Consider the following 50,435-nt stretch of genomic DNA (forward strand, 5'->3'; position numbering starts at 1 on the left):
GGGTGGCGGTGTGCGGGTCGAGGGTGATCAGGCCGATCATCGCGGTGTCGAGTTCGACGATGAAGAAGCCGAATCGTCGTCCGGGTGTCGGGGCCACGGTGCGTTCGAGGTCTTCGCGGGGTTGGGCTCCGCCGACGTAGGTGCCGACTTCCTCGGATGCGAACAGGTCGATGATCGCGGGTCGGTCCCGGGCCTGGGATTCGCGCAGCACCAGCCGCTTGGTGTGGATCGGTGCGGGTGGCCAGGTGCCGGGTCCGGGAGCGGTCATGCCGACCGACTCTATCGCAGGGTTTTACGGCGCCGCGCTGGTGGAGCGCGGCGCCGGGGGTCGTGCTCGCCGATGCGGCTTCGGCGGTGTGAAGCCCTGTTACGCGGCTAGGTCAGGCGTGTCAGGATCCGTCGCAGACGCAGACGCAGGCGCAGGCTCCTGCGCCGGGGCGCTGTCGCCGCCTTGCTGGAGTGCGGCGAGCGTCAGCACGTGGTCGCCGATGCCCCAGCCGCCGTCGGCGACCTCTTCGACTAGCACCATCGTGCCGCCGCGGGCCCGTTCGCCGTAGATCTCCACGTAGAGCTCGGTGGCGCGGTGGACGATCTTCTCCTTCTGTTCGGCGTCGAGGGTGCCGGCGGGGACCTTGAAGTTCGCGAATGGCATGGGTGGGTTCCTGTTCTGGTTCCGGGTGGTCAGCGGCTGGCGTGCTCGGGGAGCAGGTCGGCGATTCCGATGCGGTGGTAGAACTCGCTGCGGATCCGGTCGGCGACGGTGGACACGACGTCGCTGCCGTCGCGGCTGGGGTCGACGTGGACTCGGAACGGACGCTGTCCGGCGGGCAGGTCGACGACGTCCACGATGGCCTCGGCGACTTCGTCGACGGTGCGGCCGGCCGGGAACAGCTCGGCCAGGCGGCCGGCCATCTCGTCGCGCAGCTGTCCGTAGGCGGCGTCGTAGGCGGCGGCGCGTTCGGTGTCGGCGGGGAGTCCGGCGTGGGCAAAGTGGTTGGTGCCGCTGGGGTAGGCGCCGGGTACCACGATCACGGTGTCGATGCCGTAGCGGATGACTTCGGCGGCGTAGCTTTCGGCCATGGCGTCCATGCCGGCTTTCGCGGCGAAGTACGGCGCCAGGAACGGCGGGTGTCCGCCGCGGGTGCTGGAGCTGCCGACCCACACCAGCAGCCCGGTGCCGGCGCGCCGCATCAGGGGCAGTGCGGCGCGGTTGACGCGCTGCGTGCTGAGCACGTTGATGTCGTACAGCTGGGCCAGTTGCTCGGGGGTGAACGCCTCGGCTGGGCCGAGCACCATGTGTCCGGCGTTGTGCACGACCACGTCCAGGTTTCCCTGCTCGGCGGCGATTTGGGCGATGGCGGCATCCACGGAGCTCTGGTCCTGCACGTCCATCTCGATGCCGCGCACGTCCACGCCGTTGTCGGCGGACAGCTGCGCCAGCTCTGCGACGTGCGCCGCGTTGCGGCCGGCGGTTTCACGCATTCCGGCGTAGACGGTGTGTCCGGCGGCGGCCAGGGCTCGGGCGGCCAGGTTGCCGAAGCCTGATGAGGCGCCGGTGACGACGATGACCTTGCTGTCTGCGGCGCTGTCTGTGGCTTTCGCGGTGTTCTCGCTCATGGCTCTTCTTCCCTCGTTGTGTGTGGTGGTGGTGTGCTCAGACCAGGCCGCCGTTGGCGCGCAGCACCTGTCCGTTGACCCAGTGGCCGGCCGGGCCGGCCAGGAACGCCACGACTTCGGCGATGTCTTCCGGGGTGCCGAGGCGTTCCAGCGGGGCCTGCGCGGCCAGGTGGGCGATGAGTTCGTCGTCCTTGCCGTCGAGGAACAGGTCGGTGGCGGTGGGTCCGGGTGCGACGGTGTTGACGGTGACGTCGCGGCCGCGCAGCTCGCGGGCCAGGACCAGCGTCAGCGCCTCCACCGCGCCCTTGCTGGCGACGTAGGCGCCGTAGGTGGGGAAGGAGGTGCCCAGGACCGAGGTGGAGAACGTGACCAGTGCGCCGCCGGGCCGCAGCCGCCGCGCCGCCTGCTGCGCGACGACGAAGGTGCCGCGGATGTTGGTGCGGTGCAGTTCGTCCAGGACGGTCAGGTCCAGGTCGACCAGCGGCGACAGCGCCATCCGGCCGGCGGCGTTCACGACGGCGTCGACGCCGCCGAACTGCTGCTCGGTCTGGTCGAACACGGCGGCCATGGCCTTCTCGTCGGCGATGTCGGCCTGTACCGCGAGCCCCTGCCCGCCGGCGGCCTCGATCTCGGCGAGGACCTGCTCGGCCAGGTCGGTGCGGCCGGCGTAGACGATCACGACGGCGTGGCCGTCGGCGGCCAGGCGGAGCGCGACGGCCCGGCCGATGCCGCGGGAGGCGCCGGTGACGATGGCCACGCGTCGCTGCGCCGAACCGGCGGCGCCGGCCTCGGCAGCTGCGGCAACCGCGTCCGCCGCGTCGGAAGGGGCGGTCGTGCCGGCCGCGGTGGTGTTCTCAGTGCTCATGATCTGCTCCGTTTCTCGGTGACACCACCACTTTGTGCCTGGCCAGGGCCGGTAACCAGTTGCCGTTTACCCAGGGGTCGGCGCCCCCTGGCTCCGGGCGCGGAGGTGACGGAGACTGGGGAGGTGGATCTGGCTGAACTCGGAGGCTTCTTGAAATCCCGGCGTGACCGGATACGTCCGCGCGAGGTGGGGCTGCCCACCGGTCCGCGGCGCCGGGTGCCGGGGCTGCGCCGTGATGAGGTGGCGCAGCTGGCTGGCGCCTCCGTCGACTACTACATCGAGCTGGAACGCGGCGGCGCCCAGCCCTCGGAGCAGATGCTCGCCGCGCTGGCGCGGGCGCTGCGGCTGAACCGGGATGAACGCGATCACCTGTATCACCTGGCCGGGCGTCCCCTCCCACCGGCCGGTGGCGCTGCCGCGCACGTCAGCCCGGGCATGATGGACCTGATGGACCGCCTGGTCGGTACTCCGGCGCGGGTCATCACGGACCTGCACGTGGTGTTGGTGCAGAACCCTCTGGCCGAGGCGCTGCTCGGGCCGGTGCCGCCGGGGACCGGGCCGCGGGCCGGGTTCGTGTACCGGTGGTTCACCGAGCCGGCGGCGCGCGCCTTGTATCCGCCGGAGGATCACGAGCGGCACGCGCTGACTTTCGTCGCGGACCTGCGCGCCGCCGCGGCCCGGCGCGGCAAACATGACACGGAGACCAGGGGCATGGTCGCCGAGCTGCTCGAGCGCAGCGAGGAGTTCGCCCGCATCTGGGACCGGCACGACGTGGCGGTGCACCTGATGGACACCAAGCGCATCGTGCATCCGGCCCTCGGCCTGATCGACGTCAACTGTCTGAACCTGCTCACTGAGGACGGCAGCCAGCGGCTGCTGTGGTTCAGTCCGGTGCCTGGTACGGACGCCGTGGAGAAACTGGAACTGCTGTCCGTTCTCGGTACGCAAGATCTCGCCGCTGATCCGAGCCGGAGCGCGCCGGGGTGATACACAATTGAGCGCGGTGTGGCGCCTGGCCCCGCCGACGTTCTCTGCCGGAGGTGTGGATGTCGTCAGGGGCCTTGCTGGAGCGGCGCGGATCGGTGATCGACTGGTCGGCGTTTACCGGGTGGTTGCGTTCGCACGATCCGGCGTTGGCGGCGACGCGGCGGGCGGCGCGTACGGCGGTGGTGATGCCGGCGTTGTTCGCGTTGTGCACGCAGGTGTTCCACTCGCCGACGATGGCGAGTTTCGCGGCGTTCGGGTCGTTCTCGATGCTGCTGCTGGTCGATTACAGCGGGACTCTGATTCAGCGGTTGCGTGCGCAGTTGGCGCTGGCCTTCGCGTGGGCGGTGCTGATTTGTGTGGGCACGCTGGTCGCGCGGGTGACGTGGGTGTCGGTGGCGGCGACGGTCGTCGTGGCGTTCGCGGTGTTGTTCTCCGGGGTGGTCAGTTCGGTGCTGGCCGGCAGCGCTACGGCTTTGTTGTTGGCGTTCGTGTTGCCGGTGGCGACGCCGGTGCCGTTGGACCAGTTGCAGTATCGGTTGGCCGGTGCGGGGTTGGCTGCCGCGGCGGCGTTGCCGGCGGTGACGTTGTTGTGGCCGCGTCCGGCTGCTGACCCGTTGGCCAAGCCGGCGGCGCGGGTGTGTCGGGCTGCTGCGGCGTTGTTGCGTGCTGATGCGCGCGCCACCGGTGGGCATCGGACGTTCAACATCGGTGCCTGTCAGATCGCGGCTGATGAGACCACTGCCGCGAACAACGATCTACGTCGGATGTTCGACGCGACGCCGTATCGGCCGACCGGGTTGTCGACGTCATCTCGGACCTTGGTGCGGCTGGTCGACGAGCTGACCTGGCTGGTGACCATCGTCACCGACCGGCCCAACTACGACGAGCAGCCGCCGGCCTGCGATCCGGCTGCCCGTACCGCGCGGCTGGCTGCCGCGGACGTCCTGGACCGGGCTGCCGATGTGCTGACCGACCTGCGTAGCGACATCAGTGCGCTGCAAGCTGCCGGGAAGGAGCTGCAGTCGGCGATGGCGGCGATGGAGGACAGCTCTACCGCGCGGTTGCCGGTGGATCAGCCTGTCGGTGAGAGCCCTGACGAGGCGTTCATGTTCATCTCCACGCTCGACTTCTCCTTCCGGGCGCTGGAGTTGGGGTTCGCTGTGGAGCAGATCGCCGGGAACGTCGAGTTGGCGGCGAAGGCGTGGCAGCGCAGCTGGCCTGACCGGCTGTTGGGGCGTGAGCCCGGTGCGCTGGCCAAGCCCCTGGCCTCGGCCCGTGAGCGCGCGGGTGCGCATCTGGGCTGGAACTCGGTGTGGCTGCACAACAGTGTCCGTGGCGCCATCGGTCTGGCGATCGCGGTGCTGCTCGCCGACCTGACCAGTGTTCAGCATTCGTTCTGGGTGCTGCTGGGCACGTTGTCGGTACTGCGGTCCAATGCCTTGAACACCGGGCAGAACGCGATGCGTGCCGTGTTGGGGACGGTACTGGGGTCGATCATCGGTGCCGGGTTGCTGCAGGTGATCGGGCATCACGGGAATGTGTTGTGGATGCTGTTGCCGGTGGCGATCCTCATCGCCGGTATCGCCCCGGCGGCGATCTCCTTCACTGCCGGGCAGGCCGCGTTCACTGTGACGCTGGTGATTCTGTTCAACATCGGGCAGAACCCGGACTGGCACATCGTGCTGCTGCGGATTCAGGACATCGCGCTGGGCTGTGGGGTCAGTCTCGTGGTCGCGTTGTTCTTCTGGCCTCGTGGTGCTGCGGCCGCGGTCGACAAGGCTCTGGCCAAGGCGTACACCGACAGCGCGCGGTACCTCTCGGGGGCTGTCACCTACGCTCTCGGGCACTGCACCAACAATCCTGACGCGCCGGCCGCAGCGGCACCAGAGGCTCCGGAGGCGGCCAGTCGTGACGCCGCCGCATCCGCTCGGCGCCTGGATGACGCCTACCGTACCTACCTGGCCGAACGTGGCGCCAAGCCGCTGTCGCTGGCCGACACCACTACCTTGGTCACCGGCGTTGTGGGGCTGCGGCTGGCCGCGGACTCCGTGGTCGCGCTATGGGAGAACAGCGGCCGCACCAAACTCACCGCCGACCAGAGCGCCGCCCACGACGCCATCCTGGAAGGCGCCGACAAGGTCACCGACTGGTACCGGGCCCTGGCCGACAGCCTCGGCGACCACAACGGCACACCCATACCGGCGCCGGTGCCGCTGCGGCCGGAAGCCGCCGCACGCCTGGTCGACGCGGTCCGCACCGACCTCGTCGACCAGGACGGGCAGGCCACGGCCACCGCGGTGCGGGTCATCTGGACCGGCGATCATGTGGACGTCGCGCGCCGGTTGCAGCCGGGGCTCGCCGCGGCCGCTAAGGAAGCTGTTCTGCAGTAGGCGGGAGATAGATGGCAGATGCAGATGGCAGGCGGTGTTCGGCGGGGGTGGGCAGCATGCTGCCCACCCACACCTCACCACACGGGGAGTTCGATCCCGTGCTCTGATTCGGGGCGCGGGCCGAACACCCGCCGCTCCGAGGCGGTGATGCGGCGGTCGTTGATCGAGGCCTCGCGGCGGCTCATCAAGCCCGCCGCGTCGAACTCCCACAGCTCGTTGCCGTAGCTGCGCCACCACTGGCCCTGCGCGTCGTGCCACTCGTACTGGAAGCGCACGGCCATGCGGTTGCCGCGGAAGCCCCACAGGGCCTTGCGCAGCGCGTAGTCCAGTTCGCGGTCCCACTTGGCGGTCAGGAACTCCACGATCGCCGCACGGCCGACCAGGTGCACGTCGCGGTTGCGCCATACCGAGTCCGGTGTGTAGGCCAGGCTGACCTTGTGCGGGTCGCGGGTGTTCCACGCGTCTTCGGCGGCCTGCACTTTCTGCAGTGCCGAATCCATGTCGAACGGCGGGAACGGGGGTCGGGATTCGGTCATGGCGCCAGGTCTACCATCGGATTCTCACGGATGCAAGGCGAATCATCCGTGATAACCTCGGCGCATGCCGGAGGATGCGACCGCACGGGAGTGGATGCTGGCGGAGGAGGCTGTGCCGATCCGCCTGATGGCGACCATCTGGGCCGATGTCGCAGGCGTCCACGACGACCTGTGCACCGCCGATGACCTGGACGCCTGGCTCGACGCGACAGCCGTGGACCGCTCGGGGCAGGGCTGCACTTCGGCCGAACTCGATCTCGCGCGGCGTCTCCGGGACGCCGTCCGCCGCCTCGCGGCGCAGGTCACCGGCGATGACCGGGAGGCCGCACGCTCGGCGACCGGCGACGCGCGGGCCGCTGTGCGAGACCTCAACGAGGTCGCCGCGCACCTGCCGGGCCCGCGCATCATGCTCGCCGACGGCGTTCTCCAGTGCACGACCAGCGCACCGGGCAGCGCGGTCACCGGCGCCTTGGCGCGCGTCGCCGCCGAGTCGATCGCGCTGCTCGGCGGCCCCGACGCCGACATGCTGCGGGCCTGCCGCGCGCCGGGATGCGTGCTGTACTTCGTCAAGACGCATCCGCGGCGCGAATGGTGCTCGGTGACCTGCGGCAACAGGGTGCGCGCCGCGCGGCGCTACGAGAAGGTCCGCTCAGTGCGCTGACGTCTCGGGGTGCGCTTAGGGGTGCGGGGCGTCAGCGCGGGATCTCCTCCAGCGAGGTGTAGACGGGGATGCCGCGTTCGCGGGCGATCGCCACGTCCTGATCGGCGCCCCGGGACTCCCCGGGCAGCCGCAGTACCGCGTCGCAATGTGCGAGCAGCCGTTGGGCCGTCGGGTACATCACGTGCTCGGCCAGTGGGTCGTTCGGGCCGGACGCGCCGGCGCTTTCCAGGACTGGCAGGGCGACCCATTCGCCGATCATCGGGACGTGTCCGGCTTGGAAGATCGGCCAGGCCGCGGCTTCCAGGCGCTTCAGGTTGCGTGCCATCAGGTCCGGGTCGCCGTTGGTGCCGGAGGCGTAGGGGCCGGCTATCAGGATCAGCAGTGGTTTCGTCATGGCGTGTAGGATACGGCAAGAACGTGCAGGAACGTGAAAGAGTCGGAAGAGATTCGGGACAGATTCGGAAGGAGTCGGCATGCTGGCCGCTTCGCGCAAGGATTTGCTGCTGGAGCGACTGCGTCGGGACGGACGCGTCGTGGCCAAGGACGTCGCCGCCGAACTCGGCATCTCGCCGGACAGTGTGCGGCGTGACCTGCGGGACCTTGACGCTGCCGGGCTGGCCGTGCGGGTCTATGGCGGGGCGTTGCCCGCCTCACCGGCGGTCGTCGCCTATGCCGCGCGCGATGCCGTCGCGCCCGACAGCAAGCGCCGCGTTGCGGCGCGCGCCGCCGCACTCATCCAGCCCGGCTCGACGGTGATCCTTGACGGCGGCACCACTACTCGCGCCGTGGTCGACGCGCTGCCGAAGACTCTGGACTGCACGGTGATCACGCACAGCCCCACGATCGCTGCAGCGTTGCTGGACCACCAGGCTGAGGTGTTCCTGTTGGGCGGGCGGTTGTTCAAGCATTCGGCGGTGACCTGCGGCGCTGCTGCGGCTGAGGCCGCGGCGCAGATCAGTGCGGACGTGTTCCTGCTCGGTGTGACCGGCGTGCACCCCACTGCCGGGTTGACCACCGCCGACGCTGACGAGGCTGCGATGAAGCGGGCTTTGGCTGCGCGCGCCGCTGAGACGTATGTGCTGGCCAGTGCGGAGAAGGTCGGGGCGGCGTCGCGGTACACGGTGCTGCCATGGGAGGCGGTCACCGCGGTGGTCACTGACGTCGATTCTGCCGACCCGACTATTGCGCAGCTCGGGCACAACGGGGTCGAGGTGCTTCACGCGGGAGCGGCTGACGACGATGGCTGAAGCAATTGGCGGTAGCGGCGAGCGCCGGCGGCTGATGTTGCACCGCCGGCGCCGACCGATGTCTGTCGACCAATGGCTTTCAATCAATGGCTTTCAATGCGTTAGCTGGGCTGGCCGGTCGGCATGATCGTGACCTGCTGCAGGTTGACCCGCGGCGGCAGGGAGGCCAGGAAGCCGACGGTCTGGGCGATGTCGCGGGGTGTCAGGAACTCCATGGCCTGCGCGGCGCCTTCCAGCCAGGCCTGGGCGCCGGGGTCGGTGACGTGGTTCTGGAGTTCGGTGCCGACGATGCCCGGCTCGATCGCCGCCACGCGCACGTTCTTCGCGCCGAGTTCGGCGCGCAGCTGCCGGGACATGTGGGTCACGTAGGCCTTGGTGCCGCAGTAGACGGCGAAGCCGGGGAAGATGTTCTGCGCGGCGATCGAGGAGGTGTTGATCAGGTCGGCGACGCCGCGTTCGGCCGCGGCGGCCACCAGCTGCGGGGTGAAGGCGCCGATGACGTTCATCAGGCCGGTGATGTTCAGGTCGATCTGGTGCTGCCACTGGTCGGTCGCGACCTGCTCGATCGGTGCCGGCAGCATCACCCCGGCGTTGTTGAACAGCAGGTCGGCGCCGCCGAACTCGGCCGCGACGCGGTCGGCGGCGGCCTGGACCGCGGCCCGGTCGGTGACGTCGGCGGTGATCGCGAGCGCCTGGCCGCCGTCCTTCTCGATGCGGGCGACCAGCTCGGCCAGCCGGTCGGCGCGGCGGGCCAGGACGACGACGCGGGCGCCGAGGGCGGCGAGCTCGACGGCGCTGGCCTCGCCGATGCCGCTGGAGGCTCCGGTGATGACGGCGACGCGGCCGGCCAGCGGGGCCTTGCGGGTGCTGGCGGCGGTGGCGGCGGTGGTGTTCGTGGACATGATGCGTACCTTCCACAAGCAGATCAGGTGGGGACTGTGCGGCCGATCGGTTCCGGCCTCACATCCAGAACACCAGCCGTCGGGCCCCTCCGGACCGCCATAACTGACCCTGACCAGGCAGGTACTGGCAGGGCTACCTTGCGCCAGCGAACCGGCGCCGCCATGGACCACACTGGAAGACATGGACCGCGCCACCGAGATCGCCGACTTCCTGCGCTCCCGGCGCGCCGGAATCGCCCCCGACCAGGCCGGGCTGCCGTTCGACGGCCGGGTGCGGCGGGTGCCGGGGCTGCGCCGTGACGAGGTCGCGCGGCTGGCCGGCGTCAGCAGCGAGTACTACACGCGGCTGGAGCAGGGCCGGGCCGGCAACCCCTCGCCGGAGGTGGTCGCCGCCGTCGCCGACGCGCTGCGCCTGGACGACACCGAACGCGAGCACCTGACCGACCTGCTCGCCCCCGCGGCCCGCTCGGCCGCGGCCGGGTCGTCGGCGGCGCAGCGGCGCGCGCCGAACCGCAGCCGGGTACAGAAGGTGCGGCCCGGGCTGTATCTGATGCTGGAGGCGCTGGAGCACGTCCCGGCGTTCGTCATGGGCCGCCGCACCGACATCCTGGCGGCGAACCTCCTGGCCCGCGTCGTGATCACCGACTTCGACGCCATCCCGGCCCCGCGCCGCAACCTGGCCCGCTACATGCTGCTGGACCCCCAAGCCCGCGAACGCGTCGGCGAGTGGGACCGCATCGCCGCCGAAACCGTGGCGATGCTGCGCTTCGAAGCCGGCCGCTACCCCCACGACCGCCAGCTGGCCGACCTGATCGGAGAGCTGACCGTCCACTGCCCGGAGTTCACCCACTGGTGGGGCGACCACCGCGTCCTGCGCCGCACCCACGGCGCGAAGAGCTACCGCCACCCGGTGGTGGGGGAGCTTCAGTTCTCGTACGAGTCGTTCCAGGTCCCCGGCGACACCGAGCAGATGCTGTGCGTCTACACGGTGTCGCCGGGGTCGGACAGCGCACAGGCGTTGCAGATGCTGGCCAGCTGGAGCGCTCCGGAGGCGGTCGGGGGTCCGGGGGTGCGGTGAGGCAGGGCCCTGCCTGGTTCGTCGGGAATTGATCGCGGGCCGGCACGTGGAGCGGGGCGCCGCCGCCGTCCACCCTCGGACGGCCGCGACGCCCCGTGTTCACCTAGCCCTGCCTTGTCGTACCTTGCGCCACTCCTAGCCCCGCCTCCTGCTACCTCAGCTCGCCGGCCACGGCGAAGGCGTCGCCGGCGGAACCACTGCCGGGCGGTCGTTGCAGGTGATGGTGTTCGGCAGCTCCCACGACGCCAGCCACGGACCCGTGGTGCCGCCGCCGGTGTTGCCGCCGAGGTCGGTCACGGCGAACTCCGAGCCTGCCGGGGTGAAGTGGAACGAGCCGCAGTTGTTGACGCCGACGGCGCCGACGTTGCGCGCGACCACGTTCTGGAACGTCGCGCCGCCGGCGGAGCGGGCCGAGAGCACGGAGGTGCCCGTGCCGTCGACCTTGATGTTGGCGAAGTGGACGTTCGTGATCGAGTAGAGGTCCTTCACCGGGAAGTCCGACACCAGCATGATCGCGTTGTAGGTGTTGTCCAGGAAGTTGTCGCCGGTGACCTGGATGTTCGCGTCGATGCTGTGCTCGAGTGCGTAGATCCAGATGGCGCCGAGGCCGATCTTCCAGTTCAGTTCGAACGTGCCGGCGCGGACCGTGGTGTTGTCCGCGACGGTGATGGTGCCGGCGAACGGCACCGCGCCGAAGCGGCTGCCGATCTGGAGTGCCGAACCTTCGCGGATCGGGTCGGCGATCAGGTTGTCCGACACCGTCAGGTCGCTGCCGCCGTACAGGGCGATGCCGTTGGCCAGCACCGGCGTCTGCACCGTGTTGTGGTCGAAGACGTCGCCGGAGTCAGCGGTCTTCTCCGACCAGGCCGCCAGGCCGTCGTCGCCGGTGTTGCGGACGAAGTTGTTCCGCACCACCGAGTTCGTCACGCCGGTGTGGAAGTTGATGCCGTCGGCGATCTGGTCGGCGATCTGGTTGCCGGTGATCGTCAGGTCGGTCATCGGGCCGTCAAGCCAGATCCCGACCTTGGTGTGGTGGATGTAGAGACCTTCGATGGTGGAGTCGCTCAGCGCGCCGCCGATGCCGTTGACCTGGTCGGTGTCGATGCGTTCGCGCACGTCGCCCTCGATGGCGAAGCCGGACAGGTGCACGTTGTGCGACCCGCCGACCGAGGCGTCCTTGCCGTAGAAGCCGACCCCGGTGTGGACCGAGCCGTCGGGGGCCGGCGACGACAGCGTCACCTGGTGGCCCTTGACGACGGTGTACCAGCTGCCGGCGCCCTCGATGGTGACGTCGTCGACGATGATGTGCCGGTTCACCTGGTACGTGCCCGGCGGCAGGTACACCGGCAGGTGCACCAGCTTGGCGAAGGCGATGGCCCGGTCGATGGCGTCGGCCGAGTCGTGCCGCCCCGTCGGGTCGGCGCCGAACAGCAGCACGTTCGCCGCCACCAGGTCGATCTTCGGCGGCGCCACCTGCTGGGAGTCCATCAGGTCGATGGTGGTGCCGGACGCCGCCGAGCCGGCCGGCGCGGTCAGCCGGATGACGTCGCCGGCCCGGTAGGTGCGGCCCAGCAGCAGCCGCTGCTCGTCGTAGAAGTGGTTGGGACGGAACGGCGTGGGGAACACCGGCGCCGGCGTGGTCTGATTCGGCACGCAGCCGCACTCGGTGGTCCACCAGTCCGGGTGCAGCGGCCCGGCCGCCGGGTCGTTGCTGAACGGGTACTCGTTGTACAGCCACGCGTACTGCGACGTTAGCGTCATAGTCCGGTGCTCGTGGCCGTTGACCGACACGTCCAGCGGCGCGGTGACGCCGCCGCCGGCCGGGGCGTCCGGGATGCTGTACCGGACGGTGATCGCGTTCGTCGCCGCCGGCAGTGTGAACTGCACGTACTGCCCCGGTTTCAACGTCACCGCCGAACGGCCGGACGCCTCCGCCGCCAGCGAGTACGCATCGGTGCTCGGGCCGATGACGGTGCCGTCGGTGACGGCGTTCTCCGCCTCCTGCTCGACGAACCCCAGATCGGCGCCGCGTCCGGCGACCAACGACGGATCCAGCGCGGCCCGCGTGACCTTCGTCGGCGCGGCCGTGGACGCGCCGGCCGGGCCGGCGGCGATGAGAGTGCTCAGGCCCAGGACCGCGGCGAAGGCCGCGGCCAGGGGTTTGGTGGGTGTGGGCATGACAGGACCGTAGAGGGCGGGAAACCCGGAAGCAATACTTCTGTGCCTTGATTTCAGAAGATCATCGATGATCTTCCGGTTCTGCTTGGCTTCTTGCGCGATGTTGATGGAATCTTGCACGCGCCGGGGAAGACAAGGCGCTGGGAGATCCGGCCGGCTCTAGGCGCCGTTCGGCGGCTGAACAGGTCCGCGTGGTTGGACGAGTAGCGGCTGCGTGCCGGTGCCGATGCTCCCGGACTCGTCGTGCAGCTCGGTCACGGTCGCGCCGATACCGTCGCCGGCCAGCGAGGTCCGCGCGTCCAGCAGAACCCAGTCGCCGACCGGATGCCGGTGCAGACTCAGCTGCAACGCCGTCGGCACGAACAGGAAGTCATCCAACGGCAACTCGTTCGAGATGCCGTTGCCCGAATCGGCCACCACCGCCAGACGCTGCAACGGCGTCGCCGCCTCGCCGTCGACCACCGGCACCCGCACCCGCGTCCAGATCGCCGCCGGACCCAACTCCCCGCCGTGGCCGCGCACCGGACGCCACTCGATCGCGTGCGGATAGTGCCAGGAATCCGGGAAGTCGGGGAACGGCGATTCCGCGGTCGCCGGCGGGATCGCAGGCAGCGGCGAGGCCCGGTGCTCCACACGCTTGTCCGCGCCGGCGCTGGTGGCGATGGTCCAACACCTGGCCTCGGCCACGACACGGCCCTCGATCGTGAGTGTCGCGGCATCCAGACGCACCCGCCGGCCCGGACGCAACGTCCGCACCTCCACCACCCCGGGCTTGCGCGGAATCACCCCCAGGAAGTCGACGTGCGCCTCCGCGATCCGGCCGTGCGTGGCCGTCACCTTCTCGATCTCGCCGATCAGCAGCGCCGACGGCGGACCGCCATGCTGCAACGACGTGTCCCAGGGGCTTTCAGTGGCCTGCGACGGCTCGAACACGGCGCCTTCGGCCCGGCGGTAGAAAGGCTCGCTCATCACCGCAGTGACGATACAAGCCGCGCGCCCGGCCGCAGCAAATGAGGCAAGACGTAACAACACGCACCACAAGAGAGCGCCACAACAGGGCGCGACAACAAGGCACCACAAGAACCGCCGCACCGAGCGCGGGAGGCGACCGACGCCGAACGCCCGGCGCTGTGGGAGATGATGGCGGGGATCTTCCCGCTGTATGAGGAGTATGCGCGCAAGACCGAACGGCAGATCCCGGTCGTGGTGCTGACCCCGCTCGACTGACGCCGCTCGATTAACGCTCGTCGCGCCGGCGCTGACGGTTGACCCCATACCTTGCTAGCCGATATATATCGAGTGTGAATTCATCGGGTAGTCGGACGGAACAAACGTTCCAGATCCTCACCGCGCTCGTCGACGGGCCCTTACACGGCTACGGCATCATCCAGGAAGTCGCGCAGCTCTCCGGCGGACGCACCCAGCTGAAGGTCGGCACGCTCTACGGGGCACTGGACCGACTCAGCGGGGAAGGGCTCCTGGTGCTCGACCGCGAGGAGACGGTCAACGGGCGCCTGCGCCGCTACTACCGGCTCACCGACGCCGCCGCACAGGTCCTCGCCGAGGACGCGGAACGGATGGCCGCGCAGGCGTCGGTGGCCTTGGCCAGGCTGCGTGCACGGGGTACGGGGATGGGTGTGGCGCGCGGCGCGACTTCGGAGGGGATGGCATGAGCGGGGCGGGGATCGGCGGGGACGGCGGCGCGGCTGAGTCCGGGCTTGAATCCGAATCAGGGCCCGAATCAAGGCCCGAGTCCGGGTTCGAGTCCGGGTTCGAGGCGAGGGCAGAGTCCGCGGCCGAGTCGAGCGCGGAGTCAGGGTCCGGGAACGTCGCGGGCAGTGGCAGCGACAGCGACAGCGGCGGCGGACCGGCGAGCGCGGAGGTAGCTGAGTCTGCAGACCAGTCGGGCGCGCCCGGCGTCCCGGACGGCCCGCGAGACGCGGCGGCGGTGCTCCAGCGGCGGTATCGCCGAGCACTGATGCTGCTGCCGCGCGCCTACCGGGCCCAGCGCGGCGAGGAGATGCTCGGCGTCCTCATGGACAGCGCACCCGAGCAGCAGCGGTGGCCCAAGCTCAGCGAAGTACTCAGCCTGGCCACGCACAGCGTCCGGGTCCGCAGCGGCGTGGGCGCCCAAGCGCTGCCGTCGCAGGCCGTGCGGCCGCTGATGCGGGCCGTGGCACTGCTCGGGACGCTCTACCTCAGCTTCCTGGTGGCCGTCGGTCAATTCCTGGGGCTGCGGTGGAACTGGGGCATCTACGGCAGCGACATCAACTACTCCGACCTCGACGGACACCACCACACCTTCGCCCAGATGGCGCTCTTGCAAGTCGCCGGGCTGCTGTGGCTCGGGGCGTTCGCGGCGATGCTGCTCGGCCGGCAACGGTTCGTGCAGATCCTCGGGTGGATGCTGGTCGTCCTGGCCGCCTCGCAGGTCACCGGCGCATACACGGCGCTCGCCACGGTACCGCCGCTGATCGTCGCCGCCGCGGTCATCGCCACCGGCACCAAGGAGATCGCCCCGGCCCAGCACCTGCGACGGTGGTTCGCCGCACTGGCAGCGGTGGCCGCGATCGTCGTCGTCGTGGCCTGGTACGGACGCGGAACCTACGGGCACCCGGCCGAGACCGGACCGCTGGTCGCCGTCGCCGCGGCGGTGGCGGCGGTCGCCGCGCTGCGCGGATGGCGGCGGGCCGAATGGGCCGTGGCAGCTGCGGTCGTCGGCGGCATCGCCGGTATCCAACGCGCCCTGGACGCCAACCACTACCCGGACTGGCAAAGCACCGGCCTGGACCCGCGCCTGCGCCTCATCCTCATCGGCGAGGCGGTCCTGATCCTGGTCGCGGTGTACGCGATCGTGCGGCAACGGCGGCAGAAACCGACCGCCATCATCGGCTCTTAACGTTCCGGCCTTATCAAGGTCATGAAACAGCAAAGGATCGCCACGGCCCTTGTCCACCAGATGAGCGGTAGCTAGCTTCGAACACGCTGCCACCGCGGGGCGGCGCCACCACGAGTCTTCTCGTCCGGTCCCGGGCACACCGCTGCCCGGGACCGCTTGCCGCACCCTCGATCTGGAGGCAGAAGCTTGCGATCCATCCTGCGCCCGGCCCGCCGCCGCGCCGCGATATCCCTGGCCGCCGTCGCGATCCTCGGCGGCTCCGCAGCGGCCCTCGCCACCGCCGCCAACGCCACCGGTCCCCACACCGGCACCGCGACCACCGTCGCCGGGGCGCGCGCCGACGCCGCCAACAACAGCGCCCCCAACAAGAGCGCCTCCGGCCCCGCCTGGACCCGGGCCTGCGACATCCCCGCCCCCGGCCTGGCCGCCTGCGACGCGCTGCACGTCAACAACGTCGCCGAGCACATCCGCGCCACCGGCGTCACCCCCAACGCCACGCCCTCCGGCTTCGGCCCGGCCGACCTGCGCTCGGCTTACAACCTGCCGGCCGGCGGCGGCGCCGGGCAGACTGTCGCGATCGTCGACGCCTACAACGACCCCAACGCCGCAGCCGACATGAACACCTACCGCGCCCAGTTCGGCCTGCCGGCGTGCACCGTCGCCTCCGGCTGCTTCAAGCAGGTCAACCAGACCGGCGGCAGCAAACTGCCCAAGGGCGACACCGGCTGGGCCGGGGAGATCTCCCTGGACCTGGACATGGTCTCCGCCATCGCGCCGAACGCGCACATCATCCTCGTCGAGGCCACCACGCCGTCCATGGCCAACCTCGGCACCTCGGTCAACACCGCCGTCAAGCTGGGCGCGAAGTTCGTCTCCAACAGCTACGGCGGCGGCGAGTCCAGCGCCGACACCAGCTACGACAGCAGCTACTTCAAGCACAGCGGCGTCGCCATCACCGCCTCCTCCGGCGACGGCGGCTACGGCGTGGAGTACCCGGCGGCCTCGCCGTACGTCACCGCTGTCGGCGGCACCGCGCTGAAGAAGGACAGCTCCGCGCGCGGCTGGACCGAATCGGTCTGGTCCACCAACGCCACCGAGGGCGCCGGCTCCGGCTGCTCCGCCTACGAGCCCAAGCCCACCTGGCAGAAGGACACCGGCTGCGCCAAGCGCACCGTCGCTGACGTCTCCGCGGTCGCCGACCCGGCCACCGGCGTCGCGGTGTACCAGACTTACGGCGGGTCCGGATGGGCCGTGTATGGCGGCACGTCCGTCGCCTCCCCGCTGATCGCCGCCGTGTACGCCGACGCCGGCACGCCGAAGGCCGCGGTACCGGCCGCGGACATCTACAGCCACACCTCAGCGCTGAACGACGTCACCAGTGGCGCGACCGCGAGCTGCACGCCGTCGTACCTGTGCGCTGCCCGCACCGGCTACGACGGCCCGACCGGCTGGGGCACGCCCAACGGTCTCGCGGCCTTCACCGGCTGAGCACTAGCAGCCACTCGCAGCTGAGCAGTAGCACTCGCACTTGGCCAGGGCCGGGCTTCGTGAGGAGCCCGGCCCTGCCGTTCGGCCACCAGGTGATCACCATGGTGATCATTCTTGCGGGAAACGCCGATCCGGAACAGCTTCGTGATCAGCGAGGTTCGGCCACGGCCCGATCACATCGTCGGTGACAGGCTCATCCAGGGCTTGGCGCGCGCCGGCGTTCGCCGAGGCGATCTGCGGCGCCTGGTCGGCACCGGCGCCGGTGTCGTCAGTGGGCTGAAGCAGCGGGATGTCGGGGTTGATCTCGACGGCCTTCACCTGGACGCCGGTCGGGGCGTGTTCGACCAGGACCATCGCGTAGTCCGGGAGCTGCTGCAGTACCCGCGGCTCCACCGCGTACTCGTAGACGCGCTGCGTGGTCTGCGCGTCGGACCAGGTGTCGGTGTTGGAGTCCGTCGTGCTGTGGGCCCAGTTGCGGTCGGTGTTGCGGGTCTGCGACCAGGAGCGTCCCCAGCTGCGGGTCGGCGCGTGGGACAGGCCTGCGGAGGTGGTTCCGCGTTGCTTGCCGGCGCTCTGCGACAGGCCTTCGGATCCGCCGTCGCTGTCGGAGACGCTGTGGGTCTGGTGGCCGCCGACCGTGCGGGTCAGCCCGGATATCTCGAAGCGGTGCTCGCGGCCGATGAAGTCCGCGGCGCGCGCCGCCTCCTGCGGGTTGCCCAGGTTCATGAACGCCACCGGCCCGGCCCCGAGCATCTGGAACGAGGTCTCGCGCAGGTGCCGGAACATCACCACCAGGCGGGTCCCGCGCCGGTTGCACAGGTCCGACAGCCGCTCCAGGTGCCGCGGCGCCAACTCGTCCGCGCCGGCCAGGACCAGCGTCGCCACGTTCGAACCGGAACCGGCATCGGCGGCGATCTGCCGTGCGGCCCAGGCCACGACCAGATCGGCCAGGAAGTCCCCGGCGCCGCTGCGCCACGTCGCCGCCATCGACACGCACCGCAGATCCGCCGGCGGCCGCTGGTGCGTGCGCAGGCCGAGGCCGCCGAGGGAATCGGCCAGTGCCTCGATGACACGCAACGACCCTGAGGACTGCTCGCGGTAGGACGCGGAGAACACCTGCCCGGCAAGGTCCGCGCGCTCGGACTCCGACAGCTCTTGGCCGTCGTAGGGCTCGTTCAGCAGCACCCTGGCACCGGCGGCGATCCGCGGCATCGTCAAGCCGCCAGCGGCGAGCCTGTCACACAGTGCACCCAGCAGCCGGGCGTCCAGCACCCGCTCGCCGCGCGTGGCTTTGCTGTCGCCGCCGTGCAGCGACTCCACGAAGATCTCCACCAGCGCCGGCACGTCCAGACCGGCCAACAGATCGCTGTCGGCCAGCTCGCCGGGCAGCGCCTGCACGTCGACGTCCAGGCCCGAGGCCACCGCGCCGCGCGCCAACTCCCCGACGATCTGCTCGCCCGACAAGTCCAGGACCACCATCGGGCCGCGCGAGGCCAGCGCCGAGGCGCCGAACACGGTCAGGAACGCCTCCCAGCCCCACAGATTCCCGCCGACCACATCGATCCGCCGATGCCCCGGCGCCGGAGCCGACACCCACTGCGGCAGCGACGACAACCGCTGCGTCTCCTGCTCCTCGAACGCCGCCCGACGCGCCGACCACGCCTGCAACGCAGCACCCTGACGACGCACCTGAACGCTTTGGCGGCGCGTCCCAGACCGGCGGGCCAGCCGCAGATGCGTCAGCACCAAACCCAGCCACAGCCCACCGGCCACGGCCGCGCCGACACCGCCGTAGATCAGCACCGGTGCCGGCGACAGGTGGTGGCCCGGCTGCCGGTCGTGCCGCACCAGCACCGCCCAGGCCGCCACCGTGCCGACGAAGGCGAACCGCCACGTCCAGGCCAGCCGTCCCGGCAGCTTCCGCCGCGCGGCCTGCAACCGATCGTTGTCGACCTCGACAGGCGGCCCGGCCTCGGGGGGCCGGGGCTCGGTGAAAGCCCGGCGGAACTGGTCCCGATCGCTGAACGACCACCCCAGCCGCTCCTCCGGCGCGAACAACGCCGGCCAGGGCGCCAACTCCGCACCGGTTCCGTCCGCCATGACCACCGGTCTCCCCACATACAGAAACGACGGCGCCGCAGCGCGCATCAGAGCCCTTATCGTACAGACTCCGTCGAGGGCGCCGCCGAACGAACGCCGGGGATACGGCCCCCGCCGACCTCAGCCCCACCCTGCTCGACGTCGTGCTCGATGTCGTGCTCGACGCGCGCCCCGGCGACCTTCACCGGGCCGTCGTGACGGTCCTGGCGCGCGCCGCGGCGGCCGAGGAAGTCGAGCTGGCCGTCGGGACGTTCGCGGACCAGGTCGCCGGTGCGGAACACACGCTGCGCGGAGGCGGCGTGCGGGTCGGGGATGAACCGCTCGGCGGTCTCGTTCGGCAGGCCCGCGTAGCCCAGGGCCAGGCCGGGGCCGCCGAGCCACAGCTCTCCCGGCGTGCCGGGGGCCACAGGGGTGCCGTTGTCGTCGACGACGCGGTGGTACAGGTGCGGCACGACGTGCCCGATCGGCGGCGTCCGGTCGCCCGGCTCGACCCACGCCGCCGCCGACACGACCGTGCACTCGGTGGGCCCGTACAGGCCCAGGACCCGGAACGGCAGCCCCGGCGGGATCGGGGCCAGCTGCTCCCCGCCGGATGCCAGGACCCGCAGGTCGGTGCCCGTGGGCCAGGTCATACCGATCAGCAGCTCGGCGATCGGCGCCGGGGCGAGCGCCACCTCGACGTTGCGGGACAGCAGCCAGCCGACGAACGCGGCCGGATCGTCACGGACGTCGTCGGGGGCGACCAACACCGGCGCGCCGGCGAACAGCGCCGGCCACACCTCCCACGCCGCCGCGTCGACCCCGACCGCCGCGCCCTGGCTGACGATCGTCCCGCGAGCCAGACCCATCTCGGCGGCCGCCCACGTCGCCAGGTGCGCCAGCGCGCCGCGCGGCACCTGAACACCCCGGGGCGTGGCGCCGGTTTCGCCGGTGAACATGATGCAGGCGACGTCCTCGGGCGACGGTTCGCGGCGGCGTTCGGTATCGGACGCGGCATGGGTCGCCGGTCGAAGTTCGTTGAGATGCTTCCACGAGACGACGCGCGCCACAGCTTTCAGGCTGGTCGCGAGCGGGGATCTGGCCGAGCGCGGCAGGTCGGCGCTGGCGGTGGTGTCGACGATCAGGGTGCAGCCGGCGGTTCGCGCCATCGATTGCAACCGCTGCGCCGGGTGGCGCGTGTCCAGGGGCACGTAGGTGAGGCCGGCGTCGTAGAGCGCGAACACCGTGGCCCAGAATCGTGCCCCGGCCGAGCCCAGGACGCCGATGACGCTGCCCGGGCCCGGGGCGCCGAGTGTGTCGGGAGTGTCGGGTGTGCTGAGCGCGGCGGCGTTGTCGGCCAGGTGTGCCAGGTCGCGGTAGGTGAACCGGTCGTGGTCGTCTTCGATGGCGACGGTGTCCGGGGACCGGGTCGCCAGCATCCGGGCCAGCGCGGTGAGGTCCGAGCGCGGCGCTTGCAGAAAGGTGACGAACCGGTTCCACAGCCGCCACTGCCGGTCGGCGGGGATCCGCGCCGACAGCGGTGTGAGCTCCACGCGGAACGTGTGGCGCACCGGGTCCTCGGCGACCCGGATCAGGATGTCGCCGCTGTCGCTGGTGTATCGCTGCAGATGCGAGGTGCCGAATCCGGCGTGGGAAAGGAACGTCTCGGCGTCGCGGACCAGCCGGCCCTTGTCCAGCGGCCTGCGGCCCTCCAGGCCGGTCTCCTGACCCGCGTACATGCTGGCGGCCAGCAGGACCGCGCGCAGCGACACGCCGTGGACGCGGGCCAGTTCGCGGGCCGCGGTGTGCGCGTGCGCCGGAAGCGGCAGTGCCAGGGCTGCGGGTGAGGAGCTGTCGGTGACCACGATCGTCCTTTCTCGGTGCGGGGCTCACCAGCCGGCGGCGGCCATTTCGAAGCCCGCGGTCCAGCCGGCCAGCCAGGGCGTTCCGGCGATGGCACGGCGGCACACGGCCAGTACGCGGTCGGGGTCGGCGTCGCGGGCGAGGAAGAACAGGGCGTCCGCGCCCTCGGGGCGGGTCGCGACGTGGATGTGCTCGACCCGGTCGCTGCCCAGGACGGACAGCCACAGCGTGTCGACGATCGCGGTGGCCGCCGGCCTGGCGGGGCGGCCGGTGCCGGGCACATCGAGGCTCGGGGCGTCGAGGCTGACGATCGCGGTGCGCATGGCTACTCCCAGCAGGCGCCGCACGCCGCGATGGGCGAGCTCGCCGGCAGCGGCGTGGTCACGGTCGCGGCGGAGGCGGCCGAGCCGGCGGACGTCGTCGAGGCCGAGTGGGTGGTGGCGGCGGCCGAGATGCGGGTGGAGGCGGCCGGCGCTGCTGCGGCGCCGGCCGGGGCGGCCACCGTTCCCACGGCGGCGGTCACGACGGCCGCGACGGCGGCGAATTTGGCGAGAGGCGACATGCTGATGCGGCTCCAGATGTGTGGCGGTGACAGTGCGGTCGACACCGGGTCGACCGAGGGCATGCAGCGAGCATTTCAGCAGGTCGGGGCAATGAGAAGGGGTTGTGACTGGCACCATCTGGCCCTGGCCACGGAATGCCAGTGATCATCCGGGCACCGTCGGTGATATTTGCTGATAGTTGCTACCGGTATGTCGGGTTGACGTATTCTCCGAGGTAGGGCGTTCGGCACGGGACGGCGCCCGCCAAGCGTGGGGAAGTAGGACGTCGTGCTTGAGGTTCTGGGACTGGAAGCGGTCAGCGAGCTCATCTACCGCGAGATGCTTCAGCATCCCGAGTGGGGCGTGACCGAGCTCGTCGCCGGCACCGGCCTGTCCGAAACCGAGGTCCGCGACGCCCTGGACCAGCTCGCCGCGCTCACGCTGCTGCGCGCGTCCCGGGAGGCCCCGGGGACGCTGCGGCCGGTGAACCCCGAGATCGGGCTGGCCGTGCTGGTCAGCCGGCAGGAAGCCGAGCTGGCCCGGCGCCGCCAGGAGATAGCCGCCGGCCAGGCCGCCGTCGCGGCGCTGCTCGCCGACGTCACCGCCGCCCCCGACCCGGCCGCCTACCCCGACGCCGAGCGCCTCGTCGGCCTCGACGCCATCCAGTCCCGGCTGGAGGCCCTGGCCGTCGGCGCGAAAACCGAGCTGCTGTCGGTGGTGCCCGGCGCCGGACAGCGTCGCGAGACCCTGGAGGCGTCCCGCGATCTGGACAGCGGACTGCTGCGGCGGGGCGTGCGGATGCGGACGCTGGCGCAGGACTCGATGCGAACCAGCCCGCACACCGTCGCCTACTCGCGATGGATGATCGAAGGCGGCGCCCAGATCCGGACCTCCCCGGTGCTGCCGCCGCGGATGGTGATCGTCGATCGGGCCTGCGCGATGGTGCCGCTGGACCCCGCCGACACTAGCAAGGGCGCGGTGCAGGTCGCCGAACCCGGCGTGGTCACGGCGCTGGTGGCGCTGTTCGAGCACGCGTGGGAACGCGCCGTCCCGCTGGACGCGCCGGCCGCCGATCCGAAGCCGGAGGACGGCCCCACCGACGCCGACCACGAACTGCTCAAGCTCATGGCCGCCGGAGTCACCGACGAAGCCGCCGCCAACCGGCTCGGCGTGTCACTGCGGACCGTGCGGCGGCGGATCGCCGACCTGATGGACCGGCTGGGGGCGACCAGCCGGTTCGACGCCGGACTCAAGGCCGGACGGCGCGGGTGGTTGTAGGGGCCTCTTGCGGAGGCTTCTTGCGGTCTTCTTGCGGCGGCGGCTGCTTGTCGCCGCTGGTGGTCAGGCCGGGAGCTGAGCCGTCTCGGTGGTCTCGGTGATCGTGCCTCCGCGGACCTCCCAGGTGCGGGTGAACCCGACCCGGTCGGCGAAGGACGCGTCATGGGTGACCATCACCAGCGTGCCGGCGAACTCCCGCAGCGCCTCAACGGTCCTGGACGTCGCCGTACTCGGCCAGGGCTTCGACGCCGTTCGGCCCGACCAGACCGATCCGGTCGCCGGGGCCGACGGTGAAGTTGTCGGTCGTTTCTGGAGTGCTGTCCTGGACTGGTTTCCTGCGTTGGTGTGCTGCGTTGCGATGGGTTGCTGTGTTGGATAGCTGTTTCAGTTGTCCCGGATGAGGTCGAACTCCTCCCAGGCGCCGATCGCGGTGCGGTTGGCGATCAGCGGCTGGGCTCCGGCGTTCTCGGCGGTGACGTAGTCGCCGTTCGCGTCGGCTTTGAGGCTGACGCTGCCGTCGGGGTTGTGGATGAGCTGGAAAGTTTCCCAGGCGCCGACGGCGGTGCGATTGGCGATGAGCGGTTGCGCGCCGGCGTTGTCGGCGGTGACGATCAGGCCGTTGGCATGGGAGCGCAGCGCGATGGCGCCGTTGCCCTGGTCGATCTCGTCGAACTGCTCCCAGAATCCGATCGCCGTGCGGTTGGCGATCAGAGGCGAGCCGCCGCCGTTGTCCGCGGTGACGTAGTCGCCATTAGCGTGCGCGCGCAGGCTGATCACCGGCAGGTTGGGCTGGGTGAACAGGCCCAGGTTGACGGCATTGCCGATGGCTTGGTAGCCGGCGTTGCTCGGGTGCAGGTGGTCGCCGCTGTCGTCGGCGAGCAGGTACCAGGTCGGGTTCGACGGGTCGTGGGTGGCGGCGTCCTGGTCGATGACGCCGTCGCAGCCGCTGCCGGAGCTGCGGACGTAGCTGTCGATGGCCTCGCGGGCCGTTTCTCCCGAGGCGTTCCAGTAGCCGGCGCCCTGGTAGGGGGTGAGGGTCGAGCAGATGAACGTGATGCCGTTCTGGTGCGTTGCGGCGATCAGCTGCTGCAGGCCCGAAATGAGCTGCGCGGCGGTCGGTTGCGGGCTGGTCGAGCCGAGATCGTTGATGGGATCGTCGGAGAAGACGACCCAGCGGACGCCGGGTTGGGCGAGCACGTCGCGCGCGAAGCGGTTCACCGCGCTCTGGCCCGCGCCGTCGGCTAGCAGCTTGTTTCCGCTGATGCCCTCGTTCAGGACGCCGATGGTGTCGCCGGCGGCCTTCAGGCGCGAGGCGAGGACGTCGGGCCAGCGGTTGTTCGCGTCGATGCTGGAGGCGTAGCCGTCGGTGATGGAGGCGCCGAGCGTGACGACGGCGCCGGCCGAGTTCGGGTTCTGCACGTCCAGACTGGACAGGAAGTAGTAGTTGTTCTGCGTCTGCGCGCCCGACAGGCTGGCGGCGCCGCTGACGTCGCCTCCGGCCACGTAGCTGGTGGACATCGAGAACTGGTGGAACGTGGAGGCGCCGGTGTTGCCCGGCAGGTAGAAGCTGATCGCAAGGTTCGTCGCGGCCGGGACGGCGTAGGCGATGCTGTCGCTGATACCGGTGCCTCCGGCCGGGATGGTGACCGTCGCGGAGCCGCCGAAGGTCACCGTGTGGTCGGTGCCGCCGACCACCGCCGAACCCGACCCGGCCTGCGCGATGTGCACGTCGCTGACGGTCAGGGGCGCGCTGCCGAAGGCGTTGGACACCTGCAGGCGCGCGCTGTTCCCACCGATGCTGGTGTGGACGACCTGCCGGATCGTCTGACCGCTGAAGCTGTCACCCCCGGCCTGCGGCGCGCTGGCCCACGTGCCGGTCCAGTAGCCGCTGGTGGGATTCGCGGCCGCGGCGCGCGCCGGCGTGGTGGGCGCGGCGGTGAGGGCGAGCGCCGGGGCTGCGAGGACGGCGGCGGTGGCGGCTAGGCGTCGGAGGAGATGGTGGGGCATCTTTGACTCCTGGTGCCGGGTGGGGGACCGAATCTTGCAAATAAGAGCCTTGATTAACGCAAAGAATACACTGCGGTAGGGATTTGTCACGCAGTGGTGGTAGTGGTGCGGGGGTGCGGCGGGGTGCTGCGGCGGCGGTGATCGTGTATCCCGCGCCGGCCGGTCAATCGGCGCAGCCGCTGGTACTCAGGCTTCGTAGGCGAGCGACTTCTGCAGGTGGAAGTCTGCGATGTCGAGCATCCACTGCCGGTCCGGGAAGTCGCCCTCGGCGATGCGCAGCGGGCCGCCGACCAGGTCCAGGTGCATGACGTACTGGTAGTACTGCATGCGCTGGGGGTCGAGGTCCGGGTTGCGGAGCGCCTCGTAGTGCGGGCCGAAGCGCATGCGCATCCAGCAGTGCTCGACCTCGATGTCGGTGTACATCAGGCCTTCGATGTCGATGAGGACGGGCTCGCCGTCCGGGCCGACGAGTGTGTGTTCGGCGCAGAGTTCGCCGTGGACGACGCCGTGCTCTGCGCGGGGTTCGAGTGCGGCGTGCAGGGTGCGCAGCTTCTCCTCCAGCATCGCCTCGCCGGCCGCTGCGCGGGTGTCGCGGGGGACGGCGGTGGCGATGTTCACCAGGCTGCGTTCCAGGTACGCCTGCTCGCAGGTCATGTCCGGGGACGCGCCGCCGCCGTCGATCCAGGCCACGCGCCCGAACGCCGGCCCGCGGTGGGTGTGCATGCGCGGGAGCATGTCCGCGAGCTGGGTGAGCGTGCGTTGGCCAGCTTGCGGGTCGCGCTCGAGTAGCGCCTCCAGCGTCCCGCCGCGGATGTCTTCGGCCACGGCGATGTCGGCCGGGTACAGGTTCCGGCTGCGGTCGGCGAGCAGCAGCCGCGGCGAACGGACTCCGACCGCCTCCAGGCGGCGGGTGGCGCCTTCGAAGAAGTCGATGCCGGAGGCGTGGGCGAAGGGGTCGGACGGGTCGTCGTGGCCGTCGGGGAGCAGCCCGGCCCAGTAGTCCTCGTCGGCGTTCCAGACGTAGACGATGGTGCTGGTGGCGTCGTCCAGCGTGACGCGGTAGACGCCCTTCTTGGTGCCGTTAAGCAGGCGGTCGACGGCGGCGATGCGGCGGTCGGTGCCGAAGACCTCCCGGATCGCCGGGGCCAGGCTCTCGGCGTCGGCGAATTTTCGCTCGGTGGTCACGGTCCCCCCTTGTGGAGCGTTGGTGTCGATCACTTCTGGCGGAGATTGTCAGCCTCCGTAGGCGTGGACGCAGTGGACGCACCAGCATAGGCGCCGGCCTGATAGAGGCCCGGCACGGCCTCGTTCAGGGTGGCGCTTACCCTGCTCGGCTCCGTAGCGTGGCCGACCGTGGAACAGATGATCGCTGCGATAGAGGCCGTCGACTGGCCGACACTGGCTCACGCGTACGGCCCGGCAACCGACACCGCCGGATACCTGCGGGCAGCGCTGGCCGGCGATTCCGACGCCGTCAGCAAACTCGGCATGTCGCTGTACCACCAGGGAGGGTGTGTCTACTCAGCGGGTGCTGCGGCGGTACCGATCCTGATCGACATGGCCTGTGAGTCGGCTGTCGTTCATCGGCGGCGGGTCCTGGGCATCCTGACGAAGTTCGCCCGTCTGCTCCGTGACATCAACGAGCCCTGGCGAACCTATGCGGCGGCCCTGGAGCTGCGCGCGACTATGCGGATCGCCCTTCCTCGGTTCATCGAGCTTCTGGACGATGCCGATCCTGGCGTGCGAAGGATGGCGGCAGGTCTCGTCGCGGTCTACGACTCCGACGCCGACCAGATTGCCGAGGCGCTGCGTCGTCGCTTCCAGATCGAGACCGACTACCCCGTTCGTGTCACGCTTCTGCTGTGCCTCGGCGAACTGTCCGCCGAGCTTTCAGCCGATGTCCGCCCCGGCCTTGCGACGTGGGCGGTCGAGGCCAGCGAGACCGACGGCCGCGCGCGGCTCGCGGGACTGATCGCGCGGCACCGGTTGACACCGGACAGCGCAGTGGACGCCGATGCCGTCTTCGCGGCGCTCGCCGACCCTGCGCTGGTCGCGAACGACTACTTCGTCAAGGCGGAGAGCGCTGGCGGGTTGGTCCGATGGCTCGTCCGCTACATCGACGACGGCGGCTTCCAGCTGCGGCTCGCGACCTGGGGTTTGCGGAACGAGGAGATCCGTGCGAGCGGAGCGCCGGTGTTCAGGCAGGTCGGGGGCGTGTTGCTGCGATCGCGGGTGGCAGCGTCCGCGCTGCTGCCGGACATCGCGCAGCTGCTCGACCGGCAGCAGGCAGCTGAGACTCGTACTGCTGCCGCCCACCTTCTGGCCGCCGCCGGCCAATCCGCGCAGCCCTATGCCGACCTTCTTCTGGATGTGGCACATGACCCCGACGACGCGGTCGCCACCAGGGGGATCTGGGCCCTGGCACACCTGGGGGACCCACGAGTCATTCCGGACCTTGTCGAGGCGATCGACGGTGCCCCAGCGCGGTTCGCCTTTTCCGAAAACCACTACCAAGCTGACACCTTGGGGTTCATGCTGACCGACGTGCCCGGCCTGGCCGACGTCCTGACTCCGATGAGACCGCACGCCGACGCGCTCATCCCGGCATTGCGCCGGCGCCTCGCCCGGGAGACCACCACCCCCGGTCTGTACCACCTGACCGAGGTCCTCGCCGCCTACGGCCCCGCCGCTGCCGCTGCCCTGCCGGAGCTGAGGGCCCTGCTGGCCGGTGCGGACGTGAGGCTGGCGTGCAACGTCCTCGGCAACCTCGGGCCGGACGCCGCCGAGGCTGCCGAAGAGCTTCACGGCATCGGCGCTTCATCGCACCAGGACGCCGCCACCGCGGCCTGGGCCTACCTCCGGATCACCGGCGACCCCGAACTGTTCCTCCGCGGCGCCGACGTCGACCCTGACCTGATCCGCTCGGCTCCCCAGTTCCGCCAGGCCGCCGACCTCGGCCCCCACGGAACAGAGCTGGCCGAGCGCTTCGCCACGATACTGAACGCCAAGCGCTCGTACTGGCAGTCCTGGCCCGGCGTCGAGGCAGCCCACGCCCACTGGCGAATCACCAGCGACCCGACCCTGTGCCTGGACGTCTTCGACGCCGCCCTCGACCCACTCCGCCACGGCAGGCTGCTTCCGATCTCCCGCCAAGCCCTCCGGTACCTCCCGGAGCTGGGTTCCGCAGCGGCAGCCTTCCGTCCGCTGCTGGAACAGACGATGGCCAGCCAGGAGCGCCTGCTCTACAGCGGCGGCTGGCGAGGAATCGCAGAGGATGAGGAGGTGGTGAGTCTCGCGCGTGCGGCTATCGCGGCGATGTGAGGTCTTCCCCTGTGGACCTGTGGGTCTAGGATCCCCACGTCACACCACATTCCAAGCAGATCCTTGACATAAGGCAAGTCCTCATCCACGATTCCAAGCATGTCCTTGGAATCGTCGAGTGAAGCACCCCAACCCTCCGGCCAGCGCTGGCTGGTCCTGGACGACGCGACTGTGATCCGGGCGATGGCGCATCCGGTGCGCCTGGAGCTCATGGGCCTGATCGGGCGGGAGGGCCGGCTGACCACTGCGGACGCGGCCCGTGAGCTGGGGATCAGCCACGGTCTTGCCTCCCACCACCTACGTCAGTTGGCGAAGTACGGATTCGTCGAGCAGACCGAGGGCAAGGACAACCGGGAACGCCCCTGGCGGTTGGTGTTCACCTCGCAACGGATCCAGGGCGCGGGGACCGATCCCGAGGTCGCCGACGCTGCCGATGTGTTGGAACGGATCTCCGCCGAGCAGGCGGTGGCACAGTTCATCGACTGGCAGCGGCGTCGCCGTGACTGGCCGGAGGGCTGGAACGAGCAGGCCGGGCTGGGGCGGACGAACGTCTACCTGACGTTCGAGGAACTGGCCGAGCTGAGCGGCGCCATCGACGATCTGCTCCTGCGGTACGTCAACGAGCGGCCGATCGACGATCTGACGTCCCGCCCACCAGGATCCGTCCCGGTCAGCATCACGACGATCACGGTGCCTCTGGCACAGCCGCCGGAGGACCGCTGACATGCCCGGGCTGCGACAGGTGTTGGCACATCGCCGCGACTTGCGCCTGGTGCTGACGGCGGGGCTGGTGTCGACCGCGGGCGACTGGATCCTGGTGACCGGCCTCGGCTACTCCGTATATGCGCTGACCGGCTCCACGGTCGCCTCAGCGGTGGCGGTCATGGCGACGTTCGCACCCCAGGTGCTGCTCGGCCCGATAGCCGGCGTCTTCGCGGATCGTTGGGGCCGCAAACGGACCATGGTGACCACCAATGTGCTGTTGGCGCTGGGGCTGCTCCCGCTGATGGCGGTTCGGCACGCGAACCAGGTGTGGATCGTCGTGGCGGTGCTGGTCTGGGAAGGCGCCGTGCGCCAGTTCTTCGCCCCGGCCGAACAGGCATTGCTTCCGCGGTTGGTTGACGACAGTGAGCTGATAACCGCCAACGCCCTGGTCGGACAGTCCCGCGACCTCTCCCGACTCGTCGGCGCCGCGGCCGGCGGCGTGATCGCCGCGGCGGGCGGCATCGGCGCCGTGGCGCTCGCCGACGCTGGGAGCTTCGCCGTCGCCGCCGTCCTGATCAGGTTCGTGCACGCCACCGGCCAGGTCGAGCAGCACCTTTCGCGCCACGTCAGAGATGTCGTCCAAGAGCTGGCCGACGGACTGCGATTCGTCGCGCGGCGGAACGCCCTCCGCACTCTCATGGTCTTCGTGCTCCTGAGCAGTATCGGCGAAGGCGTCATGGGTACCCTGTTCGCGCCGTTCGTGCGGCATGTCCTGCACGGCGACAGCCAGGCATACGGTCTGATCGCCGCCGTCCAGGCGATCGGCGGGATCCTCGGCGGCCTCGCCGTCGCATCCCTCGGCCAACGGATCCCGCCCCAGCGGATGCTCGCCTTCGGCGCCGTCACGTTCGGCGCCGTCGATCTGGCGATCTTCCTCTACCCTCTCGGCTACACCGCCCTGTGGCCCGTCGCCGTCTGCATGGTCCTTGCCGGGCTGCCCGGCGCCCTGACGATCGCCGGCTTGTACACCCTCTTCCAGCAGCACACCACGGATGACTATCGAGGACGTGTCTTCGGAGCGCTCGCCAGTTTGGAAGGGGTCTGCCAACTCGCCGCCACCTTCGCGGCAGGCTATTTGGGTCAGGTTCTCGGCATCATCCCGGTCATCGCTGTCCAGGGCGTCTGCTATGTCGTAGCCGGGTTCGCTGTTCTCTTTGCACTGCCTGACTCCGGCGCGCGCCGGAGTCCTGAGGCTGAGGCTGTCGCGGCGTGCGAGATCACGGGAGCTGTGCAATCAGCAGGTGGCGGGTCCGGTCTTGTGGAAACGCCATACTGAGAACGATCTTGCCGTCGTTCGGGCCGCTGAGCTGCTGTTATCTGCTTCGCGGCTGCGGTAATGGGCTCGGCTGCCACCATGGAGCGGTGACCGCCCCTCCGGCGCTGACCGCCGAGAGCTATGAGTGACTGGTCGCCGATCTTCGCGGACGAGTGATCGTCGCGGTCGACTACTTCGTGCTCATGGGTGGCGAAGAAGGCACAGATCCAGATGAATGGGACTACGGTGCCTGGCACGAGCCCACCATGGGCGTCGAATTGGCAATGGATGACTGAAGCATGTACTCGGCGACCTGGGGCCACGCGTTCGACTACTACGGACTTGAGCTCTACCCGGCTCCGATGAGCGACTTCCTGTCCTCCATCGGCCAGCCGAGCGGGTCCGCGCGCATCGCGGCCTCAGGTCACCGACTGTGGGCCGGGATCGTCTCCACGCCCATCGAGTCGTGCCGTATTCACTGGTGCGGCGAAGAGCACGGCGCTCCAACGCCAGTGCCGGATGCTGTTCACCTGCAGACGGCCACGGGCCAGGTCTGGATCGCGGCCGGCCGTTCGGCCACCTATCCGCCCGACGGCCGGATCCACCTGGGGACCGACGACGTGCTGGTCATCTTCGATGATGCGACCACTGCTCGGGCCGGGCTCGGGGCTCGACTTCTCGGCACCGGGACCAAGGAGAGGAAACTCGGCGAGGTTGCAGAAGTGCTCGCTGCCGGTGTCCTCGGCGGCTTGAAGCACTACACGGAACCCGGACGCGGTCGGCACGATCTCGACCCAACGGATGCCGGCTCGTTCCGATCCGTCGGCCGCGCCGAGGAACTGTTCGATGCTCTTGCTGCGGCCCCGAGCGCGAAGGCTTCAGTCAGGTGACGCTGTCCCGTCCATCCTGCTGGCTGTCTCGCTCGCCATGACGGCTGGGGAGCGAACGTCTCCCGATTGTTGGTCAGGGGGAGCGGGACCGACCCGCCTTGGTGCGGTGCGATGATCTGTCCATGGCTGCCGCTCCCGCTGGTGTGCCTCCGGTCCTCGATGGGGTCCAACCGGCTGAAGATCTGGTTTCGGTTCGTGCCTCGTGAGGGTTGGCTGCCCCGTGACACCGAAGGGCTGTGGGCGACGAGGCTCGGTGAGGACCTGGCGCGGATCGCGAACGTTCCGTTCCTGCAGGACGGTATTGCCCAGGGCGATGTCGTTCGCTTCGTCACCGACGCCGACGGCTTGCATTGGGCGACCGGACGCGCGGAGGCCTCCGGCAACTGCACCGTTCGCGTGATCTCGATCCCGAGCGGCCCGCTCGGACGCAGCCCGCACGCCGTCCACGAGCGCTTCCTCCCCTTCGGCCTGGGCGGCGAGGTGTTCAGCGACGAGTTCCCGTTGGTGGCGTTCGACGTCCCGACCGGATCGGACTTCGCCGGCATCAAAGCCCTGTTGATTCGTGGCCGGGAGGAAGGCCGGTGGCATTTCGAGGTCGGGTGCCAGACCGAGGCGTGGCTGGCGGCGTGATTGCGCCGCTCCGGCAGGTCAGGCGATCGTCTCGGGAACGCGTTCAGCCTCCTGAATCTCCGCCACCTGCCAGCGCAGAAATCGGGGTGCCGTTAACGAACGTGCCACCAAGTACAGAAACGCTGATCATGGTCGCCGGGCAGCTACGCCTTCGCCCTCCTGTCCACACAAGACGGCCACGCGCCCCAAGAGCCAGCCCGTAGCAGCAGGGCCCTGCCGTTTCCCAGCGCCCAGATACGCAAGATCTACGATCCATTACGCCGAATTCGCCACCCTTAACGCGCCAGAATCAATTGTCCTGACTCAGGATCCTGCGTAGGGTCTGGAGCTGTCGCCCCCATGCACCACAACGGCGGGCCACGCACGACACTTCCCGAACCAGACCACCGAGAGGCAGATTCGGCATGCCCAAAATCCAGCTCCCCGTCATTGCGTATCAGCAGGGCGGACGCCAGATGTTCGCCACCGCTATGTCACCGGCCGACGTCGTCCAGATGGTGCGCCAGCCGAAGGCGTGGGGCTCCAACGCCGACGAACACGGCAACCGCCCCCTGGACAAGCCGCACCTGAATGGGATCGTGACCTACATCAAAGAGGAGACCCACTTTGTCGTCGGCGCCGCCGTCCTCTACATCACCGAGAAGGAAGTCAGCTTCCGCTCCGCCCAGATTGAGGGCGTCACTGCCGACAGCGACGCCGCGACCATCGGCACCCTCACTATCGACCTGTCGGCACAGTTCGACATCGGCGATGGCCAGCACCGTATCGGCGCATACGAGCACGTGCTCCGGAACTCAGACGGCGACGACCCAGTAATGACACGACTGCGCGAGTCCGGCCAGCCACTCATCATCGTCGTGGAGGACGACCCGCGTCGCCGCGCACAGGACTTCGCCGACCTCCAGCAGAACGTCAAGCCCATGGTCGCCTCGCTTGGCCTGTCCATGGACCGCCGGCAGCCCATCACTCGCGTCCTGAACGACCTGTTCGACACCTGCCCCATTTTTATCGGCCGCGTCGACTTCCTAAAGGACAACCCCGGCAAGTTGTCCAAGCACCTGTTCAGCTTCAAAACCATCCGCTACACCTCCGGCCTGGCGCTGGTCGGCAACGCCTTCCGTACCCAGACCACGATGGACAAACGCGTCAACGATGCCGCCACCACCAGCGAGGGTCGCGCCTCTCTGAGCGAGTTCTGGACCGCGCTCGGCGAGCTCCCCGGCTACGGCAATGTGATCAACGGCGGCACCTCCGCCACCGACCTGCGCGAGGGTACCTACCTCACATCTGCGGGCGTCCTCTATGGCATCGCCACCGCGGTGTGGGCATTCGCCTCGTCGGCCCCGGACACCCGAGGCACCATCACTGCCGCCGTCCGCACTCTGGACGACTTCAACTTCTCCCGAACCCCCAAGACCGAGCGCATCACCACCGCCGACACCCCGCTGGCCGGAACCCTGATCGACCCCGGGACTGGCAAGCTGGCTAACGGCCGCACCGCCTGGGAGGGCGCCGCCGCCGTAATCGGCCAGCACATCAGCAGGAGCCTGGAGCGTGCTAACGCCTGACGTCTTGCGCGCCCCAATGCCCGGCCGCCACATCGGTGACCGGGCATTCATAGTCCGTGTTCTTGTCTAGCAACGGCCAAGTGGCAAGTAACCCCCTGTGACGAGAACGCGCGCTTTGCTTGGGGTGCCGCTAACAACCGTGTCACCAGACCAAACGAGGATGCTCGTATAGCTTGACCTGCGGATACTGCCGAGCGGCTGTCGTAGGCTGTGGGTGTGTTGAGTTGCACGGCAGGCGTCACGCGTCTGTCCCGGGTCCTCGCCCGTCCGACGACGTTGGTGATCGCCAGCTGTCACGGGCCCGAGGTGTCACGTGGCAACTCGGGGCCGCAATGTGATCAGAAGTGGCTGACCAGCTGGTTGATCGCCTCGATGCAATTCTGGCGGTAGGACTCGTTGACCTGGATTCGTTGCCCCAAGACATCGAGTTTGCCGGAGGCCAGCTTGTAGAAGGGGCAGCCTCGGGCGAAGGCGACCACTCCCGTGGTCTGGAAGTCGCGGATGTCGACGACACCCTGGTCGATCTTGTCGAAGGTGAAGATGCTGCCATTGGACTTGAGGAGCTTGGTGATGTCCTCGTCGATCGAGCCGAGCACGGTGGCGTAGGCGGACGAGGGACCCATGTACTGAGTAAGACGGTTCTTGGCAATCGCATGGACCTTCGGCAGTTCGCGTCCCGCTTCCTTGAGCCTGGTGGCGAAGGCGTAGGACGCGTAGATGTCCGAGGGGAGCTTCAAGCCGTAGATCAGCGAGAAGGCGTTCTGGATCGCTCGTCGCGAGGAGTCGTCGGCCATCACGGGAAGGACGAGCCGGTCGGTGCTCGACAGAGCGATCTGGGTGTAGATCGAGAAGCTCGGGTTGGCGTCGACGAAGATGACGTCGTAGCTGTCGCGGATCGGCGCGAGGAAGTCCGAAAGCCAGTTGATCACGGCCAGCCATGCGTCAGTGCCGGGAATCTGTGTGTTCGCCAGGGTGGACATCGCGTTCGACTGAAGCTCAAGGAGAGGATCGCCGCAGACCAGGTCGATGTTGTCCGGGATTGACTGGTTGAAGGTGCGTGGATGGGTGATGAAGTCAGCCGGGTCGAAGGTGGGCGGGCTGTAGGGCGACGGCAGGCGGAGCTGGAAGTAGCCGCCGATTGTGGCGCGGAGGGTTTCGCCTTGCCGGGCCAGAAGGTGCTGGCTGCCGTTGTTGGTCAGGCCGCCGAGGAACAGCTCGGACAGGTTCGCCTGCGGACAGACGTCGATGATCAGCACCCGTTCGTTGGCGTGCTGATCCGCGTAGGCGCAGGCCGCCTGGAAGGCCAGGCTGGTCTTGCCGGTGCCGCCCTTATTGTTCCAGAAGCCGTAGATCATAATGACATCCTCAAGTCGTTTTCGGACGTTGCTACGTCTAAATTGTACATCATTAGGTCCAAAGTATCCCGCCGATGCCCCGCGCCGCCAGCGAAGAGCCGGAGGCGAGGGTTTCATGGAAACCTTCCGACGCCCCATAACCGGGGTCGAGGAACGCAGGAACCGTAGTTATCGGTGAGAAGGATCTTGGGGGCTCAGCTGCGCTGAGTCCGCAGCTCAGCCCTGGCGAGGCGGGGCGATGTCGAGGAGCGCGGTGACCTCTGTGACGGCTTCGGCTCCGGGTTTGAGGTAGCGCATGGCGGTGCGCGGGTTGCGGTGGCGGGTCTTGGCCATGAGCAGGCCAAGGCCGATCTGCTGCTCTCCGAGATGGGTGGCTGCGGAGTGCCGGAGTTGGTGCAGGTCCCAGCCGGGTCGACCGTCGCCGGGACTCGTGTACTGGTCGAGCAGGACTCTGGCCCGGTCGTAGCCGAGGCGGGCGCGGCCGGTGGTCGGGCAGAGGTCTTTGGCCGGCGGACGTCGGGCGGAGCCGGGACGGCGTTCTGACAGGAACAGCGGGCCGCGGGTGCGTCCGGCGATCAGCCGTGGGAGCAGCCGGGCTGTGCCGGACGCCCAGTAGACGTATTCGACCGTGCCTCCTTTGGAGACCACGGCGGCGCGTCGCGCGTCCAGGTCCAGGTTCTCGACGTCGAGTGCGAGGATCTCGCTCGCGCGGGCGGCGGTCTCGTACAGCATCCGCCACAACGTCTTCTCCCGCAGCGGCACGTCCCGGCGGGTCAGCAGCCGCTCGATCTCGGCGCGGCTCAGGGCCTTGGTCTCGTCGACGTGCTCGCGGCGCCGCTCGGCCGAGGCCGGAAGCGCCGGGGCGGCGATCGAGTTCCTGGCGCACCACATGAGGAACGCAGCGACGGCGGCGCGGTTGCGGTTCCAGGTCGCCGGCATCGCCGCGCCCCACAGCTCCTCCAAGACCGCGGCGAGCCGGTCGCCGGAGACGCCGGCGAGCTGCCGGTGGGCTCCGAGCCGCTCGGCGACGCGATCCAGGACGGACGCGTAGGCGCGGCGGGTGTTCGGGTTGGCGCATCGCGGCGAGGACAGGAACCGGTCGACGGCCGTGCGGATCGTCATCGACTTCGTGCCGTCGATTGCGTGGATGGTGACGGTCACCTCCCGATGTACCGGATAACGTGCGGGTTCCGCGCAGTCCGGCGATCAGGGTCCTGGCTGCTCGGCGTCGCCCCGAGAGGGCTGATGTACGGGATAATGGGCCATTATCCCGTACGTTGATTCAGGACTTGGGGGCTGCCGCCGGTCTAGAGCTAGGGCAAGGCGATAGCGGCATTCACGTCGACGCGTAGCCGTTGTGCCCGAGGGTCGTTGAAGTCGGTCAGCAGATCGCGGGCCTCGAGCCACGCCTCGGAGGCGGCTGCGCTTTGCCCGAGGGCCGACAGCGCTGCAGCCAGATGGTCAAGGATCACCGCTTGCGGCCAAGGGTCGTGCAGGTCCCTGCAAAGGGTCAGGGCCGCGCGGTGAAAGTCGGCCGCCTCGTCGAACCGTCCCAGCGCGTGGTACGCCTGCCCAGTAGCATCGAAGGCGAATACTTCTCGTAGCCGGTCGCCGGACTGCCGACTGGCCGCAGCCGTAGATTGCAGTATTGTGAGGGCCTCCTCAGGCTGGTCCGTGGCAAGCAGCACCCGACCTTTGCACACGCCAGCCCAACGACCTTCGGTTTGCGAGTAGTGCGCGCGCTGGAGGTGATCGTTCGCCTCGGTAATGTGATCGAGTGCTTCCTCGGTTCGTCCCGTTTCGCTCTCAGTCAGGGCCAGTATCAGCAACACTTCGATGCGTGCAGATGCGTCGAATTCGCTGTCACTCAGGCAGTCGGCGCATGCGGCTCTAGCTTCGGCAAGAAGCCCGGCATCGTACAGAACATGTACAAGACCATTCCGGGAGGCATCGCTCCACCGCCGAGTCGCCTGCGGCGCTGCGGCGATTACTTGTTCAAAGCAATCTCGTGCCTCACGCAGCCTGCGCCCGCGCAAGTATGCGGCCCCCAGCGTAAATAGCGCCGCGGCGTTCTGGATCGTGGATCCAGCAGCTCGGGCCGCCTCCAGCGCTTCTCGGTGGATCTCAATTGCTTCGTCGATGCGGTGGGCTAGCCGCAGCTCGATACCCTGTCCCTGCAGGGCATGACTCGCTGCGCTGAGGTCACCGAGCCGGCGTGCACAGTCGAGTTCGATTTGTCCGAGGGCTAGCCACGCCGTTACGGGGTTCGTCTCGATGAATGGCCGCCACAAGGCCGCCAGCAGCGCCCAGGCGATCGCGTCGAATCCTGAGGTTGCCGCAGCACAGGCGGTGGCCACGAGATTGCCGGTTTCCCGATCGAGCCACGCAGTGGCCTCGGCACCGTCTGCGAAGGACACCACCGGGTCGGCGACTGGAGACTCCAAAACCACACCCCACGCCTGTGGGTCGAAGCCCGGATCGTGCGTCTTCAAGCGGTCGATAGCCGCAACCATGCACTGCAGGTACCAGTGGCCAAGGCGGGCGAGCGCGTCGTGGCGGTCCTTTGGATCTTCTAGGTGCGCGGCCTGGCCCTGGGCGTAGGCGCGTAGCAGGTCGTGGAACTGGTACCGCCCCTGGTCCGAGTGCTCGAGTAGGTGGGCGCCGGCGAGCGCATCCAGGTCCTGCTGCGCCTGGCGCAGGGAGACCTCAGCCAAGGCGGCGGCTGCATGTGGAGTGAAGCTGGCCCCGGGACACAGGCCAAGCAGCCGGAACATGCGGGCAGCAGTGGGGGACAGAGCACGGTAGGACCAGGCGAATACGGTGCGTACCGCGTCGGCCTCGTCGTCGTCCTGCGAGGAGAGTGCGTCCCACAGGGAGGATTCATCACACAAGTCATGGATTAGATCAGATAATGGCATCTTGGGACGAGCTGCGGCACGTTCGGCAGCAATGCGCAGCGCCAGCGGCAGTCTGGCGCACAGCCGGGCCAGTTCGGCGACCTCCTCGTCGCTGTCCTTGGCCCGGTAGGGGGCGGTAGTCGCCTGCAGCAGGTGGACGGCCTCGGCCTCGGGGAACACCTCTAGGGTTGCGCGGTGTGCACCGTCGCGGGCGACCAAACCGGATAGGCGGGAGCGGGAGGTGACCACTACCAGACAGCCATGGGCTCCGGGCAGCAGGGGTCGTACCTGCCCGACTGTGGCGGCGTTGTCGAGTACTACCAGTACGCGCCGCTCGGCTAGCAGGGACCGGTACAGGGCACTGCGCACTTCCACCTCGGACGGAACCGCTCCAGGTTCGATACCCAGCGCGATAAGGAACCGGGTCAGCGCCTGTCCGGCCTCGACTGGGTCGCCCGGGTCGTATCCGTGCAGGTTGATGTAGAGCTGGCCGTCTGGGAACAGCGCGCGATGTTGGTGGGCCCAGTGCACCGCCAAGGAGGTCTTGCCCACCCCGGCGGTGCCCGCGATCACGCACACTGCCGCGGCCATGCTCTGCCCGTCCTCTGCCAGCAGCGCTGCGTCCAGGCCGGCAAGGTCGGCGGTGCGGTTGACGAACCCATGTATGCGTCCCGGCAACTGCCGAGGGATTACGCTGCTGGGGGCTGGGCCGGTGTGAAAGTGGATGCCGCCAGCAATGTCGCGGGCCTGGACGACATCGCCAGCGTTGCCGGACAGGTCTGACCGCATGTCCCCGTTGCTACTGCTGCCGATGGCCACTGCTTCCCCTCCCGAGCGACCGGTCTTGCGTCCAGTGTTACACAGAGCTCTGATATATCGGGGTCGCCGTAGTATCCGCCGCAAAACCAACGGATATCCCTGACCAGCGGGAATGCGAGCCTTGACGCCGCATGATCGCCGGTCAGTACTCTGTCGCCGCGGCCTGGTCAGGCCGTCTTCGACGAGGTCTGACGGTCATGGAGGTTCGGCGTGGCGACGCGAGTGTTCACCGATGAGGAACTGATCAATCTGAGATCGTTCCCGGAGATCACGCCGAGCGAGCTCATCCGGTTCTTCACGCTGGCGCCTCCGGACATCGAGTTCGTCGACCCCGGGCGCGGACGCGGAGCGCCGGACAGGCTCGGGCTGGCCGTTCAGCTGTGCACGCTTCCTTGGCTCGGGTTCGTGCCGGACGATGTCACGGAGGCTCCGCCCGCAGCGGTGGCCAGGCTGTCAGAGCAGCTTCGAATACCGGTGGGTGAACTGCGGCACTACGCGGCCAAGCGCGAGCAGACCCGTACCGATCACCTGCTCCAGGTCGCCCGCTACCTGCGGTGGCGGGCGACCAAGGCGATGGAGCTCAAGGAGTTGGATGAGTTCTTGCTGGCCCGTGCGATGGAGCATGACTCGCCGTCGTTGCTGTTCACGTTGGCGTGCGAGCACATGAAGTCCTCGCGGGTGATCCGGCTGGGCGTGGTGAAGCTGCTGGAGCGGGTGGCGACCGCGAGGGCCGAGGCCGGCCGGGAGACGTACTCGCGGGTGGCGCACCTGCTGACGCCGTCGATGATGGCGGAACTGGACGGGCTGCTGCACCACGACGCCGCGGTGCGCGGGACCCGGCTGAAGTGGCTGACCACGCCGCCGGTGTCGGATTCCCCGGACTCGATCAAGAAGGAGATCGGGAAGCTGGCGTTCCTGCGTGACCTGGACGCGCACACCATGGATTTGTCGATGCTTCCCGCCGAGCGGCGCCGGTTCCTGCACTCGGTCGGGCACCGGCTGACCGGGCAGGCGCTGCTACGCCGGGAGTCCTCCCGCCGCCACCCGATCCTGTTGGCCGTGCTGGCGCAGTCGGCGATCGGCACGCTGGACGACGTGGTGGCGCTGTTCGACCAGTCGGTCTCCGCCCGGGAGAGCCGGGCCAAGCGGAAGCTGACCGCCACCCTGGCCGACCGGGCGAAGTCCGCGGAGGAGCGGTTGGCGCTGCTGGACGACATCCTTCCCGTGGTGGTGGACGTCGGGATCCCCGATGAGGAGGTCGGGGCGATCCTGCGCGGGTTCGGCCTGGAGCGGCTGCGCGGCGCGCTCGCGACGGCGCAGCGGCGGTTGCCGCGCGACCACGGGCACCTGGCGCTGATGACCGAGTCGTACAACCACCTGCGGGAGTTCACCCCGGCAGTGCTGGACGCGGTCGAGTTCGCCGGCGGCACCACTGCCGCGGGGCTGATGGAGGCGGTGAAGGTTCTCAGGGGCCTGAACCGGCGCAAGGGCCGCAACGTGCCGGACGGCGCTCCGGACGACTTCGTGCCGGCCCGCTGGCGCGGCTACCTGGCCGACGCGATCGCGGCCGGGGACTCGGTCGCCTACCGGCACTTCTGGGAGCTCACCGTGCTGCTGGCACTGCGCGACGGGCTGCGCTCGGGCGACGTGTGGGTGCCAGGCTCCCGCCGCTACGCCAACCCGGCCTCCTACCTGTTCACTCCCTCCCAGTGGGAGCCCAAACGGGTCGAGTTCTGCCACCTGGTCGGCAAGTCGCCGAAGGCCGCCGACGCGCTGAAGGCGGCGTTCGACGAGCACGCCACAGCGATGACCGACCTGGAGAGCGTGCTGGCGAAGTCGAAGGGAAAGGTCGGCGAGGTCCGCATCGACGACAACGGTGACCTGGTCATCCCGCAGTTGACCGCCGAAGACGTCCCGGCCGAGGTGGACGAGCTGCGCAAGGAGCTGATCTCCAGGCTGCCGTTCGCTCCGATCGCCTCGCTGCTGATCGAGCTGGACCGGCGTACCGGGTTCCTGGAGTGCTTCACCCACGCTGGCGGCAAGCAGGCCCGAAGCCCGCAGCTGAAGCGGAACCTCCTCGCGGTCCTGATCGGGCACGCGACCAACCTCGGGCTCACGCGCATGGCCGAGGCCACCGGGATCAGCTACGACGTGCTGGCCTGGACGGCCGAGTGGTACCTGCGGGAGGAGACACTGGCAGCGGCGAATGCGGCGATCGTGGACTACCACCATCGGCTACCGCTTACGCAGACGTTCGGCGGCGGCACGCTGTCCTCGTCGGACGGGCAGCGGTTCCCGGTGCGTGGGAAGTCGACCACGGCGCGGGCGGCGAAGAAGTGGTTCGCCGACCGGGGCCTGTCCACCTATACCTGGGTGTCGGACCAGTACTCGACCTACGGCACGAAGATCATTGTGGTGACGCACCGGGAGGCGCAATACGTTCTGGACGAGATCATGGGCAACGCCACTGATCTTCCGATCACCGAGCACGCGACCGACACTCACGGGGTGACGCTCGTCAACTTCGGTTTGTTCGACCTCGTGGGTCTGCAGCTGTCCCCGAGGATCCGGGACCTGGGGAAGGTGACGCTATACAGGACCGGGCCGCGTGCGCAGGCGGTGAGCCAGTGGCCGATCGGCGGGCACCTGCTGACCAGGCGCCTGAATCAGGATCTGGTCACCGAGCACTGGGATGACTTGCTGCGTCTGGCGGGGTCGGTGAAGTTCGGACAGGCCACCGCCTCGCTGATCGTGGGGAAGCTCTCCGCGTCCAGCCGGCAGAATTCCCTGGCCGCGGCATTGAAGGAGTACGGGGCGCTGCGGCGGTCGATATACGCCGCCCGCTATCTGGCCGACGAGGGGTACCGCCGGCGGATCACCCGGCAGCTGAACAAAGGCGAGCACCTGCACGCGCTGCGCCGGGACCTGCGCTACGCCCACAACGGGGCGTTCACCTCCCGGCACCTGATGGGCCAGACCGAATCGGCGTGGTGCCTGACGCTGCTCACGAACGGAGTGGTGACCTGGACGACCGAGTACTACGGACTGGCCGTGGCCGCGATGCGCGCGGAGGGCCGGCACGTCGACGACGAGGCGCTGGCGCACATCTCCCCGGCGCACAGCGAGAACGTCAACTTCTTCGGCATCATCGACGTCGATGTGGAGGGCGAGCTGGCCAAGCTGGACGGCTCCGGCTACCGGCCGCTGCGCGACGTCTGGCCGGAAGCGTGAGACGGCACAGCGCCTCGCGGGTGGTGTCGGCGCAGGCTATGTGACGATGCGAAGCTCCCGATCATCAGGCAAGAGGATCGCCCGCGGCAGCCCGGCGTGCCCGCTGGAAGTCACGCAAGGCTGGCGGGAAGTCCCGTGCTGCGACGTGCATGCTCGTCCGGTCGGCCAAGGCCCTGGCGAGTGCGGCTCGTCCCAGCGGCTCGTCAACCTCGACGAGCCTGCGGGCCAGATTCACGCCTTCGTCGAAGCAGCGCCGCAGTTCGTCCGGAATACGCCAGGTCCGGAGCTCCCAAATCCTCACCGAACGCAGTGTGAGCTGGCGCTGCACCTCGACGAGTTCTCCGAGGTGTGCGGATGGCTCACGCTCGGCAAGGCCTGCGATACGGGCCACCTCCGCCTGGAGCCTGTCGTGTCCCTCGTTGAGGTATGCGCGGTGGCCCGTCGGGGCCCAGTGGAGATCTGAGAACAGCGGTGCCCCAGCCTCGTCGTGTGCGAGCTGGCCTCTCTTCGTCCGGCCGGTCAGCCGGATCAACAGGGCCCAGAACCCCAGGATGTTGCTCCAGTTTTTCGGTTCGCCGTCGGCCGCCAGCATCGTGAGCACCGCTTCGGTTTCCGCGTCGCAGCGCTCGGCCTCGTCCTCGCGCCCGTTCTGACGATCCATCCAGGCCAGGAGCAGCTGTTCCCAGATCACGAAGGCGTAGGCGCCGATGTGTTGATCGGCCTGTTGACGATCCTCGTTGACGAGCTCCTGCAGGGTGCTGCGGGCAGAGGCGTGGTGGCCGGCCGCCTCCATCTCTGCGATCCATGGGATCCTCGACCAAAAGTCCGTGGCCGACTTCTCCCGCTCATTCTCACGAACGATTGCTTCGAACAGGGCTGCCGCCTCTGCATGATCTCCGTCTTCGGCCAGCCTGCAAGCCAGCTGCGACGACCCGAACGTCGGGGACGACACAACGCCGCTGTCAAAAGCACGCTTGCTGGCCAGCGCCATCTCGCGGCAGGCTTCGAGCCCCTCAGCGCGGCGCCCCGCATCGCAGAGCCCGTGTTGATACTTCGTCAGTGCTTCGACCAGTACCTTCAATTCACGCGGATCGGCCTCGGCGGCGCTGCGTGCGACTTCGACGGCTTCCTGCCAGGCGGCTATCTGCTGTTCGCCGTGGAGGTCGTGACCGTGAGAGAGCAATGCGTCGACGAACATCTCTGTATACGCATCGGGCGTCGCGGTGCGCACCGTCCGGTACGCCGTGACCAGCGCCGCCGGCGACAGTCGGCGCCGATCCAACAACAGAGCCTGCGCACGAGCTACCTGGTCGTAGTCAACTCTCCCCGATTGAGTCATGCAGCGATTCTGAGGTCCGCTATTGCCTTGAACAAGGCAACTTCAGGGTGACATTCGTCCTAGGAAAATTGCTGGTCAACGTGTCAGAATGGTGTCGATAGCCTGCTTCCGTTCTCCACAACAGCAGCCAGAGCCTCGCGCTGTGGTGGGACAGCGGCTTCGGCCAACGCCAGGCGGTCGTGCTCGCGTAGCATGCGCATTACGGTCGCCGCCGACGGGTGCTGACCCTTCTTCGCACCCTTGGTGATGACCAGCTTCGCGGCGATCTCCCGCAGGCTCAGCTCCTGCCCGCGCAACAGCAGCGCCATCGACAGCATCGTCTCGTCGGACACTTGTGCTCCCCCGATGATCTTGCCCCGTCGCCGCGCCGATTCGTGGCCTTCCAGGGTGCGGTCACGGATGTACTCCCGCTCCATACCCGACAAGGCCGCCAACACGGTGAACACCACGCCAGACGGATCGTGCGAGCCCTTGAGCTCGCCGGTCAGGAATTCGAGACCCACATCGGACGCCCTCAGCTGCTCTGCGAGCATCGCCAGATCGATGCCGCGGCCGAGGCGTTTGTGCTCGTGAACAACCAGCGTCACGGCCACGCCGGAGGCCCGCAGCTCCCGAGTGAGTGCGATCGCGCGCTCAAACTCGGGGCGGGACGCGACCCTGGTCGAGATCTTCTCCGAGAAGATCCTCGTCGCCCCTGCCTCGGTCAGAGAATCGATCTGCGTGTCCAACGACTGGCGAGCAGTAGAGGCGCGTGCGTAGCCGATGCGGACATGGCCGGCCGGTGCAGCACCGGGGTTCGCCGGCCTCGGAAGCTCGGCCCAGTCCGAGCCGGGCTTGCGCACCGCCGGCATCGGAACCTTTAGCGCCTTCGCCAGATGCGGCACGAGCTTGAAGCGCGCAGTGTGATACTGCACCGCGACCTTCCCTGCGGCAGTGCGACATGGGGAGCCCGCCGGTACCGCGCACGTGGACATCGGGCAGTCGTTCGCCTCTACGACCTTGAAATCGTCGCTCACGATCCGAAAGTGTTTCATGAGTCTGTTTCGCATGCCAGTGCTTTTGAAACGACCCATGAAACGCCGAACCGCCTGGACGGCGGCTGCCGAGAGAGCTGTTTCATAGGTGACCGCCTATGAAACACGGGAGCACGGGGTCGCCTTCCAGGCCCTTCGCTGTTTCATGGGGTGTTGCATATGCCTGGACGGGTGAAACGCACCCATGAAACGATTCAGGGGTGAGTCCGGACCCGCACACACTCATCGAGTCGAATGACTGTCCAATGTCCAGCTGCGCTGTCCCGGCCGGCTCGCCGTGCCGTGCCGGCAAGGGGAAGGTCGCCGCGCAGTATCACACCGCGCGCTTCCGGCTTGTGCCGTCGCTGGCCAAAGCCCTCAACGTCCTTACTCCCGACATCCGCAAGCCTGGCTCGGCGTGGATCGAGCTGGCGCGACCGCGCGGCGCTGACGCGCAGCTGGTCGGACACGTCCGGATCGGCTACGCCCGCGCCTCCACCGCCCGCCAGTCCCTCGACAGCCAGGTCGACTCCCTGACTGCGGCAGACGTCGGCAGGATTTTCTCGGAGAAGATCTCGACCGCCACGGCCCGGCCCGAGCTGGAGGCCGCAGTCAAACTCGCCCGTGACATCCGCAGCTCCGGCGTGGCCGTCACCCTGGTTGTCCACGAGCACAAGCGGCTTGGCCGCGGCATCGATCTGGCCACACTGGCCGAACAGCTCAAGGCCAGCGACATCGGCCTGGAATTCCTCACCGGAGAACTCCAAGGATCACACGACCCTTCCGGAGTGGTGTTCACCGTGCTGGCTGCGCTGTCTGGGATGGAGCGCGAGTACATCCGTGATCGCACCCTGGAAGGGCACGAGTCAGCCCGCAAGCGTGGCAAGGCCATCGGCGGAGCTGGCGTCACCGACGACGCCATGCTCGCGATGGCCCTGCACCTGCGCGGTCAGGACCTCAGCCTGCGCGACATCGCCGCAAAGTTGGTCATCACCACTGGAGCCAAGAAGGGGAAGCACCCCTCGCCGGCCACCGTGATGCGCCTGCTGCGTGAGCATGACGAGAAGAGCGCGGCGGATTGATCGACCGGCACCCCGACATAGTCGGCGCCTTGTAGTTCTCTGTTGGAGAGAGGGTCATACCACGAGATGTCAGATCAGCGAGCGAATGGACGGGGCGACGGCTGACCGATGTGGTCTTACACGCCGTCGCAGCGCGTCGGACCGTTGGCCTTCGCCATGAACGTCGGCGCGGCGCTTGAAGCGATGCCCGGGTACGACGCGACCCTGGAGACCACCAGCACCGTGCTCGGTCCGACCCAGCGTGTCGAGTTCCACTCCGGTGCCCGTCAGGAACGGCCGGAGGTCACGGCCTACTTCGGAGAAGCCGAAGGGCTCTTCTGCGTTGTGCCGGACGCCTGCCGCGGCCCGCTTGTCCATTTGGACGGCCTGCAGCTCAACGGGCGCGACCCCTCGCAGTGGGAGGACGAGTTCGTGGAGTACGTAGCGTCGCGCGGCGTCGGGCTCTACTACTCTCCAGCGGGGTACGCGGGATCGGACGATTTCGGGCTGGTCATGCAGGTTCAGCCCGATGCCGACGCCTTGATCACCCGGCCCGTGCTGATCGTCGTCCGCGAACGAGCCTGCACGTTATGGGATTCCATGCCCCACGAGGAGATCACGCTCTACAGGTAGCAGCACCCGTCAGCCCGTGCGGCTATCTGTGGCGCCGTTTTGCGGCGCGCCAAGGTCGGAGCCGATCTGAATACGCCGACCGATGTCCAGGCGGACCTCGCCGTAGGGGCGTACGTGCCCCCAGAAGAGCGCGGTCAGACCGCGCCGGTCGGCGGGTCCGAGCAGATCGCGCCACCGCGGTTCGGCCAGGACGTTCTGAAGCATGAGTGTGTTGACGTAGACGAGGCTGGCTTGCAAGATGCGCAAGCACAGCACCGTCATCTCCACTTCGTCCTTACGGTTGGTGGAGATCTCGCCGCTCTTGCCGAAGGCGATGACGGAGTTCGCCCGGTTCCAGGACTCCACGACATTCAAGCCCTCCTCGATCTGGCGCTGGAGGTCGCGATCGCGCAGGTAGCGGGCGACGAATATGGTCCGGGCAGCCTTTCCGACCTCGAGCATCGCCTGGTACGCCGGGTGGGACACCGCGCCGCGGAAGCGGGACAACACTGCCTCGGCCGAGGCAGTACCCTGCTGGATCGCCGTGGCGTACTTGACGATCAGGTCGTAGTTGGCCTCGATCACGTCCCAACGGATCGGACGGTGCAGCGCCGGCGCCAGATGCGGATACGGGTCCTCGCCGCCGGGCAGGGCTGGCCGGTAGAGCCGAGTGTGGTTGATCCGCTTGATCCTCGGCAGCAGGTCGATATTGAGCAGCCGGGTAATGCCGAACCCGATCTCGGACTGGCCGTGGGTGTCGGTGTAGTTGCCCTCCACCTTCATGGTGGTGCCGTGGTGGATCGCGCCCTGCACCATCGCCGCCACCTCCAAGGCCGAAGCCCTGAGGACCTGGGAATGCACGACCACGTAGTTCTCCTCCACATGCCAGTAGACAAGCACCCCGCGGCCGCCGTAGCGGACGTGCCACTCGGTGAACAGGTTCTGATCCCAGGTGCGGAAGTGGGTGGAGTCGGAGGCCACGGCCGTGGACGCTTGCCCCCACAGGGTGCTGTCGCGGGCGACGAAGGTGGCATTGGCAATCGCCGTGGCGATCTCGGTCGCCACCGCCGGGGTGAGGTAGCGGCGGCGCACGTAACGGACGTCCTCCTCCGAGTGCGCCCCGTCCGGCGGGATCACCGCCTTGATGCCGGCGTTGGTGCCGTAGCCGTAGATCGCCAGGATGAGCCGCTCGGCCAGCACCTCGAACGGCAGCGAGGAGCCGACGGCAGCAGCGATTCGTGCCAGCGCCCCTGAGCGCAGCAGCGCCTCCTTCAGGATGTCGATCAGCGGCGTGGCGTGCCAGCGCCGGGCCACCTCGTGCTTGATCCGACGCAGGTTCCGCGGCTCGGGCTGCGGCTCCAGCGGGGACAGTCGGATCACCCCGGAGCTGCCGCGCTCACGGATGTCTACCCAACTCAGGCGGGGCAGGTCGTTGTTGAGCGAGGTCAGCGCCTGCTCGACGTCGGCGCGCAGCTCGGCCACGAACCGCGCTGGGTCCAGCGGCTTGCGCAGCTCGGCGTAGTAGTCGACGCGGCGGTCCTCGAAGTCCCGCGGCAAGTCGTCGTCGGGGTCCCTGTAGCGCTGGGCGCCGACCACCCAGATCTCCTTGCAGCGCAGCAGGTCCCGCAGCGTCCGGAACGCCGCGACCTCGTAGGCCTGGCGGACGGTGCGCTGCTTGTTGTCCTTGTCCGGCCGGTACACCAAAGTCGCCCAGTCGCCGTCGATGGCCTCGTGCCGCGGCGGCACCTCCCCGATTGGGTAGTACACCAGGTTCTGGGTCCTGGCGTGGCGCCTGACGTACTCCAGTGCCGCCAGCAGCGGGTGGCCAGGGACGACCGAGCCGAACTCCAGAACGTCCAGCAAGGCAACCATGCCGCGCCGATAGTGGTTGGTGTAGGAAGCTTTCAACGTGTGCTGGACCGTGCGCCGGTAGACCGGGCCCTTCGTCTTGTACTCGTGGATGATCTCCCGCAGCGTCTGCTCGCCGCCGACGATCGCCGGGAACACCACCTTCGACACCGGCCCGGCCGGCTCAGCGACGGCGGCCTCGGCGATGCGGAACAAGATGTGCTCCTTGCCGTCGACCCGCTTGAACGCGTTGACGAGCTCCTCTGTGACCTTTTTGTGGCTCTTCGCTCGTGTTTGTGGGTAGGGTCCTGATTCGCTATGGGTCAGGTTCTTCCTGGTAGGGGTCGGGCGTAGCCGGCCAGGCAGAGCCGGGTCATGGCGATCAGGGCGGGTGTCGAGCGGAAGCCGTAGGCCCGGCGGATGATCAGCCGGATCTTCTGGTTCATGGATTCGATCCGGCCGTTGCTCAGCCCGTAGGCCAGGGTGTTGGCGATCTCCGCGCGGCGGGGGCGGATGGTGCGGGCCAGCTCCACGAACGGTGCGAGTTTGCTGCGGCAGGCCCAGGCCAGCCAGGCGTCCAACAAGGCGATGCGTTCGGGGCCGCCGGGGGCGAACACCGCCCGCAGCTGTTCTTTGAGCAGGTAGGCCCGATACAGCGGCTTGTTGGTAGCCTGGATTATCGACAGCTTGGCCTGCTGGCGCTTCGTCAGGTCGCCGGGGTTCTTCCACAAGGCGTAGCGGGAGTCCTTCAAGGCGCGGGCGACCTCGCGCATCCCGGCGGCACGGGCGTCGTTCCACACCTGCCGCCGAACCCTGTCCAAAGCGTCGGTCGCCCACTTCACGACGTGAAACGGGTCCAGGCACACCGCGGCCCTCGGGCAGCGTTCGGCCAGCACCAGCGCGATCCACCCGGCACCGTCGGCTGAGACGTGCGTGATCAGCTCGCAGCGCTCCGGGCCCAGCGCGTCGAAGAATCTCCGCACGCTGTCCTTGCTGCGGCCTTCGGTGACGAACAGCAGCCGACCGGAGTCGTGGTCGACCACGATCGTCAGATACCGCTGGCCCTTCTTGAACGACACCTCGTCGATCCCGATCCGCCGGACCCCGTCCAGCCGATCGCCATCCTCGGCGTCCCGGTCGGGCATCACCCGGGCCAGGATCGCCCCGACGGTATGCCAGTTGATCCGCAACAAGGTGCCGATCACCGTCTTCGGCGCGGCCAGCGCGAACCAGGCCACCACCTCATCGAACGCCCGGGTATGCCCGGCACCGTGCCGGGCCCAGGGCACCGCCGCTATCACCACCCCGTGCACCGGGCAGGACACCCGCGGCAGCTCGGCCTCCAGGAACACTTTCAACACGCCATGATCCAGCGACCGCCAGCGACGGCGGCGACCCCGGTCATACAACGGAGCCCGCTCGCAGCAGATCCCGCACCGCGGCCGCCGCTCCCAACGCCGCTCCGGACGCACCGACACCACCACCACTGGATCGATCGGGTGAACATAGACCTGCTCGGCCACGGTGCGTCCGATCCCACCAGCCCGAAGCCATACATTCGAGGACACGTCGTGCACCGCCTTGAAGGTCGCTGATCTAGACACTCAGAAACCTAGAGCGGGGCACGACGTTTCTCGTTGATCAACACGGGCTGACCCACACATGCAGGCGAAGAGCCCTTTTTGTGGGCGCGGGCATCGATCCGGTGGACCGTGCCGATCAGCAGGTCGGTGAGATCATCGGTGATCTCCCGCTCGCGGGCATGCAGGAGTGCCGCCAGGAGCGTCACCGCCGACTCCCGTGAGCGCCGCCGCAGGTGTGACGGAGACTCCACCGCGCACCGCACCCGCCAACCAGCCAGTACCTTCGGCGCCACGTCCGCGAACACCCCATCCGGGACCTCGACCGCCCGTACCGACAGCAACTTGTCCATCTCGGCGATCATCGACTCCAGCGACACCCGGCCAGCCGCCGCCCGGATCCGGGAGAATACCGACTCCGGGCTGTCATACGGGTCTTCCTCCGTTCCGACCTGTTCTACGTCCAGCTCACCCCAGCCGACCAGCGCCAGCAGCCGGCCCCCGGGCTCGGTACCGATACGGGCTTCGATCCGCGCGAACCAGGTCTTCTCCGCTGTGGACAGCGCCGCGGAGACCACGCGACCCACCCGGCCGTCGGTCGGCGGCTCGATCCGTTCCTCGCTCATCTTCTTCAGCAGCTCGCCCCGAGCCCGGTCCGCGTCCCGCTCGGCGTGCGCGACGTTCACCGCCAGCCACTCGGCCAGCTTGTCGGCGTCGGCCACCGAGCACTCGCGGAACCCCAGATGAGCCCGGATCTGTTTGCGGTGCTCCTTGGACGTACGCCCCGACCAGTTGTAGAGGCCGAAGCCCGATGCCGGCAGCTTCAGCTGAGCGGCGACGTGCTCCACCACCTCCTCTGCGAACTCGAACCGCCTGCGCGGAAAGCGGCCGTGGAAGGTGTAGAACTTCAGCATCAAGGCGAAGGCGAGCTTGGTGTCCTGATGTCGCCCGAACAACAACGCGTCCTCGTCAGGCAGCACCGTCCAGTGCTCGACGAGTTCGTCCATACCGACCAGCCGTCGTCCCATGACCGCGCATCATGCTCCGAGCCGGTACCACGAGACACCGTGTTGCAGAAATCGTGACTGATCAGACTAGGCCAGCAACCATGATCAGCGTTTATGTACCTGATGACACGATCGTTAACGGCACCCCAAATCCGACGCTGCGCGTGGAGACCATGCCGGTCTCGGCGATCGCCGGTCCACGAGGCAACTGCGGCGGCTGACTGACCACGCTCACCCCTGACACCCACTGGGGGTCTCTCCGCTCTGCCGCTCCGCATAACTTACATTATGCGGATACTGTTTCCTTGCGTAGCATTACAGAGTTGCCTTGCATTACATGTATCGCAACGTAATGAAACTGTATTGCGCATGACGGTGCGGAGTGGCGGTGCGGGAGGGAGGTGCGGGGTCCGGGAAGATGGGGGTGTGAGTGATGAGTGGAGTGCTGGGGCGCGGCCGTTGTGCAAGTTCGAGCGGTTGGGGCGGTGTTCGCGGCCTGTGAAGGAGACGTTGCCGGGGAGTCGGGGGCGGCGGCATGAGTACTGCGATGACCCTGGGCACAATGCTGTGACGTTCAATCGGGCGCGGACGGCGGCGGCTCGGGCGGAGGCTGCTGCGGCTTCGGGG

Annotated in this window: 42 protein-coding genes and 1 pseudogene; 21 read left to right on the forward strand and 22 right to left on the reverse strand. The window is 68.7% G+C overall.

Annotated features, from left to right (window positions below; translation table 11 throughout):
* From GWK61_RS17910 to GWK61_RS17925, 4 genes are all read right to left on the reverse strand, one after another.
* Positions 1-268 (reverse strand): GNAT family N-acetyltransferase (locus tag GWK61_RS17910; RefSeq protein WP_228562503.1); only part of this gene is annotated, 268 nt, incomplete at its 3' end.
* Between the two features lie 99 nt (positions 269-367).
* On the reverse strand, positions 368-652 hold the full coding sequence (locus GWK61_RS17915; protein WP_228562504.1) for a tautomerase family protein: 285 nt from the start codon (positions 650-652) through the stop codon (positions 368-370).
* Positions 653-681: 29 nt separating this feature from the next.
* Complete coding sequence (locus GWK61_RS17920) at positions 682-1,617, reverse strand: SDR family oxidoreductase (protein ID WP_194909532.1); 936 nt, start codon at positions 1,615-1,617, stop codon at positions 682-684.
* A 37-nt stretch (positions 1,618-1,654) separates the two neighbouring features.
* Positions 1,655-2,482, reverse strand: a complete 828-nt coding sequence (locus GWK61_RS17925) for an SDR family oxidoreductase (RefSeq protein ID WP_194909533.1) — start codon at positions 2,480-2,482, stop codon at positions 1,655-1,657.
* A 123-nt stretch (positions 2,483-2,605) separates the two neighbouring features.
* Here GWK61_RS17925 and GWK61_RS17930 point away from each other — a divergent pair, with 123 nt between their 5' ends.
* On the forward strand, positions 2,606-3,469 hold the full coding sequence (locus GWK61_RS17930) for an MmyB family transcriptional regulator (protein WP_194909534.1): 864 nt from the start codon (positions 2,606-2,608) through the stop codon (positions 3,467-3,469).
* Between the two features lie 59 nt (positions 3,470-3,528).
* A complete protein-coding gene (locus GWK61_RS17935) occupies positions 3,529-5,859 on the forward strand; it encodes an FUSC family protein (RefSeq protein ID WP_194909535.1) in 2,331 nt (776 codons plus the stop codon).
* Positions 5,860-5,933: 74 nt separating this feature from the next.
* On the opposite strand, the gene GWK61_RS17940 is transcribed toward GWK61_RS17935, so the two are convergent.
* The gene (locus tag GWK61_RS17940; protein WP_194909536.1) at positions 5,934-6,395 is read right to left on the reverse strand and encodes a nuclear transport factor 2 family protein; all 462 of its coding nucleotides are present in this window, start codon (positions 6,393-6,395) and stop codon (positions 5,934-5,936) included.
* Between the two features lie 64 nt (positions 6,396-6,459).
* Here GWK61_RS17940 and GWK61_RS17945 point away from each other — a divergent pair, with 64 nt between their 5' ends.
* Positions 6,460-7,056 (forward strand): CGNR zinc finger domain-containing protein, encoded by a 597-nt coding sequence (locus GWK61_RS17945; RefSeq protein WP_228562505.1) that lies wholly within the window; start codon positions 6,460-6,462, stop codon positions 7,054-7,056.
* A 31-nt stretch (positions 7,057-7,087) separates the two neighbouring features.
* On the opposite strand, the gene GWK61_RS17950 is transcribed toward GWK61_RS17945, so the two are convergent.
* A complete protein-coding gene (locus GWK61_RS17950; protein WP_194909537.1) occupies positions 7,088-7,450 on the reverse strand; it encodes a DUF4406 domain-containing protein in 363 nt (120 codons plus the stop codon).
* A gap of 79 nt (positions 7,451-7,529) precedes the next feature.
* Here GWK61_RS17950 and GWK61_RS17955 point away from each other — a divergent pair, with 79 nt between their 5' ends.
* Positions 7,530-8,303, forward strand: a complete 774-nt coding sequence (locus GWK61_RS17955; RefSeq protein WP_194909538.1) for a DeoR/GlpR family DNA-binding transcription regulator — start codon at positions 7,530-7,532, stop codon at positions 8,301-8,303.
* A gap of 101 nt (positions 8,304-8,404) precedes the next feature.
* Here GWK61_RS17955 and GWK61_RS17960 read toward each other — a convergent pair whose 3' ends face one another.
* A complete protein-coding gene (locus tag GWK61_RS17960; RefSeq protein ID WP_194909539.1) occupies positions 8,405-9,205 on the reverse strand; it encodes an SDR family oxidoreductase in 801 nt (266 codons plus the stop codon).
* 181 nt (positions 9,206-9,386) lie between these two features.
* On the opposite strand from GWK61_RS17960, the gene GWK61_RS17965 reads away from it, so the two are divergent.
* Positions 9,387-10,283, forward strand: a complete 897-nt coding sequence (locus GWK61_RS17965; RefSeq protein WP_194909540.1) for a helix-turn-helix transcriptional regulator — start codon at positions 9,387-9,389, stop codon at positions 10,281-10,283.
* Positions 10,284-10,439: 156 nt separating this feature from the next.
* Here the strand turns inward: GWK61_RS17965 and GWK61_RS17970 are convergent, their stop codons facing one another.
* Both GWK61_RS17970 and GWK61_RS17975 read right to left on the reverse strand, forming a co-directional pair.
* On the reverse strand, positions 10,440-12,461 hold the full coding sequence (locus tag GWK61_RS17970) for a glycosyl hydrolase family 28-related protein (RefSeq protein ID WP_194909541.1): 2,022 nt from the start codon (positions 12,459-12,461) through the stop codon (positions 10,440-10,442).
* A 159-nt stretch (positions 12,462-12,620) separates the two neighbouring features.
* Complete coding sequence (locus GWK61_RS17975) at positions 12,621-13,430, reverse strand: thioesterase family protein (RefSeq protein WP_194909542.1); 810 nt, start codon at positions 13,428-13,430, stop codon at positions 12,621-12,623.
* Between the two features lie 123 nt (positions 13,431-13,553).
* Between GWK61_RS17975 and GWK61_RS17980 the strand changes: the two are divergent.
* The 4 genes and pseudogenes from GWK61_RS17980 to GWK61_RS17995 all read left to right on the forward strand — a co-directional run.
* Positions 13,554-13,688, forward strand: a pseudogene (locus GWK61_RS17980) (nitroreductase/quinone reductase family protein); the annotation flags it as partial.
* Positions 13,689-13,762: 74 nt separating this feature from the next.
* Complete coding sequence (locus GWK61_RS17985; protein WP_194909543.1) at positions 13,763-14,134, forward strand: PadR family transcriptional regulator; 372 nt, start codon at positions 13,763-13,765, stop codon at positions 14,132-14,134.
* Complete coding sequence (locus GWK61_RS17990; RefSeq protein ID WP_194909544.1) at positions 14,131-15,360, forward strand: hypothetical protein; 1,230 nt, start codon at positions 14,131-14,133, stop codon at positions 15,358-15,360. The genes GWK61_RS17985 and GWK61_RS17990 overlap by 4 nt, the downstream gene beginning before the upstream one ends.
* A gap of 186 nt (positions 15,361-15,546) precedes the next feature.
* Entirely contained in the window at positions 15,547-16,848 is a 1,302-nt protein-coding gene (locus tag GWK61_RS17995; RefSeq protein WP_194909545.1) for a S53 family peptidase, read from the forward strand.
* A gap of 108 nt (positions 16,849-16,956) precedes the next feature.
* Here the strand turns inward: GWK61_RS17995 and GWK61_RS18000 are convergent, their stop codons facing one another.
* From GWK61_RS18000 to GWK61_RS18010, 3 genes are read right to left on the reverse strand one after another with little or no spacing between them, the layout of a single operon-like run.
* Positions 16,957-18,948, reverse strand: coding sequence for a hypothetical protein (locus GWK61_RS18000; RefSeq protein WP_194909546.1), 1,992 nt, complete (start codon positions 18,946-18,948; stop codon positions 16,957-16,959).
* Positions 18,949-19,004: 56 nt separating this feature from the next.
* Positions 19,005-20,792, reverse strand: coding sequence for an AMP-binding protein (locus GWK61_RS18005; protein ID WP_194909547.1), 1,788 nt, complete (start codon positions 20,790-20,792; stop codon positions 19,005-19,007).
* A 24-nt stretch (positions 20,793-20,816) separates the two neighbouring features.
* On the reverse strand, positions 20,817-21,113 hold the full coding sequence (locus GWK61_RS18010) for a hypothetical protein (RefSeq protein ID WP_194909548.1): 297 nt from the start codon (positions 21,111-21,113) through the stop codon (positions 20,817-20,819).
* A gap of 30 nt (positions 21,114-21,143) precedes the next feature.
* Between GWK61_RS18010 and GWK61_RS18015 the strand changes: the two genes are divergently transcribed.
* Together GWK61_RS18015 and GWK61_RS59585 are read left to right on the forward strand one after the other, a co-directional pair.
* On the forward strand, positions 21,144-21,497 hold the full coding sequence (locus tag GWK61_RS18015) for a hypothetical protein (protein ID WP_194909549.1): 354 nt from the start codon (positions 21,144-21,146) through the stop codon (positions 21,495-21,497).
* A gap of 123 nt (positions 21,498-21,620) precedes the next feature.
* Positions 21,621-22,610 (forward strand): LuxR C-terminal-related transcriptional regulator, encoded by a 990-nt coding sequence (locus GWK61_RS59585; protein WP_194909550.1) that lies wholly within the window; start codon positions 21,621-21,623, stop codon positions 22,608-22,610.
* 384 nt (positions 22,611-22,994) lie between these two features.
* Here the strand turns inward: GWK61_RS59585 and GWK61_RS18025 are convergent, their stop codons facing one another.
* Together GWK61_RS18025 and GWK61_RS18030 are read right to left on the reverse strand one after the other, a co-directional pair.
* Positions 22,995-24,617: a GDSL-type esterase/lipase family protein gene (locus tag GWK61_RS18025; protein ID WP_194909551.1), complete on the reverse strand. Its 1,623-nt coding sequence runs from the start codon at positions 24,615-24,617 to the stop codon at positions 22,995-22,997.
* A 186-nt stretch (positions 24,618-24,803) separates the two neighbouring features.
* The gene (locus GWK61_RS18030) at positions 24,804-25,802 is read right to left on the reverse strand and encodes a phosphotransferase (protein ID WP_194909552.1); all 999 of its coding nucleotides are present in this window, start codon (positions 25,800-25,802) and stop codon (positions 24,804-24,806) included.
* A 177-nt stretch (positions 25,803-25,979) separates the two neighbouring features.
* On the opposite strand from GWK61_RS18030, the gene GWK61_RS18035 reads away from it, so the two are divergent.
* The 7 genes from GWK61_RS18035 to GWK61_RS18060 all read left to right on the forward strand — a co-directional run bounded on the left by GWK61_RS18035 (position 25,980) and on the right by GWK61_RS18060 (position 33,046).
* Positions 25,980-27,938, forward strand: a complete 1,959-nt coding sequence (locus tag GWK61_RS18035; RefSeq protein WP_194909553.1) for a HEAT repeat domain-containing protein — start codon at positions 25,980-25,982, stop codon at positions 27,936-27,938.
* Between the two features lie 99 nt (positions 27,939-28,037).
* The gene (locus GWK61_RS18040) at positions 28,038-28,661 is read left to right on the forward strand and encodes an ArsR/SmtB family transcription factor (protein ID WP_194909554.1); all 624 of its coding nucleotides are present in this window, start codon (positions 28,038-28,040) and stop codon (positions 28,659-28,661) included.
* 1 nt (position 28,662) lies between these two features.
* Positions 28,663-29,979, forward strand: coding sequence for an MFS transporter (locus GWK61_RS18045; RefSeq protein ID WP_194909555.1), 1,317 nt, complete (start codon positions 28,663-28,665; stop codon positions 29,977-29,979).
* Positions 29,980-30,131: 152 nt separating this feature from the next.
* Positions 30,132-30,254, forward strand: coding sequence for a hypothetical protein (locus GWK61_RS58570; protein ID WP_267254291.1), 123 nt, complete (start codon positions 30,132-30,134; stop codon positions 30,252-30,254).
* A 3-nt stretch (positions 30,255-30,257) separates the two neighbouring features.
* Entirely contained in the window at positions 30,258-30,848 is a 591-nt protein-coding gene (locus GWK61_RS18050; protein WP_194909556.1) for a hypothetical protein, read from the forward strand.
* Positions 30,849-31,007: 159 nt separating this feature from the next.
* Complete coding sequence (locus tag GWK61_RS18055; protein WP_228562512.1) at positions 31,008-31,478, forward strand: DUF4265 domain-containing protein; 471 nt, start codon at positions 31,008-31,010, stop codon at positions 31,476-31,478.
* 404 nt (positions 31,479-31,882) lie between these two features.
* The gene (locus tag GWK61_RS18060; RefSeq protein WP_194909558.1) at positions 31,883-33,046 is read left to right on the forward strand and encodes a DNA sulfur modification protein DndB; all 1,164 of its coding nucleotides are present in this window, start codon (positions 31,883-31,885) and stop codon (positions 33,044-33,046) included.
* A 338-nt stretch (positions 33,047-33,384) separates the two neighbouring features.
* On the opposite strand, the gene GWK61_RS18065 is transcribed toward GWK61_RS18060, so the two are convergent.
* The 3 genes from GWK61_RS18065 to GWK61_RS18075 form a co-directional block, all read right to left on the reverse strand.
* On the reverse strand, positions 33,385-34,401 hold the full coding sequence (locus GWK61_RS18065; protein WP_194909566.1) for a ParA family protein: 1,017 nt from the start codon (positions 34,399-34,401) through the stop codon (positions 33,385-33,387).
* A 216-nt stretch (positions 34,402-34,617) separates the two neighbouring features.
* Positions 34,618-35,523: a tyrosine-type recombinase/integrase gene (locus GWK61_RS18070; RefSeq protein WP_194909567.1), complete on the reverse strand. Its 906-nt coding sequence runs from the start codon at positions 35,521-35,523 to the stop codon at positions 34,618-34,620.
* 191 nt (positions 35,524-35,714) lie between these two features.
* Complete coding sequence (locus GWK61_RS18075) at positions 35,715-38,087, reverse strand: tetratricopeptide repeat protein (RefSeq protein WP_194909559.1); 2,373 nt, start codon at positions 38,085-38,087, stop codon at positions 35,715-35,717.
* Between the two features lie 240 nt (positions 38,088-38,327).
* On the opposite strand from GWK61_RS18075, the gene GWK61_RS18080 reads away from it, so the two are divergent.
* The gene (locus GWK61_RS18080; protein WP_194909560.1) at positions 38,328-41,348 is read left to right on the forward strand and encodes a Tn3 family transposase; all 3,021 of its coding nucleotides are present in this window, start codon (positions 38,328-38,330) and stop codon (positions 41,346-41,348) included.
* Positions 41,349-41,412: 64 nt separating this feature from the next.
* On the opposite strand, the gene GWK61_RS18085 is transcribed toward GWK61_RS18080, so the two are convergent.
* Together GWK61_RS18085 and GWK61_RS18090 are read right to left on the reverse strand one after the other, a co-directional pair.
* Positions 41,413-42,687, reverse strand: coding sequence for a hypothetical protein (locus tag GWK61_RS18085; RefSeq protein WP_194909561.1), 1,275 nt, complete (start codon positions 42,685-42,687; stop codon positions 41,413-41,415).
* Between the two features lie 83 nt (positions 42,688-42,770).
* Entirely contained in the window at positions 42,771-43,703 is a 933-nt protein-coding gene (locus GWK61_RS18090) for a recombinase family protein (protein ID WP_323747628.1), read from the reverse strand.
* A gap of 218 nt (positions 43,704-43,921) precedes the next feature.
* Between GWK61_RS18090 and GWK61_RS18095 the strand changes: the two genes are divergently transcribed.
* A complete protein-coding gene (locus tag GWK61_RS18095) occupies positions 43,922-44,782 on the forward strand; it encodes a recombinase family protein (protein WP_323747629.1) in 861 nt (286 codons plus the stop codon).
* Positions 44,783-44,938: 156 nt separating this feature from the next.
* On the forward strand, positions 44,939-45,394 hold the full coding sequence (locus GWK61_RS18100; protein WP_194909562.1) for a hypothetical protein: 456 nt from the start codon (positions 44,939-44,941) through the stop codon (positions 45,392-45,394).
* A gap of 9 nt (positions 45,395-45,403) precedes the next feature.
* On the opposite strand, the gene GWK61_RS18105 is transcribed toward GWK61_RS18100, so the two are convergent.
* The 3 genes from GWK61_RS18105 to GWK61_RS18115 all read right to left on the reverse strand — a co-directional run bounded on the left by GWK61_RS18105 (position 45,404) and on the right by GWK61_RS18115 (position 49,829).
* Positions 45,404-47,437 carry a Tn3 family transposase gene (locus tag GWK61_RS18105; RefSeq protein WP_194909563.1) on the reverse strand — a complete coding sequence of 678 codons (2,034 nt, stop codon included), beginning with the start codon at positions 47,435-47,437 and terminating at the stop codon, positions 45,404-45,406.
* Positions 47,438-47,544: 107 nt separating this feature from the next.
* Complete coding sequence (locus tag GWK61_RS18110) at positions 47,545-48,789, reverse strand: ISL3 family transposase (RefSeq protein WP_194909570.1); 1,245 nt, start codon at positions 48,787-48,789, stop codon at positions 47,545-47,547.
* 44 nt (positions 48,790-48,833) lie between these two features.
* Positions 48,834-49,829, reverse strand: a complete 996-nt coding sequence (locus GWK61_RS18115; RefSeq protein WP_194909564.1) for a DUF4158 domain-containing protein — start codon at positions 49,827-49,829, stop codon at positions 48,834-48,836.
* Positions 49,830-50,435 lie beyond the last annotated feature (606 nt).

The sequence above is a fragment of the Catenulispora rubra genome (genome assembly GCF_015356825.1).
Lineage (GTDB): Bacteria > Actinomycetota > Actinomycetes > Streptomycetales > Catenulisporaceae > Catenulispora > Catenulispora rubra.

Coding starts and splice junctions, on each gene's coding strand:
- GWK61_RS17940 (WP_194909536.1), bottom strand. CDS start 6,395: ATGACCGAATCCCGACCCCCGTTCCCGCCGTTCGACATGGATTCGGCA.
- GWK61_RS17935 (WP_194909535.1), top strand. CDS start 3,529: ATGTCGTCAGGGGCCTTGCTGGAGCGGCGCGGATCGGTGATCGACTGG.
- GWK61_RS18060 (WP_194909558.1), top strand. CDS start 31,883: ATGCCCAAAATCCAGCTCCCCGTCATTGCGTATCAGCAGGGCGGACGC.
- GWK61_RS18050 (WP_194909556.1), top strand. CDS start 30,258: ATGTACTCGGCGACCTGGGGCCACGCGTTCGACTACTACGGACTTGAG.
- GWK61_RS17955 (WP_194909538.1), top strand. CDS start 7,530: ATGCTGGCCGCTTCGCGCAAGGATTTGCTGCTGGAGCGACTGCGTCGG.
- GWK61_RS17975 (WP_194909542.1), bottom strand. CDS start 13,430: ATGAGCGAGCCTTTCTACCGCCGGGCCGAAGGCGCCGTGTTCGAGCCG.
- GWK61_RS18115 (WP_194909564.1), bottom strand. CDS start 49,829: ATGGGACGACGGCTGGTCGGTATGGACGAACTCGTCGAGCACTGGACG.
- GWK61_RS17925 (WP_194909533.1), bottom strand. CDS start 2,482: ATGAGCACTGAGAACACCACCGCGGCCGGCACGACCGCCCCTTCCGAC.
- GWK61_RS17950 (WP_194909537.1), bottom strand. CDS start 7,450: ATGACGAAACCACTGCTGATCCTGATAGCCGGCCCCTACGCCTCCGGC.
- GWK61_RS18045 (WP_194909555.1), top strand. CDS start 28,663: ATGCCCGGGCTGCGACAGGTGTTGGCACATCGCCGCGACTTGCGCCTG.
- GWK61_RS17920 (WP_194909532.1), bottom strand. CDS start 1,617: ATGAGCGAGAACACCGCGAAAGCCACAGACAGCGCCGCAGACAGCAAG.
- GWK61_RS18025 (WP_194909551.1), bottom strand. CDS start 24,617: ATGCCCCACCATCTCCTCCGACGCCTAGCCGCCACCGCCGCCGTCCTC.
- GWK61_RS17970 (WP_194909541.1), bottom strand. CDS start 12,461: ATGCCCACACCCACCAAACCCCTGGCCGCGGCCTTCGCCGCGGTCCTG.
- GWK61_RS18070 (WP_194909567.1), bottom strand. CDS start 35,523: ATGACGATCCGCACGGCCGTCGACCGGTTCCTGTCCTCGCCGCGATGC.
- GWK61_RS18100 (WP_194909562.1), top strand. CDS start 44,939: ATGAACGTCGGCGCGGCGCTTGAAGCGATGCCCGGGTACGACGCGACC.
- GWK61_RS17915 (WP_228562504.1), bottom strand. CDS start 652: ATGCCATTCGCGAACTTCAAGGTCCCCGCCGGCACCCTCGACGCCGAA.
- GWK61_RS17945 (WP_228562505.1), top strand. CDS start 6,460: ATGCCGGAGGATGCGACCGCACGGGAGTGGATGCTGGCGGAGGAGGCT.
- GWK61_RS18010 (WP_194909548.1), bottom strand. CDS start 21,113: ATGCGCACCGCGATCGTCAGCCTCGACGCCCCGAGCCTCGATGTGCCC.
- GWK61_RS18035 (WP_194909553.1), top strand. CDS start 25,980: ATGATCGCTGCGATAGAGGCCGTCGACTGGCCGACACTGGCTCACGCG.
- GWK61_RS18085 (WP_194909561.1), bottom strand. CDS start 42,687: ATGACTCAATCGGGGAGAGTTGACTACGACCAGGTAGCTCGTGCGCAG.
- GWK61_RS18055 (WP_228562512.1), top strand. CDS start 31,008: ATGGGGTCCAACCGGCTGAAGATCTGGTTTCGGTTCGTGCCTCGTGAG.
- GWK61_RS17965 (WP_194909540.1), top strand. CDS start 9,387: ATGGACCGCGCCACCGAGATCGCCGACTTCCTGCGCTCCCGGCGCGCC.
- GWK61_RS18065 (WP_194909566.1), bottom strand. CDS start 34,401: ATGATCTACGGCTTCTGGAACAATAAGGGCGGCACCGGCAAGACCAGC.
- GWK61_RS18075 (WP_194909559.1), bottom strand. CDS start 38,087: ATGCGGTCAGACCTGTCCGGCAACGCTGGCGATGTCGTCCAGGCCCGC.
- GWK61_RS18000 (WP_194909546.1), bottom strand. CDS start 18,948: ATGGCGGACGGAACCGGTGCGGAGTTGGCGCCCTGGCCGGCGTTGTTC.
- GWK61_RS17960 (WP_194909539.1), bottom strand. CDS start 9,205: ATGTCCACGAACACCACCGCCGCCACCGCCGCCAGCACCCGCAAGGCC.
- GWK61_RS18015 (WP_194909549.1), top strand. CDS start 21,144: ATGGGCGAGCTCGCCGGCAGCGGCGTGGTCACGGTCGCGGCGGAGGCG.
- GWK61_RS17990 (WP_194909544.1), top strand. CDS start 14,131: ATGAGCGGGGCGGGGATCGGCGGGGACGGCGGCGCGGCTGAGTCCGGG.
- GWK61_RS18040 (WP_194909554.1), top strand. CDS start 28,038: ATGTCCTTGGAATCGTCGAGTGAAGCACCCCAACCCTCCGGCCAGCGC.